53 protein-coding genes, 6 tRNA genes and 1 riboswitch (1 of these 60 running past the window's edge) are annotated in these 57,671 nt (G+C 28.9%); of the genes, 6 read left to right on the top strand and 53 right to left on the bottom strand.

Annotated features, from left to right (window positions below; all coding sequences use genetic code 11):
* The 6 genes from prfB to recD2 form a co-directional block, all read right to left on the bottom strand.
* Window positions 1-766 (bottom strand): peptide chain release factor 2 gene (gene prfB / locus TY07_RS10995; protein WP_198133995.1). Its coding sequence is split into 2 segments (ribosomal slippage): window positions 1-687 and window positions 689-766, totalling 1,101 coding nucleotides; it reaches 336 nt to the left of the window's first position; the frame shifts between segments, so codons are not numbered across the junction.
* A 162-nt stretch (window positions 767-928) separates the two neighbouring features.
* Window positions 929-3,442, bottom strand: coding sequence for a preprotein translocase subunit SecA (gene secA / locus TY07_RS10990; protein ID WP_042399544.1), 2,514 nt, complete (start codon window positions 3,440-3,442; stop codon window positions 929-931).
* A gap of 253 nt (window positions 3,443-3,695) precedes the next feature.
* On the bottom strand, window positions 3,696-4,226 hold the full coding sequence (hpf, locus tag TY07_RS10985; RefSeq protein ID WP_042399543.1) for a ribosome hibernation-promoting factor, HPF/YfiA family: 531 nt from the start codon (window positions 4,224-4,226) through the stop codon (window positions 3,696-3,698).
* 436 nt (window positions 4,227-4,662) lie between these two features.
* Window positions 4,663-5,313 (bottom strand): ComF family protein, encoded by a 651-nt coding sequence (locus tag TY07_RS10980; protein ID WP_042399541.1) that lies wholly within the window; start codon window positions 5,311-5,313, stop codon window positions 4,663-4,665.
* Entirely contained in the window at window positions 5,286-6,278 is a 993-nt protein-coding gene (locus TY07_RS10975) for a hypothetical protein (RefSeq protein ID WP_042399539.1), read from the bottom strand. The genes TY07_RS10980 and TY07_RS10975 overlap by 28 nt, the downstream gene beginning before the upstream one ends.
* Before the next feature lie 19 nt (window positions 6,279-6,297).
* A complete protein-coding gene (recD2, locus tag TY07_RS10970; RefSeq protein WP_042399538.1) occupies window positions 6,298-8,529 on the bottom strand; it encodes an SF1B family DNA helicase RecD2 in 2,232 nt (743 codons plus the stop codon).
* A 150-nt stretch (window positions 8,530-8,679) separates the two neighbouring features.
* On the opposite strand from recD2, the gene nagA reads away from it, so the two are divergent.
* On the top strand, window positions 8,680-9,816 hold the full coding sequence (gene nagA / locus TY07_RS10965) for an N-acetylglucosamine-6-phosphate deacetylase (RefSeq protein WP_042399536.1): 1,137 nt from the start codon (window positions 8,680-8,682) through the stop codon (window positions 9,814-9,816).
* A gap of 121 nt (window positions 9,817-9,937) precedes the next feature.
* Here nagA and metK read toward each other — a convergent pair whose 3' ends face one another.
* From metK to TY07_RS10930, 7 genes are all read right to left on the bottom strand, one after another.
* Window positions 9,938-11,113 carry a methionine adenosyltransferase gene (gene metK / locus TY07_RS10960; RefSeq protein ID WP_042399534.1) on the bottom strand — a complete coding sequence of 392 codons (1,176 nt, stop codon included), beginning with the start codon at window positions 11,111-11,113 and terminating at the stop codon, window positions 9,938-9,940.
* Window positions 11,114-11,201: 88 nt separating this feature from the next.
* Window positions 11,202-11,393, bottom strand: a riboswitch (SAM riboswitch).
* A gap of 136 nt (window positions 11,394-11,529) precedes the next feature.
* A tRNA-Tyr gene (locus TY07_RS10955) sits at window positions 11,530-11,614 on the bottom strand.
* A 5-nt stretch (window positions 11,615-11,619) separates the two neighbouring features.
* A tRNA-Thr gene (locus TY07_RS10950) sits at window positions 11,620-11,694 on the bottom strand.
* A gap of 5 nt (window positions 11,695-11,699) precedes the next feature.
* A tRNA-Val gene (locus TY07_RS10945) sits at window positions 11,700-11,775 on the bottom strand.
* Window positions 11,776-11,793: 18 nt separating this feature from the next.
* A tRNA-Tyr gene (locus tag TY07_RS10940) sits at window positions 11,794-11,878 on the bottom strand.
* Window positions 11,879-11,881: 3 nt separating this feature from the next.
* A tRNA-Thr gene (locus tag TY07_RS10935) sits at window positions 11,882-11,956 on the bottom strand.
* A 39-nt stretch (window positions 11,957-11,995) separates the two neighbouring features.
* Window positions 11,996-12,080, bottom strand: a tRNA-Tyr gene (locus tag TY07_RS10930).
* Between the two features lie 586 nt (window positions 12,081-12,666).
* On the opposite strand from TY07_RS10930, the gene yyaC reads away from it, so the two are divergent.
* Window positions 12,667-13,200 carry a spore protease YyaC gene (gene yyaC / locus TY07_RS10925; RefSeq protein WP_042399531.1) on the top strand — a complete coding sequence of 178 codons (534 nt, stop codon included), beginning with the start codon at window positions 12,667-12,669 and terminating at the stop codon, window positions 13,198-13,200.
* Between the two features lie 46 nt (window positions 13,201-13,246).
* Here the strand turns inward: yyaC and mreB are convergent, their stop codons facing one another.
* From mreB to TY07_RS10805, 24 genes are all read right to left on the bottom strand, one after another.
* Window positions 13,247-14,281, bottom strand: coding sequence for a rod shape-determining protein MreB (gene mreB / locus TY07_RS10920; protein WP_042399528.1), 1,035 nt, complete (start codon window positions 14,279-14,281; stop codon window positions 13,247-13,249).
* A gap of 99 nt (window positions 14,282-14,380) precedes the next feature.
* Window positions 14,381-14,635, bottom strand: coding sequence for a sporulation transcriptional regulator SpoIIID (gene spoIIID, locus TY07_RS10915; protein WP_042399526.1), 255 nt, complete (start codon window positions 14,633-14,635; stop codon window positions 14,381-14,383).
* 125 nt (window positions 14,636-14,760) lie between these two features.
* Complete coding sequence (locus tag TY07_RS10910; protein WP_042399523.1) at window positions 14,761-15,594, bottom strand: M23 family metallopeptidase; 834 nt, start codon at window positions 15,592-15,594, stop codon at window positions 14,761-14,763.
* 147 nt (window positions 15,595-15,741) lie between these two features.
* A complete protein-coding gene (gene spoIID / locus TY07_RS10905; protein WP_052330699.1) occupies window positions 15,742-16,902 on the bottom strand; it encodes a stage II sporulation protein D in 1,161 nt (386 codons plus the stop codon).
* 130 nt (window positions 16,903-17,032) lie between these two features.
* Entirely contained in the window at window positions 17,033-18,295 is a 1,263-nt protein-coding gene (murA, locus tag TY07_RS10900; RefSeq protein ID WP_042399520.1) for a UDP-N-acetylglucosamine 1-carboxyvinyltransferase, read from the bottom strand.
* 20 nt (window positions 18,296-18,315) lie between these two features.
* Window positions 18,316-18,957, bottom strand: a complete 642-nt coding sequence (locus TY07_RS10895) for a hypothetical protein (RefSeq protein ID WP_042399517.1) — start codon at window positions 18,955-18,957, stop codon at window positions 18,316-18,318.
* Window positions 18,958-19,285: 328 nt separating this feature from the next.
* Window positions 19,286-19,684: an ATP synthase F1 subunit epsilon gene (gene atpC, locus TY07_RS10890; RefSeq protein WP_042399514.1), complete on the bottom strand. Its 399-nt coding sequence runs from the start codon at window positions 19,682-19,684 to the stop codon at window positions 19,286-19,288.
* Between the two features lie 12 nt (window positions 19,685-19,696).
* Window positions 19,697-21,091 carry a F0F1 ATP synthase subunit beta gene (gene atpD / locus TY07_RS10885; protein WP_042399511.1) on the bottom strand — a complete coding sequence of 465 codons (1,395 nt, stop codon included), beginning with the start codon at window positions 21,089-21,091 and terminating at the stop codon, window positions 19,697-19,699.
* 15 nt (window positions 21,092-21,106) lie between these two features.
* Window positions 21,107-21,952 carry an ATP synthase F1 subunit gamma gene (atpG, locus tag TY07_RS10880; protein WP_042399508.1) on the bottom strand — a complete coding sequence of 282 codons (846 nt, stop codon included), beginning with the start codon at window positions 21,950-21,952 and terminating at the stop codon, window positions 21,107-21,109.
* Window positions 21,953-21,989: 37 nt separating this feature from the next.
* Window positions 21,990-23,504 carry a F0F1 ATP synthase subunit alpha gene (gene atpA / locus TY07_RS10875; RefSeq protein WP_042399505.1) on the bottom strand — a complete coding sequence of 505 codons (1,515 nt, stop codon included), beginning with the start codon at window positions 23,502-23,504 and terminating at the stop codon, window positions 21,990-21,992.
* Between the two features lie 10 nt (window positions 23,505-23,514).
* Window positions 23,515-24,054, bottom strand: a complete 540-nt coding sequence (locus tag TY07_RS10870) for a F0F1 ATP synthase subunit delta (RefSeq protein ID WP_042399503.1) — start codon at window positions 24,052-24,054, stop codon at window positions 23,515-23,517.
* Between the two features lie 2 nt (window positions 24,055-24,056).
* Window positions 24,057-24,536 carry a F0F1 ATP synthase subunit B gene (locus tag TY07_RS10865; protein ID WP_042399500.1) on the bottom strand — a complete coding sequence of 160 codons (480 nt, stop codon included), beginning with the start codon at window positions 24,534-24,536 and terminating at the stop codon, window positions 24,057-24,059.
* A 33-nt stretch (window positions 24,537-24,569) separates the two neighbouring features.
* Window positions 24,570-24,803 (bottom strand): ATP synthase F0 subunit C, encoded by a 234-nt coding sequence (atpE, locus tag TY07_RS10860; protein WP_042399498.1) that lies wholly within the window; start codon window positions 24,801-24,803, stop codon window positions 24,570-24,572.
* A 16-nt stretch (window positions 24,804-24,819) separates the two neighbouring features.
* Complete coding sequence (locus TY07_RS10855; RefSeq protein ID WP_042399493.1) at window positions 24,820-25,503, bottom strand: F0F1 ATP synthase subunit A; 684 nt, start codon at window positions 25,501-25,503, stop codon at window positions 24,820-24,822.
* Window positions 25,504-25,875: an ATP synthase subunit I gene (locus TY07_RS10850; protein WP_042399491.1), complete on the bottom strand. Its 372-nt coding sequence runs from the start codon at window positions 25,873-25,875 to the stop codon at window positions 25,504-25,506. It abuts the gene before it with no gap.
* A gap of 649 nt (window positions 25,876-26,524) precedes the next feature.
* Complete coding sequence (locus TY07_RS10845) at window positions 26,525-27,706, bottom strand: acetyl-CoA C-acetyltransferase (protein ID WP_042399488.1); 1,182 nt, start codon at window positions 27,704-27,706, stop codon at window positions 26,525-26,527.
* Between the two features lie 302 nt (window positions 27,707-28,008).
* Window positions 28,009-28,506, bottom strand: coding sequence for a deoxycytidylate deaminase (locus TY07_RS10840; RefSeq protein ID WP_042399486.1), 498 nt, complete (start codon window positions 28,504-28,506; stop codon window positions 28,009-28,011).
* A 181-nt stretch (window positions 28,507-28,687) separates the two neighbouring features.
* The gene (gene upp / locus TY07_RS10835; protein ID WP_042399484.1) at window positions 28,688-29,317 is read right to left on the bottom strand and encodes a uracil phosphoribosyltransferase; all 630 of its coding nucleotides are present in this window, start codon (window positions 29,315-29,317) and stop codon (window positions 28,688-28,690) included.
* A gap of 51 nt (window positions 29,318-29,368) precedes the next feature.
* Window positions 29,369-29,818: a ribose 5-phosphate isomerase B gene (gene rpiB / locus TY07_RS10830; protein WP_042399483.1), complete on the bottom strand. Its 450-nt coding sequence runs from the start codon at window positions 29,816-29,818 to the stop codon at window positions 29,369-29,371.
* A gap of 95 nt (window positions 29,819-29,913) precedes the next feature.
* Window positions 29,914-30,963 carry an L-threonylcarbamoyladenylate synthase gene (locus TY07_RS10825; protein WP_042399481.1) on the bottom strand — a complete coding sequence of 350 codons (1,050 nt, stop codon included), beginning with the start codon at window positions 30,961-30,963 and terminating at the stop codon, window positions 29,914-29,916.
* Between the two features lie 20 nt (window positions 30,964-30,983).
* On the bottom strand, window positions 30,984-31,571 hold the full coding sequence (locus tag TY07_RS10820) for a hypothetical protein (RefSeq protein WP_042399479.1): 588 nt from the start codon (window positions 31,569-31,571) through the stop codon (window positions 30,984-30,986).
* A gap of 51 nt (window positions 31,572-31,622) precedes the next feature.
* Window positions 31,623-32,708, bottom strand: coding sequence for a peptide chain release factor 1 (prfA, locus tag TY07_RS10815; protein WP_042399477.1), 1,086 nt, complete (start codon window positions 32,706-32,708; stop codon window positions 31,623-31,625).
* A gap of 212 nt (window positions 32,709-32,920) precedes the next feature.
* Window positions 32,921-34,675: a peptide chain release factor N(5)-glutamine methyltransferase gene (prmC, locus tag TY07_RS10810; RefSeq protein ID WP_042399475.1), complete on the bottom strand. Its 1,755-nt coding sequence runs from the start codon at window positions 34,673-34,675 to the stop codon at window positions 32,921-32,923.
* A 20-nt stretch (window positions 34,676-34,695) separates the two neighbouring features.
* Window positions 34,696-35,280: a thymidine kinase gene (locus tag TY07_RS10805; RefSeq protein WP_042399472.1), complete on the bottom strand. Its 585-nt coding sequence runs from the start codon at window positions 35,278-35,280 to the stop codon at window positions 34,696-34,698.
* A gap of 164 nt (window positions 35,281-35,444) precedes the next feature.
* On the opposite strand from TY07_RS10805, the gene rpmE reads away from it, so the two are divergent.
* Window positions 35,445-35,651, top strand: a complete 207-nt coding sequence (gene rpmE, locus TY07_RS10800) for a 50S ribosomal protein L31 (protein WP_005212373.1) — start codon at window positions 35,445-35,447, stop codon at window positions 35,649-35,651.
* 167 nt (window positions 35,652-35,818) lie between these two features.
* On the opposite strand, the gene rho is transcribed toward rpmE, so the two are convergent.
* The 11 genes from rho to TY07_RS10745 all read right to left on the bottom strand — a co-directional run bounded on the left by rho (window position 35,819) and on the right by TY07_RS10745 (window position 48,650).
* Window positions 35,819-37,225 carry a transcription termination factor Rho gene (gene rho / locus TY07_RS10795; RefSeq protein WP_410250031.1) on the bottom strand — a complete coding sequence of 469 codons (1,407 nt, stop codon included), beginning with the start codon at window positions 37,223-37,225 and terminating at the stop codon, window positions 35,819-35,821.
* A gap of 283 nt (window positions 37,226-37,508) precedes the next feature.
* A complete protein-coding gene (locus TY07_RS10790) occupies window positions 37,509-39,113 on the bottom strand; it encodes a CTP synthase (RefSeq protein WP_042399464.1) in 1,605 nt (534 codons plus the stop codon).
* A 150-nt stretch (window positions 39,114-39,263) separates the two neighbouring features.
* Window positions 39,264-39,584: a hypothetical protein gene (locus TY07_RS10785; RefSeq protein ID WP_042399462.1), complete on the bottom strand. Its 321-nt coding sequence runs from the start codon at window positions 39,582-39,584 to the stop codon at window positions 39,264-39,266.
* 92 nt (window positions 39,585-39,676) lie between these two features.
* Window positions 39,677-40,093: a YwiB family protein gene (locus TY07_RS10780; protein WP_042399459.1), complete on the bottom strand. Its 417-nt coding sequence runs from the start codon at window positions 40,091-40,093 to the stop codon at window positions 39,677-39,679.
* A gap of 9 nt (window positions 40,094-40,102) precedes the next feature.
* Complete coding sequence (locus TY07_RS10775; protein WP_042399456.1) at window positions 40,103-41,092, bottom strand: DUF814 domain-containing protein; 990 nt, start codon at window positions 41,090-41,092, stop codon at window positions 40,103-40,105.
* A 13-nt stretch (window positions 41,093-41,105) separates the two neighbouring features.
* A complete protein-coding gene (gene spoIIR, locus TY07_RS10770; protein WP_042399452.1) occupies window positions 41,106-41,792 on the bottom strand; it encodes a stage II sporulation protein R in 687 nt (228 codons plus the stop codon).
* A 74-nt stretch (window positions 41,793-41,866) separates the two neighbouring features.
* The gene (ispE, locus tag TY07_RS10765) at window positions 41,867-42,712 is read right to left on the bottom strand and encodes a 4-(cytidine 5'-diphospho)-2-C-methyl-D-erythritol kinase (protein ID WP_042399449.1); all 846 of its coding nucleotides are present in this window, start codon (window positions 42,710-42,712) and stop codon (window positions 41,867-41,869) included.
* Window positions 42,713-42,839: 127 nt separating this feature from the next.
* Complete coding sequence (gene cphA, locus TY07_RS10760) at window positions 42,840-45,455, bottom strand: cyanophycin synthetase (protein WP_042399446.1); 2,616 nt, start codon at window positions 45,453-45,455, stop codon at window positions 42,840-42,842.
* Entirely contained in the window at window positions 45,439-46,272 is an 834-nt protein-coding gene (locus TY07_RS10755) for a cyanophycinase (protein WP_042399443.1), read from the bottom strand. Before TY07_RS10755 ends, cphA begins: the two co-directional genes overlap by 17 nt.
* 108 nt (window positions 46,273-46,380) lie before the next feature.
* Entirely contained in the window at window positions 46,381-47,949 is a 1,569-nt protein-coding gene (locus TY07_RS10750; RefSeq protein ID WP_042399441.1) for a DUF3794 and LysM peptidoglycan-binding domain-containing protein, read from the bottom strand.
* A 464-nt stretch (window positions 47,950-48,413) separates the two neighbouring features.
* Window positions 48,414-48,650, bottom strand: coding sequence for a Veg family protein (locus TY07_RS10745; RefSeq protein WP_042399439.1), 237 nt, complete (start codon window positions 48,648-48,650; stop codon window positions 48,414-48,416).
* 259 nt (window positions 48,651-48,909) lie between these two features.
* On the opposite strand from TY07_RS10745, the gene yabG reads away from it, so the two are divergent.
* A complete protein-coding gene (gene yabG / locus TY07_RS10740) occupies window positions 48,910-49,788 on the top strand; it encodes a sporulation peptidase YabG (protein ID WP_042399437.1) in 879 nt (292 codons plus the stop codon).
* A gap of 139 nt (window positions 49,789-49,927) precedes the next feature.
* Here yabG and TY07_RS10735 read toward each other — a convergent pair whose 3' ends face one another.
* Window positions 49,928-50,929, bottom strand: coding sequence for a CotS family spore coat protein (locus TY07_RS10735; protein WP_042399435.1), 1,002 nt, complete (start codon window positions 50,927-50,929; stop codon window positions 49,928-49,930).
* Between the two features lie 104 nt (window positions 50,930-51,033).
* On the opposite strand from TY07_RS10735, the gene TY07_RS10730 reads away from it, so the two are divergent.
* A complete protein-coding gene (locus tag TY07_RS10730) occupies window positions 51,034-52,152 on the top strand; it encodes a glycosyltransferase family 4 protein (RefSeq protein ID WP_042399432.1) in 1,119 nt (372 codons plus the stop codon).
* Window positions 52,153-52,213: 61 nt separating this feature from the next.
* Here TY07_RS10730 and TY07_RS10725 read toward each other — a convergent pair whose 3' ends face one another.
* The 3 genes from TY07_RS10725 to TY07_RS10715 are packed head-to-tail and all read right to left on the bottom strand — an operon-like array spanning window position 52,214 to window position 55,013.
* Complete coding sequence (locus tag TY07_RS10725; RefSeq protein WP_042399429.1) at window positions 52,214-53,248, bottom strand: CotS family spore coat protein; 1,035 nt, start codon at window positions 53,246-53,248, stop codon at window positions 52,214-52,216.
* A 13-nt stretch (window positions 53,249-53,261) separates the two neighbouring features.
* On the bottom strand, window positions 53,262-54,002 hold the full coding sequence (locus TY07_RS10720; protein ID WP_052330698.1) for a hypothetical protein: 741 nt from the start codon (window positions 54,000-54,002) through the stop codon (window positions 53,262-53,264).
* 15 nt (window positions 54,003-54,017) lie between these two features.
* Window positions 54,018-55,013 carry a CotS family spore coat protein gene (locus TY07_RS10715; RefSeq protein WP_042399426.1) on the bottom strand — a complete coding sequence of 332 codons (996 nt, stop codon included), beginning with the start codon at window positions 55,011-55,013 and terminating at the stop codon, window positions 54,018-54,020.
* 126 nt (window positions 55,014-55,139) lie between these two features.
* On the opposite strand from TY07_RS10715, the gene TY07_RS10710 reads away from it, so the two are divergent.
* Window positions 55,140-56,258, top strand: coding sequence for a glycosyltransferase family 4 protein (locus tag TY07_RS10710; protein ID WP_042399423.1), 1,119 nt, complete (start codon window positions 55,140-55,142; stop codon window positions 56,256-56,258).
* A gap of 51 nt (window positions 56,259-56,309) precedes the next feature.
* Here TY07_RS10710 and TY07_RS10705 read toward each other — a convergent pair whose 3' ends face one another.
* Window positions 56,310-57,539 (bottom strand): S1C family serine protease, encoded by a 1,230-nt coding sequence (locus tag TY07_RS10705; protein WP_042399420.1) that lies wholly within the window; start codon window positions 57,537-57,539, stop codon window positions 56,310-56,312.
* Between the last annotated feature and the right edge of the window lie 132 nt (window positions 57,540-57,671).

The raw sequence follows: 57,671 nt of genomic DNA, 5'->3' as shown, positions 1-57,671 counted from the left end.
CTTATTGACATGTTGCCCACCAGCTCCACTTGCTCTAAATGTATCTACTTTTAAATCTTCTTGTCTTATATCTATATCTTGATCTTTAGTAAGTTCAGGCAATACTTCAATTGATGCAAATGATGTTTGTCTTTTACCATTTGCGTTAAATGGAGAAATTCTTACTAGTCTATGAACTCCCTTTTCAGCTTTAAGGTATCCATATGCAAACTCTCCTTTTACTCTCAATGTTGCACTCTTTATTCCAGCTTCATCACCTTCAAGTAAGTCTAGAGTTTCAACTTTATACCCCTTCTTTTCACACCATCTTGTATACATTCTAAGAAGCATAAGCGTCCAGTCATTAGCATCACTTCCACCAACACCAGCATGTAAACTTAATATAGCATCATTTTTATCATATTCCCCTGATAATAAAAGTTCAATTTTATATTCTTCAATTAGCTTTTCAATATCCCTGATTTCAGAAATAACCTCATTAACTGTTTCCTCATCATCCTCTGCAAGTTCAGCTAATACTTCGACATCATCTAATCTTCTTACAAAACTTTCATATCTATCTATTCTATCTTTAATTCCTTTACTTTCCTTAGTAACTTCTTCGGCTCTTTTAACATCATCCCAAAAACCTTTTTCTTGCATTTGAAGCTCAAGTTCTTGAAATCTTTTTTCTAGGCTTTCCTTGTCAAAGTGAAGCCCCCATTTCTTTTAATGTTTCTTTTAAGCCACTAACCTTTGAAAGTTCTTGTTCTAACTTGATTAACACAAAAATCACCCCTTTGAATTAGTTAAGAGTTTTTAGTTAGTACTCTATTGAGAAAATTCAGCCTAGGCTGAATTTATTTAAATATATATTTAAGAAACTCCCAAAGGAGTTTCCACCTTAACTACTAACTTAATAAAAAAGTGCCCTTTAGGCACTTTTTTATTATGCTTCTCTTCCACAACAATTCTTATATTTTTTTCCACTACCACAAGGGCATAAGTCGTTTCTTCCAAACTTATGATCATTTCTTACTGGTTCTTTTTTTAAGCTCTTATCATCTTCTCCATGACTTGCTGAAGTTTCTTCTGCAACCTTTTCTCTTTCAACTGGTCTTTCAACTCTTACATGGAATAAGAATTTAACTGTTTCAAGCTTAATTCCCTCAATCATTTCTTCAAACATTGCACTACCTTCCATTTGGTATGCTTGAATTGGGTCTTGTTGCTTATATGCTCTTAATCCCATTCCTTGTTTTAAATGATCCATGTTATCTATATGAGCCATCCATTTTTGATCAACAACTCTTAAAAGAACTACTCTTTCAATTTCTCTTAATTGTTCTTCACCAAATTCAAGTTCTTTACCCTTATATATATTCATAACAGTTTCAGTTAGCTTATCTTTTATTTGTTCATTAGATAAATCTGCTAATTCTTGTACAGTTACAATACCGTGTGGTAAACAAATTTCCTCTAAATATTGAAGTAATGTTTTGATTTCAGCTTCTATATCTTGAACGTCTCCACTTAAATGTGAATTAACAGCATCAGATATAACTTCTTGAATCATTCCTTCTATTTGCTCTTTTAAATTCTTACCTTCTAAAACTTCAGTTCTTTGTCTATAAATAACTTCTCTTTGAAGATTCATAACATCATCATATCCAAGAAGGTTCTTTCTTATGTCAAAGTTATTTCCTTCAACCTTCTTTTGAGCATTTTCTATAGCCTTAGTAACCATTTTACTTTCTATAGCTTCAGTTTCTTCAAGACCTAATTTATCAATAATTCCTTGAATCTTTTCTGAACCAAATATTCTCATTAAATCATCTTCTAAAGAAATGAAGAATATAGATTCACCTGGATCCCCTTGACGACCTGATCTACCTCTAAGCTGATTATCTATTCTTCTTGATTCATGTCTTTCAGTACCAAGAACCTTTAATCCACCTGCTTCTCTAACTCCTTCACCAAGCTTAATATCAGTACCTCTACCAGCCATATTAGTAGCTATAGTAACCATACCTAATTCTCCTGCATGAGAAATTATTTCGGCTTCTTGTGCATGATATTTAGCATTAAGCACTTGATGCTTAATTCCTCTCTTCTTTAATAAAGAAGAAATATATTCAGATTTATCAACACTTGCTGTACCAACAAGTACTGGTTGACCCTTTTCATGTGATTTTACTATTTCTTCAACTATAGCTTTATACTTACCAGATTGATTTTTATAAACCATATCTGATTGGTCAATTCTTTGAACTGGTTTATTAGTTGGTATTACTATAACATCAAGATTATATATTTCTCTAAATTCATTTTCTTCAGTTAATGCAGTACCAGTCATTCCTGATAATTTAGCATACATTCTGAAATAATTTTGGAATGTAATTGTTGCTAAAGTTTTTGACTCTCTTTGAATTTTAACATTTTCTTTAGCTTCAATTGCTTGATGAAGACCATCTGAATATCTTCTACCTTCCATAAGTCTTCCTGTAAATTCATCTATTATTACTACTTCATTATCTTTTACCATATAGTCTTTATCAGCCTTCATAGTATAGTTAGCCTTTAAAGCCTGAGTAACATAATGTTGTAATTCTAAGTTTTGAGAATCAGCATAGTTTTCTATTCCAAAATATTTTTCAGCTTTAACTATACCATCCTCAGTTAATAAAACAGCATTAGCCTTTTCATCAACATTAAAATCTTTCTCGTTTACTAGTGTTTTAACAAAATTATCAGCAACATTGTAGAACTTAGTAGACTTATCTCCCATTCCAGAAATAATAAGAGGAGTTCTAGCCTCATCTATTAAAATTGAGTCAACTTCATCCACTATACAGAAGTTAAGATCTCTTTGAACTCTGTCTTCCATATGTATTACCATATTATCTCTTAAGTAATCAAATCCGAATTCATTATTTGTTCCGTAAGTAATATCACATGCATAAGCAGCTCTTCTTTGTTCTGGTGTAATTCCATGAATTATACATCCAGTTGTTAATCCTAAGAAATTATAAAGCACTCCCATTTCTTCCATTTGAGTTTTAGCTAAATAATCATTTACTGTTATAACATGAACACCCTTGCCAGTTAATCCATTTAAATATGCTGGTAAAGTTGCAACTAATGTTTTACCTTCCCCAGTTTTCATTTCAGCAATTCTTCCTTGATGTAAAACCATCCCTCCAAGTAATTGCACTCTAAAATGCTTCATTCCAAGCACTCTGCTTGAAGCTTCTCTACAAACAGCAAATGCTTCTGGTAATAAACTATCTAAAGATTCACCTTTTTGTATTCTCTCCTTAAATTCTACAGTTTTAGCTTGTAATTCTTCATCAGTAAGCTTTTGCATTCCTTCATCTAAAGCTTCTATTTTATCTGCAATTGATTGAAGTTTTTTAACTTCTCTCTCACTATATGTTCCAAAAACTTTTTCTAAAAATCCCATAATGTATTTCCTTTCAACATTAATACTCATAAAAATGAATATAAAATTAAGTAATGGATTTAAACTTTTTATATAATTATTTAATTTATATAAAATTACCCTTCTAATGTTTTACTTAATAAATTATACCATTTATGATATTCATAATTCAACATAAATGTATATAGGTTAAACTCTTTTACTTTTATTTAACATTTAGATGAAAATAAGGAGAGCTTTAATATAGCTCTCCTTATATATAATAAATTATATTCTAAACATAATCAGGCTCTAACAAACCATAATTTCCATCTTTTCTCTTATATATAACATTAATATTTTCTGTATCACAATCTTTAAATACAAAGAAATTATGTTGAACAAGTTCCATTTGTAATATAGCCTCTTCAGTACTCATTGGTTTTATATTAAATCTCTTAACTTTTACTATTTCACCTTCATTATCATCTTCCTCAGATGCAACCTCATCAAAGTTACCAAACCTTAAAGACTCATTATTTCTTCTTTGTAATTTTGTTCTTTGCTTTCTGATTTGTCTTTCAAGTTTATTTTCCACTAAATCTATAGACTTATACATATCATCTGTAGATTCTTCACATCTTAAAACTACGCCATTAAAAGGTATTGTCACCTCAAAAATTTGACTATTCTTTTGAACTGTTAATGTAGCTCTCGCAGTTACATTAGGTTCAAAGTATTTGTCTAGCTTCGAAATCTTCTTTTCTACTATTTCTTTCAATGCAGGTGTTACGTTAATGTTCTTTCCTATTACTGTTACTCTCATAAGGTCAACCCCTCTCTTTAAGTTCTAATTATAATTATTAAGATTTCAATATTTAGTATAGTTATATGTTACCATTTTCAAATTTATTCCACAAGCATTATTTTCTGAATTTACAGAAAATTTAAACTTGTTAACTCTACATAACTCTATTTTCCTTTATTTCTCTTAATATTTAAACAAAATAAAAAAACATCAACTCATACGAATTGATGTTTTTTATATAAAGTTAGCTGACCTGGATTTTGCCCCCACACTCGCCTGCTGGAGCTTTTGCTACCCGGAATTAACCTCTCACTACTAACACTCTCAGTATCTCTACTGGCAGGGCTTACCTCTATACCGCACCATGCTCATTAAAACTTTGTCTAACTTACGTGGATCGTTTCGCCTGCGACTGGCATCGACTTTCATCCACAGACCTAACTTTACATTACTATTATATATTGCTTTTAGCAATTGTCAATACCGTAATTTTATTTGCACCATATTTTAATAAAATATTTTTACATTCATCTACTGTAGCTCCAGTAGTAACAACATCATCTATCAATATAACATGTTTATCCTTTATATCTTTGCTACTTTTTATATTAAAGACTCCTTTAATATTACTTTTTCTTTCATCTTTACTTAAAGTCTTCTGCTCCTTTGTATGCTTTGACTTTATTACACAATTACTAATTGGAATATCTGTATTATAACTAATGTTTCTTGCCATAATTTCACATTGATTAAATCCCCTTTTTCTAATTGCTTTTTTAGTCATAGGAACATAACAAATTACATCAGCATTAATACTCTGATTATTTATTATCTCTAAAATTAAATTTGATAATATCTCTCCAGCAGTAAAATTTTTATTATATTTAAATTCTAAAATTAACTTTTTTAATAATCCTCCATAAAACCCATATGAAATATTAGTTTTATCCTCAACATCACATTTCTTAATTTCAGATTTACAGCAATCACATATCCCTATAAATCCTTCTATTTCACAAAGAATACACTTTTCTTCTATCGGATAAACTATATCTAATAACTCCTGATATATTTTTTTTAATATTTTAAATATTGTCTTTCCCACAAATTTTTATTAAATGATCTCGCCATATTTTTAGCTTTATCCATTTCTTCAGAAACTTCCCTAGATACCATTATTGCTTCTGAATGAATATTACTTTTAACATTAATTGCTGCACACATATATAGTATCTTCTTATATGAATAAAACATATCGTCTGCAAACAACATTATTATATTTACATCAGGAATATTTTTTATATACTGTCCACAATTATTTGTTACTATAAATAAAGCATCACTATAACCATCTATTATTTCTTTAATAAAGCTGAAATCTTGATTTTTACTATAGCGAACTACTCTTATATTTAATTCTTTTAAAATATTGTAATAATGATTATAAACTTTATTTAATTTATCTTCTGAAGGAACCACTATTAAAACAATTCTTTTATTTTCCTTAAACCACCTAAAGTATTCAAATAAGGAAAGTGGAATATCCTGTTCTAATTTTATTCTAGTATTCATTAATCGTGGTTCTATCATCGGTTCTTGTGATGGCATATAATTAATTTCAAATTTTTCTCCAATAGGGAAAATATATTCTGAGGCATACACTATTATTTTATTACAATTCCAATATATATCTTCTATGGCTTCCCTAATGTATTTATTACTAGATTTAGAAAATAAACTTATGTCATCAAATATAACTAAATCATATAAATTGTCTATTTTATTAATTTCATCTATAAAAATAAATTTAATTTTGCTTTCAATTTTTTCTTTTTCTATAGTCTCATTAATATATTCATATAGTTCATTTTGTTTTTCATATGCATATTTTTCTTTTTTGCTACAGAATACGTATAGTATATTACTTTCTCTACCTACAACTTTATTTATTATATTTGAAAAAATTTCAACTGTATTAAAAGGCCTCGTCTTTATTGATAAAACCTTTGTTTTTTTACCATACCATTTATTTATCTTTTTAAAAGTATTACTCAATTCCTTATAATTCATAGTATCAGAACTCCATTATCTATTCTTCTTTTATTTTATCATCAGATACAATATCTACAATTCTTTCTTTTAATGATGAATATCTCTCCATACTATTTGTATTATCTACCATGTATTTTAGTGATTTTTGATTACCTACAACTACAACTAATTCTTTTGCTCTAGTTATACCTGTATACAAAATATTTCTATTCATTAAAAAAGCTGAACCCATAAATGAAGGTGTGATTACAACTTTAAATTCACTACCTTGACTCTTATGAATAGTAATTGCATAAGCTAACTCTAACTCTTCTACATATATATTATCGTATACAATTCTTCTTTCATCATCAAATACAACAGTGACAGTTCTACTTTCCTCACTAATCGATTCAATAAATCCCATATCACCATTAAATACCCCTACACCTTCATTATCGCCATATCCACCTGTTCTATTCCATTTTAAAGAATAATTATTTTTAGTTTGCATTACCTTATCGCCTTCTCTAAAAATTATATCCTTAATATTTCTCTCTTTTTTATTTTTACTAGGTGGATTTAATATAGCTTGAAGCTCATTATTTAAGTTATCTACTCCTAATATTCCTTTCCTAGTAGGAGAAAGAACTTGAATATCTCTTGTTTTATCCCACTTAGGATTAAAAAGGGGTAATCTTCTATTTACTAAATCTAAAATAGTGGACAAAATTTCTTCATTACTTTCTCTATTATCAAAAAAGAAATCTCCACCTTTTTTATTCAAGTATGGCAACTCACCATTATTTATTCTATGTGCATTAGTGATAATCATACTTTCTTTTCCTTGCCTAAATATTTCTTTAAGCCTTACAACCTTAATAAATTCACTATTTATTAAATCCCTTAAAACATTTCCAGGACCTACTGATGGAAGCTGATCAACGTCTCCAACTATGATAACTCTTGTTCCAAGTTTAATAGCCTTAAGTAAGCTATTCATAAGCATTATGTCAATCATGGATGCTTCATCTATTATTATTACATCTCCTTCTAATGGTTCACCTTCACCTTTACCAAAAAATGAATTTTCATCATCGCTTACACCCATTTCTAGTAGTCTATGTATAGTTTTTGATTCTCTTCCTGTTGATTCTGTCATCCTCTTAGCTGCTCTTCCTGTTGGTGCTGCTAAAAGAACTTTCATCCCATTATTTTCATATATCTCTATTATACATTTAATTATAGTAGTCTTACCTGTACCAGGACCACCAGTAATTATCTCTATCCCATTTTCAAAAGCTCCTAGTATAGCCTCCTTTTGAGAATCTGCAAATTCTATATTATTTTTCTTTTCAAAACTAGATATTTCAAAAGAAATATCAGAGTTTATAGTTTGAAAGTTTTCAATACTTAAAGTAATAATTTTATTGGTTACTCCTAATTCACAAAAATAATATGGCAGAGCATACACAGCTTCTACATCATTAATTTTTTCTACTTTTATTTTACCCTCTAATACGCTATTATATATATTTGCTTCTATTAACTCTTTATCTACAACCAAGACCTTTTGACACTCTTTTATTAGCTTATCTTTAGGCATATATGTATTTCCTAAACCTGAAAAATTATTTAAAACATATCTTATTCCACTTTGAATTCTAAAATCCGATACTGGCTCAATTCCTAAGCTTTTTGCAATTCTATCTGAAGTTAGAAAACCTATTCCAGAAATTTCATCACTTAAAATATATGGATTTTTAGATACAATATCTTGAGAATCTGGACCAAATTTTTTATATATTTTTAAGCATTGATTTATTGTTACTCCATGTTTTTGAAAAAACATAATTATATCTTTAAGTTCTTTGCTTTCTAAATATGAATCATAAATAATGTTATACTTCTTTTCACCAATACCTTCAACTTCTTTGAGTCTTTCAATATTATTGTCTAATATATTTAAAGTTTCTTCTCCAAATGCTTTTACTATTTTTTTTGCTGTTACTGGCCCTATTCCATGTATTATGCCTGTGCTTAAATATTTTTCAATTTCCTTAACAGAAGTTGGAAGAAGCTCTTTATATTCTTCTACATTAAATTGTCTTCCAAATTGTTTATGTGTAATCCAATTTCCTTTAACCTCTATTTGTTGACCTTCTTTTAATAACGGCATTATTCCAACAATCGTAACAACCTCTTTATTCGCTGTAATTTTAGCTACTACATATCCGCTATCTTCACTTCTAAAAATTACTGCTTCAACTAAGCCATCTAATATCTCCATATTATCGCTCCAAACATTTTATTTTACTTATTAATATTATATAATTATATCATAAGTGAAATTTTGATTGTTAATTTATACTCTTCTTATTCACTTATAAATTATTTGCTTATAATAAAAAGCTTAAACATCATAGGGAGGTTATTTAATATGTTATTAAAAAACTGTAATATTATTTTTCTAGATAAAATTGAAAAAGGCTCTATATTAATTGAAAACGGTATTATTAAAGAAATAAATCCAAATACTACTTCTTCTGATTCAGTCATCGACTGTAAAGGTTTATATGTAGCTCCTGGATTTATAGACATTCATATACACGGAGCTGGAGGATATGATACTATGGATGGTACATTTGACGCAATAAATGAAATTTCCAAAACCATCTGTAAGTATGGTACAACTTCATTTACACCAACTACAATGACGATGTCAGCAGAAGACATATTAAAATCTATGACTGCAATAAAAAAAGCTAAACTTGAAGGTACAGATGGTGCTCAAGTTTTAGGCGCACACTTAGAAGGACCTTTTATCAGTCCTAATGCCATTGGAGCTCAAAATCCTAACTATTTAATTAAACCAACTTTTGAAAATTTTGAATCTATGACTGGAGATGCAATGGATTCTGTAGTATCAATTACAATGGCACCAGAAGTTGATGGAGCTAAAGAACTTGCTAGTATATTAACCGAAAAGGGTATTCGTTGCTCTATAGGTCATACTAAAGCTACTTATGAAGAAGCAATTGAAGGTATCAAATGTGGCTTCTGTCACTCAACTCATTTATTTAATGCAATGACAGGCTTCACTCATAGAGAACCTGGTGTTGTAGGTGCAACCTTTGATACTGATATTACTACTGAAACTATTTCTGATGGTATACACATATCCTATCCATCATTAAGAATAGCTTATAAACAAAAAGGAACTGATAAAACTTTATTAGTTACAGATGCAATGTGTGCTTGTGGAATGCCAGATGGAAATTATGCCCTAGGAGGACAACCAGTCATAGTTAAAGATGGATCAGCAAGACTTGAGAATGGTGCATTAGCAGGATCAATTTTAACTTTAAATAAAGCAATCAAAAACATATACGAAAATACTGATTATCCTTTATACGAAATAGTTAAAATGGCTTCATTTAACGGTGCTAAATATTGTAGAGTGGATGATAAAAAAGGTCAAATAAAAGAAAATTTTGATGCTGATTTAGTTTTATTCGATGATAATATTGATATTAAAATGACTATCGTAAACGGAAAAATAGTTTATTCTAGTTAAGAGTTTTGAGTTAATAGTTATTACTTTAGGAATAGTTTCATGATAAACTACTAATTTTCTAACTGAGTAAATTTCTTTTCAATCTAATAAAAAAGCGAAGACATGAGTCTTCGCTTTTTTATTATAAGTATTTCTTAATTTCTTCTACTTTATTTAATTGTTCCCAAGGTAAATTTAAATCATTTCTACCAAAGTGACCATAAGCTGCTGTTTGTCTGTATATAGGTCTTCTTAAATCAAGATCCCTTATTATAGCTCCTGGTCTTAAATCAAATACTTTTTCTACAATTCTTGTTATTTCTTCTTCATTTAATTTACCTGTTCCAAAAGTTTCAACTTCTATAGAAACCGGCTTTGCAACACCTATTGCATAAGCCAATTGAATTTCTAACTTATCTGCAACACCAGCTGCAACTAAATTCTTAGCTACCCATCTTGCTGCATAAGCTGCTGATCTATCAACTTTTGTTGGATCTTTTCCTGAGAAAGCACCACCACCGTGTCTTCCATATCCTCCGTAAGTATCAACTATAATCTTTCTTCCTGTTAATCCACTATCACCTTGTGGTCCACCAACAACAAATCTTCCAGTAGGATTAATGTAATATTTAGTTGATTCATCTAATAATTCAGCTGGAATAACATGTTTAATTACATGCTCCATTAAATCTTCTCTTATTTGCTCTTGACTTACATGCTCATCATGTTGAGTTGAAATAACTATTGCATCAATTCTTACAACTTTATTATCATCATACTCAACTGTAACTTGAGTTTTTCCATCTGGTCTTAAATAAGGTAAAGTTTCATTTTTTCTAACTTCAGTTAATCTTCTTGACAATCTATGTGCCATGGCAATTGGTGAAGGCATAAATTCTGGTGTTTCATTAGTAGCATAACCAAACATCATTCCTTGATCTCCAGCTCCTACTGCTTCAACATCATCCTTTGTTCCTGCTCTAGATTCTAAAGCTTCATCAACTCCCATTGCAATATCTCCAGATTGTTCATCAATAGATGTTAATACTGAACATGTATCACAATCAAATCCATATTTAGCTCTATCATATCCAATTTCTCTAATTGTTTTTCTAACTACTTTAGGAATATCTACATAACAAGATGTTGATATTTCTCCCATTACTAGTACCATTCCTGTTGTTACTGCTGTTTCGCAAGCAACTCTAGCTGTTGGGTCCTTTTCTAATATACTGTCTAATACTGCATCCGAAATTTGATCACATATTTTATCTGGATGCCCTTCTGTAACTGATTCTGAAGTAAATAATCTTCTCATTTTGCTTAGCTCCTCTCGTTTTGATATTAATTCTAAGCAATAAAAAAAGCCTCTTGCAAAAAGAAGAGACTATAATTATCTAAGGTCTTTCTTATCTTGCAAACTTAATTGTTCTGCAGGAATTTGCACCACATTAACCTAGTTAATAATTCTTAGTTTATAGTTCATAGTTATAGATGAAATCCTAATAGTTTTCTCTAATCTTAACTATTAACTTTTAACTGTTAATAGGTTGCCGGGTTTCACAGGGCCTTTATCCCTCCACCTCTCTGGATAAGAACTAATATCAAATTTTATTTCTAGAATATTTTATCAATATAATTATACTATGTCAACATTTAATATATTCATAAAAAATAATATGATTATAATTTATTTTTTATAAAATAAAAAAAGCATGGTATAAACCATGCTAATGGTGGGGGAGGACGGATTCGAACCATCGAAACGAAACGTAACAGATTTACAGTCTGCCCCCTTTGGCCTCTCGGGAACTCCCCCATATTTGGAGCTTCATGTCGGAGTCGAACCAACAACCTGCTGATTACAAGTCAGCTGCTCTGCCATTGAGCCAATGAAGCTTATTTGGTGGAAACAACAGGGATCGAACCTGTGACCCTCTGCTTGTAAGGCAGATGCTCTCCCAGCTGAGCTATGCTTCCATAAAACTAAATTTGAAATGGTGGGGGAGGACGGATTCGAACCATCGAAACGAAACGTAACAGATTTACAGTCTGCCCCCTTTGGCCTCTCGGGAACTCCCCCATTTGGAGCTTCATGTCGGAGTCGAACCAACAACCTGCTGATTACAAGTCAGCTGCTCTGCCATTGAGCCAATGAAGCATAATACCAAATTTCAAATTTTCTTTTTTAAGTTGTTAATGGTGGGGGAGGACGGATTCGAACCATCGAAACGAAACGTAACAGATTTACAGTCTGCCCCCTTTGGCCTCTCGGGAACTCCCCCATGTGCTTATTTACAACTTTTTTGTCATTCATTATGTTACTGCCGAACTGACAAGGACTAGTATATAATTAAACCAATTATATTTCAACCCCCATTTTTAATCTTTATAAAAGATTATTCTTAATATACTCTTATTTTCTCTATAATTCTTCTTTTTAATATATAATTCTATTTTTTTATAATAATAAAAATAATACTTTTTTCAAATTTAATAGTAGATTTTTTATTCATTTTTCACCTCATAATTAGTAACAAATTTACCCTCATATAAATATAGTATAAGTACAAGCTTGTTAATTTTAATAAATTTTACATACTTTTATAAATCATCATTGTCCAACTGATACCTTTTCTTTTAAGTTCTTAATATAATTTTTTATAATAAAATTATATTATTGCTTTGTAAATCATATATTTTATATAAGACAAGCTATAATATAATCAAAATTTAAACTTTTAATTTTATTATTAAATTTATTTACTAAATGAATCGAAAAGAAGTTTTCTTTAAAGTAACAAACATTATTTTTTGTTATTTTAAATAGCGAAAAATAATTTCCATATATAAAAATGGGAGGTGAATTATTTGATTAAAAGAAAGTTTAATTATAAATCTAATTTAGCATACTATGAAATTGCTGAATTTATGAGAAAATATATTAATTCTAATAGTATTATAGTATGCATCGGTACTGATAAATGCGTAGGTGATTGTTTAGGCCCACTTGTTGGAACTTTTCTTCAAGAACATAATTTTCCTTTACCTGTATACGGTACGTTAGAAAATCCGATTCATGCATTAAACTTAGATAAAAAACTTATTGAAATCAATAAGCTTCATCCTAATGCTTCTATAATAGGTATAGATGCATGTCTCGGAGATGTAAATTCAATTGGTGAAATACACACTCGTGATTATCCTATCCATCCTGGGAAAGGTGTTGGAAAATCACTTCCCGATGTAGGTATTGCTTCAATAATTGGTATAATAGACTCTAGTGATACTGCTGAATTCTTCACTTCTAGAAGTATACGACTTCATCTTGTTTTCGAAATGGCAAAAGTAATTTCTCATGGATTAATACATGCTTATTATTTAAATTCTATAGTAAACAAATAATGCTAGAAGTTATAACTTCTAGCATTATTTGTTTACTAATATAAATTTAATCTATTAAAGTAATTTCTTTATTAGAAATATTATTGTCCAATTTATCAGCATACTTAAGAACCTCACCTGTTCCCATTGCTACTGCCTCTACTGTGTTACTTGCAATACTAACATTAATACCTGTATTCTCTTCTATAAGTTTATCTAATCCATCTATTAACGAACCACCACCAGTCATTAATATTCCTTTTTCAATAATATCTGCTGCTAATTCCGGTGGAGTCTTTTCTAATACAGATTTTACACTTTCAACAATCATTGATACTGGTTCCATTAATGCTTCTCTTAATTCTTCAGTAGAAATAATAACTTCACCTGGTAAACCAGCAATTAAATTTCTACCCTTAATAGTCGTTGATATGTTCCTTGATCCCTTAAATACAGATCCAACACTAACCTTTAAATCTTCTGAAGTCTTTTCACCAATTAGAAGCTTATACTTCATTCTTACATATCTAGTAATTGCTTCATCAAATTTATCACCTGCGACTTTTATAGACTGTCTAATAACAATACCACCTAATGAAATAACTGCAATATCAGTTGTTCCACCACCAATGTCAATAATCATATGTCCATCTGGTTTCGTAATATCTAATCCTGCTCCAATTGCAGCCGCTAATGGTTCTTCAATTAGATTAACTTTCTTAGCTCCCGAATTCATAGCTGCATCTATTACTGCTCTTTTCTCGACTTCTGTTGCTTCTGATGGAATACAAATCATAACTCTCGGTGCTATAACCCTTCTTTTTCCTAAAGCTTTCTTAATAAAAGCCTTAAGCATTTTTTCTGTAACATCATAATCAGAAATTACCCCATCCTTTAATGGTCTTACTGCTACAATATTACCAGGGGTCCTCCCTATCATCCTTCTTGCTTCCTCTCCAACTGCTAAAACCTTATTATTATTTTTATTAATTGCTACAACTGATGGTTCTTTTAATACTACTCCTTTTCCTTTTACATAAACAAGTACAGTGGCTGTCCCTAAATCAATTCCCAAATCGCTACCGCTTTTCCAAAACCACATTTTATTCACTCCTATATAATAAAATTCAAAATATTTGTTTTTTCTACAAAATTATTCCTTTTTCTATTATATATTTAATGGATTTATCATTCAATAGCTTTATCCTTCATTCGCCTTATATTTCATTTTTGTGGCTTTACCGCCTCTAATATGTCTTTCAGATTTATTTAATTCTAATATTAAATGTGTTTGTTCAGCTATAGCCGGATTAATTTTAGGTAATCTTTCTGTCATATCCTTATGAATAGTACTCTTACTTACCCCAAATACTTTCGCTGTTTTTCTAATTGTAGCTTTTGAATCAATTATATATTGGGCTACCTCTAAAACTCTTTCTTCTATATAGTCTTTCAAGATTATACCTCCTTAATCTCTATTTGATATATTATTTACTTAATCTATAAAAAAAATTCATATTCTCAAACTAATTAAATAATTGTATAAGTATCAACCATAAAAATGGTTGATACTTTAATAAATTATTTCATCTCGAAATAAGCACTTGGATCAACATCTTTTCCATTTGCATCTTGTACTTGAACATTTAATACATCTCCGCAAATTTTTGATGTAAATATACCTGAACTATTTCCTACTGTACCTATTTCAGTACCAGCACTAACAGTATCCCCTGCTGCTACCTTAACATCTTCGCTTAAGTTAGCATATTTTGTTTTTAGCCCATTAGCATGTGCAATAACAACATAAGTTCCATCTGTAGTATTGCTTGATACTTCTTCAACTTTACCCTCTGCAGCTGCCTTAACAGTTGTTCCGACAGCAGCATTTATATCAATACCTCTTCTAGATATATCTTCACTTCTAGTTTCATCTGAATAAGTTCTTACCATTTTTCCAAATTCTCTTGATATAGCTACTTCACCATCTATAGGTAATGATAGAACAATATTACTATCAGTTCCTGCTGAAACATCAACATCAGCTTCTTGCTCTGAGTTATTTTGATTTTCAGAAACAATCGCTTCATTAGTATCATTAGTATCATTATCTACTTCATTAGTAACTTCTTCTTGAGATATTTCATTATCATTTGCTTCTGCTAATTCATCATTGTTTTCTACCCTTTCTGCATTTTGCATATTAAAGTTAGAATCAACCTCTGAAGAATTGCTATCTTGAACATCATTTAAAGATAATTCATTGCTAGTATTGTTTTGCTCCTTAGCAACTGAATTCTTTTTAATAGTAAATGCTGCTACAGTTGCAACTACACATAAACATACTAGTAAAACTAAGTAAAAGCCCTCCTTTCTGAAAAAGTCCTTTACTTTATTTTTTTTATTTTGGTCCATTTCAACACCTCCTGTATTGTATTCTTGCCCCTAAAATTAAATTAATTCAATCTATACTAAATTTTTATTCGTCAAATTTATATATAAAAAAACAAAAAGAGATTTGATAAATCAAATCTCTTCGTGTTTATATAGTATATATTAACCTTATAGGTTAAATTTTAAATTTCCTATATTAATACCCGTATAATAATGCTTTAATATTTCATCATAACTCTTCCCATCCTTAGCCATAACATTTGCCCCCCACTGACTCATTCCAACCCCTTCACCATAGCCTTTACAATTGAATATAATCGTATTATCGCCTATAGAATAATCAAAGTTTGTTGAGTTGAGCCCTAGCAAAACTTTAAAATCAGCTCCTTTAATCACACTATCTCCTACTTTTAATTCAATAACTCCCCCCGACTCACTTCTTGATAATATACTAATACTATCTCTTATATTACTTGAAGTTATGCCAGACTTAGGATATTTATTACTTATTATATAAGCTAAATCACTTAATGTAATTTCCTTAGAACTTTCAAATTTAGATGATTCCTCATCACCTGGGCTATCTACTGATTTAAGATACGGGATTTTTCCCATCCCTAACTCTTCTGCTGACTCGGTCTTTCCAGCACTAACAGCAAAATATAATGGATACATTACCAATTCGCTATCATAAGTTAAAACCATACCTTTTGTATCATCTACTGCATTTTTTATTTTTTCCCAATATCTCTCTCCATTTTCCTCTCCCCATTTCTTAAGGATATCATCCTTTGATGAATAAACCTGACAATGTGCTGAGTCACATATATCTCCTCCATTAGCCTCTGTACATGGATTTATTTTTTTACTAACAACATAGGTTCTAGCTACAATAGCTTGAGCCTTCAATGCTTCAGTTTCAAAGCTAATAGGCATTGTATTTGCAAGTACACCATATACATAATCTTCTAGTTCTATCTCCTCTATTCTATTCTCTAAAGTAATATATACAGAAACAGTACTATTTGTATTAATGTTTATTTCATTGTTTATATCCTCTATCTTATCCACATTATCTACATTGTCCACTTCATCTACTTTGTCTTTAATCTCTGTATTATCTATCTCTTCCTCTACCTTATTATCTTCACTCTTATCCGATTCATTAACATTTATCTTTTCTTTATTAGTTGCATATTTATTAAAATCTATTTTCACATCTGCTTTCATAGTTATTACTGGAATTATTATCATAAACAAAATAATACATATAGCTGTTACTATTACTAACTTAATCGTTGTAAATCCTTTTAAAAAATTTTTACTCATACTCCCTCCATCTTACCAAGGTTACACCTATATATATGTTTTAATCTGTTGAACAATTCCAAATTATCATTATTATTAATTCTTATATTTCTATATAAAATAAAATTAGGAGTCAAAAAAGACCCCTAATTTATTTATGAACTCTATATATTTCTGCTCCAAGCTTTCTAAACTTTTCTTCAATATTAGTATATCCTCTATCAATATGATATATTTCTCCTATCTCCGTTTGTCCATTTGCAACTAATCCAGCTAATATCATTGCTGCTCCAGCTCTTAAATCAGTAGCTTTAACCCCGCATCCAGTAAGAGTAGTTACACCTTCTACTATTGCTATTCTACCATCAATTTTTATATTAGCACCCATTCTTCCTAGCTCTCCAACATGCATAAACCTATTTTCAAATACAGTTTCAGTTATTACACTTACTCCTTTAGTAATTGCTAATAAAGCCATCATTTGAGCCTGCATATCTGTTGGAAAACCAGGATAAGGCATTGTTTTTATATCTACTGGTCTTTTTTCTTTAGTTCCATCAACAATCATCTTTTGTCCATCTATAGTACAGTAAACTCCGCACTCCTTCAACTTTTCAATAGTAGGCATTAAATGTTCTTCATTTACTCCATTAATCGTTATCTTACTATTAGTAATTCCAGCTGCAACCATAAAAGTTCCAGCTTCTATTCTATCAAATATAGGTGTAAATGGTTTTGGTTGTTTCAATTCTGATACACCATGTATAGTTATCTTTCCATATCCAGCTCCTTCAATATTAGCTCCCATACAATTCAAAAATCTTGCTAAATCCCAGATTTCTGGTTCTTCAGCAGCATTTTCTATTACAGTAACTCCTGGTGCTAAAACAGCTGCCATCATAATATTCTCTGTAGCTCCTACAGATGGAAAATCTAAATAAATTCTGTTTCCATGTAATTTATCAATCTTAGCTTCGACATATCCATACCCAACTTCAGATTCTATTCCTAAAGCATTAAAACCTTTTAAATGTAAATCTACAGGTCTGCTTCCAATATTACAGCCTCCAGGCATTGATATTTTACATTTGCCAAACCTTGCTAACATAGGTCCCATAATTAAAAAAGATGCTCTCATTTTTCTAATTAACTCACTATTAGGATCTACTTCTTTTAAATTTTGGGTATTTATTTTTAAATCTCCTGTTATTGAAGAAAATTGCACTTCACAATTTAACTCTCTTAATAAATTAATCAAGACAGTAACATCTTCTAACATAGGTACTTTCTTTAAAATTATTTCGGTTGGATTTAAAATAGTTGCAACTATTATAGGTAATACTGAATTTTTTGCAACACTTATATCAACTTCTCCATGAAGTTCCTTTCCACCTCTAACTATGATTTTTTCCATATTATCCTCCATATTTATTGTTAGTATGTTACGAAAATTATCGGTGTTCCTATAATTAAATATGAACCTGTATCGTACTTAATTTGTCCAATGTTTATATGTTGATTATCTTCAAATGTAGCTTCAGCAACACACCCATTGTTTATATCTAAATATTCATTAACTTTTATATTTAAATTTTTTTCCAAATCATCAATCAAATTTTTATCCTGTGTATTTAGCTTTCCCTTTATAAATGAAAAATACCTTTCATTTATAAAATTATCATTTCTTATTTTCTGTGATAATTTTTTCAATTCTTCCTCTGATTTACTAACATCATTATTAATTAGAATAACTTGAACTTTTATCAAATCATTATATTCACAAATATTAATACTATAATCAATATTTTCACTTTCTGCTGTAATATTATTATTCTCTGTAGAAAGTACTAAAAAATTATTTTCTTCAAAAAATTGTTTTATCCTTAAGTATTCTTTGCATAATTTTTCATCAACTGTATATTCTAATTTAATTCCATTTTGAACAAAATCATAATTATTTATCACATATCCTTCAATCTTACTGAAAGAATCTTCCTTTGATTCACACTTATACTCTTTTCCACCAATAATTAATAGAGAAAAGATTAAAAGAAATACAAAAAATACTTTTTTCATATTGTAATCCCCTGCCCTTCCTCTAAAATTATTGTCCAAACTATTTTTTTTATACATTGCTTTAATATAAATTGTCCAAATGAAATTTCAAAATTCTATTTGGTTAATTCAAGTTACATAAATATATACTGCCACATTGTAGTAAAATAATTTCTCTTAATAATATATATATATTATTAAGCTCTTAAAATAGTTCTCTTTATTCTAAATTTAATATATTTCTCTACTGATTTCGTGTATATATATCATTCTATTCAAATCTAAAAAAAAGGTTATATAAATAATTTTCTATAAAAAAAAATAAGGAAGTCGCTTTTTAGCGATTTCCTTATTTAAATTGCAATCTTGCATTTGCCCTAGCTAATGCTCTCTTTGCTCTTTCTATATCAACATTTTCTTTTTTACTAGTTAATCTTTCTTCTGCTCTCTTAAAAGCCTCTTCCGCACGATTTATATCAATTTCTTCTGGATAATTAAATGAATCACAGCAGAAATTAATCACGTTATCTTTAACATATATAATTCCTGAAGATGTAAATAATTTCTTTATATCACCATTAGCGGTAGTATACACACTTACCGTTGGTATAGCAGCAACTATACTTGGTGCATGATTTGCAAGAAACTCAATTTTACCATTAGGCTCGGTTGTCAATAAACTAATAATTTCCTCTGTTAATACTTCACGCCCAGGAGATACAATGTTAAGTTTTATTGTTTTTCCCATAACTTACATCTCCTATTTCATTTTATTAGCTTTTTCTACAACTTCTTCAATAGTACCTGCAAATAAGAATGCTGATTCAGGTAAATCATCGTATTTTCCTGATAAAATTTCTTTGAATCCTCTTACAGTCTCTTTAACTGGAACATATCTTCCTTGCATTCCTGTAAACTGCTCTGCAACAGTAAATGGTTGAGATAAGAATCTTTGAATTCTTCTTGCTCTTGCAACTACAGCCTTATCTTCATCTGATAATTCATCAACACCTAAAATTGCAATTATATCTTGTAATTCTGTATATCTTTCAAGTATATTTTTTACTTCTGTTGCAACTTCATAGTGTTCCTTTCCAACTATTCTTGGGTCAAGAATTCTAGAAGAAGATTCTAATGGATCAACTGCTGGAAATATTCCTAATGATGATATAGCTCTAGATAATACTGTTGTAGCATCTAAGTGAGTAAATGTAGTTGCTGGTGCTGGGTCTGTTAAGTCATCAGCTGGAACATATACTGCTTGAACTGATGTTATAGAACCATTTTTTGTTGAAGTGATTCTTTCTTGAAGAGCACCCATTTCAGTAGCTAGAGTTGGTTGATACCCAACAGCTGAAGGTATTCTTCCTAATAATGCAGAAACTTCTGAACCTGCTTGTGTAAATCTAAATATATTATCTATAAATAATAATACGTCTTGACCTTGATCTCTAAAGTATTCAGCCATAGTTAATCCAGTTAATGAAACTCTCATTCTAGCACCTGGTGATTCATTCATTTGACCAAATACTAATGCAGTCTTATTTATAACTCCTGAATCCATCATTTCATGATATAAGTCGTTACCTTCTCTAGATCTTTCCCCTACACCTGTAAATACAGAAATTCCACCATGCTCTTTGGCAATATTATTAATTAACTCTTGGATTAATACTGTTTTACCTACTCCGGCTCCTCCAAATAATCCTATCTTCCCACCTTTTTGATATGGTGCAATTAAATCAATTACTTTAATTCCTGTTTCAAACATTTCTGGCTCTAAAGATTGTTCTTTAAAGCTTGGTGCTGGTCTATGTATAGGATATGATTCATCGGATTCTATGGCTCCTTTATTATCTATAGGATTTCCTAATACATTAAATAATCTTCCTAATACATTCTTTCCTACTGGTACAGATATTGGCTTTCCTGTATCTAAAGCCTTCATACCTCTCTTTAATCCATCAGTAGACTCCATTGCTATTGCTCTAACAATATCATCCCCAACATGTTGCTCAACTTCTACAACTAGCTCTCTATCACCCATATCAATTTTAATTTCATTGTATATGTTTGGTAAAGAAGCTTCATCGAACTTTATATCTACTACAGGTCCAATTACTTGAACTACTTTTCCAATTTTACTTTCTGACATACTTCTTCCTCCTTGCTACTTTTGAGCTTCGGCTCCCCCAACAATTTCTGAAATTTCTTGTGTTATAATACCTTGCCTAATTCTATTGAATTTAATATTAAGACTTTGTAATATGTCATTTGCATTTTCTGTAGCTCCATCCATAGCAGTCATTCTAGCACTATGTTCACTAGCTTTTGCACTAAGCATACATGTCTTAAGTTGGCTCTTTAAATACATATCTATTGCATTTTTAAATACAGCTTCTTCATTTGGCTCAATTATATATTGACCTTCTCGAGAAGCTTTCTTTTCTATTGGTAATATTTTAACACTTTTTACCTCTTGTTTAACCGGAGAAATAAATTCTGTATATACTATATTTACTTCAGAAACATCTCCCTTTTCATATAAATATATAGCATCATTATATATTCTATTAATATCTTTAGTAGCAGGCATATCTGGTAAATCTACATATTCAGCATATGTGCTTATTTTATATCTAGAAAGATATGAAATTCCTTTGCTTCCAACAACAACAACTTTTGCTCCGCCACTTTTTTGAACTAAATTGTTTAAATATATAGCTACAGTATTATTATAACCTGCGCATAACCCAGTGTCTGAAGTTAATACAATATAGAGTTTATCTCCATCAAAGCTTTTATAATAAATTGAGTCAAAATCTTCCGGCATACTAGAAACAACTTCACTAATAACTTCTTTGCACAAATTATTATATTGCTCGTTAGCTATAAGCTCTTTTCTTGCTTTTCTGAGTTTTGAAGTGGCAACAAGCCCCATAGCCTTAGTTATTTTTCTAGTACTTTCAACTGACTTCATTCTTCTTTTAATTTCTATAAGTCCCGCTGCGCCCACTGTTTTACCTCCTAAAGAATTGCATAGCTATAAAAAGCTATGCATCTTTTAAAAATTCTTTTTTAAAATCAATTATACATTTTTCAATGTTTTCTTTTAATTCATTTGTTAATTGTTTTTCAACAATAACTTGCTTCAAGACATCTCTATGATGAGTATCCATATATTCTAAGAATTCAGCTTCAAATTTTCTAATATCTTTAACCTTTATATCTGATAAAAAGTCATTTACAGTTGCATACAATATAACTATTTGTTTTTCAACATCCATTGGTTTATATTGATCTTGCTTTAATACTTCTAATATTCTTTTACCTTTTTCTAGTCTTCTCTTAGAATCAGAATCTAAATCAGATCCAAATTGAGCGAATGCTGCAAGTTCTGTATATTGTGCAAGTTCCAACCTTAATGTTCCTGAAACTTGTTTCATAGCCTTAATTTGAGCATTACCACCAACTCTTGATACCGAAATACCTGCATTTACTGCTGGTCTTTGTCCTGTATTGAATAATTCACTTTCTAAGAATATTTGCCCATCTGTAATTGATATTACATTAGTTGGTATATATGCTGTAACGTCTCCAGCTAGTGTTTCTATAATTGGAAGTGCTGTTAATGAACCTCCTCCATTTTCTTTAGATAGCTTTGCAGCTCTTTCTAAAAGTCTTGAATGAATATAGAACACATCTCCTGGATACGCTTCTCTTCCTGGTGGTCTTCTAAGTAATAATGACATTGTTCTATAAGCTACAGCATGCTTAGATAAATCATCATATATTATAAGAACATCTTTACCCTTATGCATGAAATATTCACCCATACTACATCCTGCATATGGTGCTAAATATTGAAGTGGTGCACTTTCTGATGCAGTTCCTGCAACAACAATTGAATAATCAAGTGCTCCCATTTCTTCTAATGTATTAACTATATGTGCAACTGTTGATTGCTTTTGACCAATAGCTACATATATACATATTACATCTTTACCTTTTTGATTTAAAATTGTATCTACAGCGATAGCAGTTTTTCCTGTTTGTCTATCACCGATAATAAGTTCTCTTTGTCCTTTACCAATAGGAACCATAGAATCAATTGCCTTTATCCCTGTTTGTAATGGCTCATTTACTGAAGCTCTGTCTATAATACTTGGAGCTGGAACCTCTATCGGTCTAGTTCCTGCATAGTTTATAGGTCCTTTACCATCAATCTCTTCACCAAGAGGGTTTACAACTCTACCTAAAATTCCTTCTCCTACAGGCACTTCAACAATTCTATTAGTTCTTTTTACTATATCGCCTTCTTTAATTCCTTCTTCAGAACCTAATAAAACACATCCAACATTATCTTGTTCTAGGTTTAAAGCCATCCCAAATACATTATTAGGAAACTCTAAAAGCTCACCTTGCATACAATCATCTAATCCATAAACTCTTGCAATTCCATCACCAATTTGAATTATTGTTCCAGAATCAGAAGTTTTAATTTGATTTTCATATCTTTGTATTTCTTTTTTTATGATAGATGTTATTTCTTCTGGTTTTATGTTCATGCAATCACCTCTATTCCGTAGTAAGCATCAGCTTTCTTAAATCATCTAATCTTGTTCTTACAGTTCCATCAATAACGTCATTTCCTATTCTTACATAAATTCCGCCTAAAATTTCAGGATCTATTATTTTCTTTAATATAATATCTTTATTATACTTCTTTTCTAATTTTTCTACTAAAGCATTATATTCATATTCCTCTAAAGGTATTGTAGTTTTAACAATTCCTTGTAAAACATTTAATCTTTCTAAATGGATTTTCTCCATTTCCTTTAACTTTTCTTTTAAAAATAAAATTCTGTCCTTTTCTATTAATATTAATAAAAATGATAAAAGTTCCTCATCGATTTTACCTTTAAATATGTTAATAAAAGTCTTTTTCTTTTGCTTTGTACCTATTTGAGGATGTTTAATTACTTCTAAAAAATCACTATTATTATCTATAAGATTGCAGATTTCTCTTAAATCTCCAAGATATTCATCAACTTTTCCTTTTTTTTCAGCAACTTCATAAAGTGCAAGGGCATATCTTCGGTCTAAATATTCGTACATATTTATTTACCTACCTCTGAAATAAATTCATCAATTAGAGTTCTATTTTTTTTCTCATCGATATTTTTTTCAATTACTTTTTTAGAAAGTTCTAAAGCTAAGTCTATAGCTTCCTTCTTTAAAGAGTACTCAGCTTTTTCTTTTTCCCTTTCAATTTCTACTTTGGCTCTTTCTATAATTAAATTTGCTTCAGCTCTTGCTTCTTCAACAATTTCATCATATACTTTTTCAGCCCTTTTCTTATGGCTTTCTGTAATAGCCTTTCCTTCTTCTTTAGCCCTTTGAAGTTCTCTTTCATTACTAATAGCAAGATTTCTCGCTTTTTCAAGCTCCATATCTGCATTGTCTAACTTCTCCACTATCTCATTCTCTCTTGCTTCAACTATTAGTTTAACTTTTTCAAAAAAGAAATATTTTAATCCAAAGAATAGAATCAAAAAGTTTACTATAGTGGCTAATATAATACCTGGATTAAATTCCATTATTTGATACCCCCTTCTGGAGTTATTAAAATATTATGCTACTCCTACAAATATTAATAAGATAGATACTAATAATCCATAAATAGCTGTTGCTTCTGCGAATGCTGATCCTATAACTAATGTTGTTGTGATCTTTCCTGTTGCTTCTGGATTTCTTGCAACCCCTTCAACTGCTTTTCCTGTAGCATTTCCTATACCAATACCTGCTCCTAAACCTACTAATACTGCAATACCTGCTCCTAATGCTCTCATTCCTATTTCATTCATTTTTAATTTCCTCCTTTTAATTATGTTCTGATACTATCTTAATGTTTATCATTGTTAACATTACAAAAATAATTGCTTGAATACCACCATCAAATATATCAAAATACAAATGTAATGGGATTGGTATAACAAGTTGTGCAAACCATGCTATCTTTTCTAAACTTTCATAAACAAGTTCTATTATAAAAGTAGCTGCTAACATATTACCAAAAAGTCTTAAAGATAGAGATATTGGAAGCATTACTCTCTCCAATATTGTAATTGGTAATATGAAAGATACTGGTTCTAAATATCCTTTAAAATATCCTCCAATGCCATTCTTTTTAATAGCATATCCTTGAACCATTACAAATGATATTAAAGCTAAAGTTAATGTAACACTAAAGTTTTTTGTTGGTGGTGATATTCCGACTAGACCTGTAAAATTCATTACTAGCACAAATATCCCTAAAGTTCCTATGAAAGGAACAATTCCTCTAAAATCTTCTCCAACATTACTTACTACAGCATTATTTAACATGTTATAAATCCATTCAACAATAGTTTGCTTTTTAGATGGTCTTATTTTCATATTTCTAGTAGACCACCAAGCTAAAGCTAAAATTAATAAAACAATTACTAATTGCACTATTGCCTCTGGTTTTATATCAATTGCTATTTTGCCTAAGTAAAAAGAAAATATAGCTTTTGATGGTTCCATCTATTCACTTCCCTTCTGCACTTTTATAGTAGTTATTACTAGTATTATATAATGTATAAAAAATCCTAATAAAAAGACTAATAAATTAATTATTTTATTAGAAAAGATTACTGCTATAAAAACTATAGTAATAATTCTCATTAGATAACTTAACGGATATAAAATTGCTTTATTTTTTTTAGGATTATTTATGAATTTCTCAGTTATTTTTGCTGAAATAATAAAATTCAGCATAGAAATTATTAATCCAAGAAATAAAATTAATCCAATTTTACATTTTCCTACCAAAGCTAATAATAAAAATAAAACAACTCCAGTTATAAAATCATTACTTGCTACAGATTTTACTATAAACTTTAGATCTTTAGCCATTTTAATCTCCTAGTAAATAACTTATTTGGGAGCTAGAATCTTATCTTATTCCTATATAAAAACTAATTGTTATATCTTTATATGTATGTATTTATTTATACAAATGAGCTCTTATCTAGGAATACTCTTACGTTATTTTTAGACACTGTCCCTGTTGACATTAGCTAATTATATACCTAGTTCTAAATTAATAAAAACCTCATTTTTACTTATTTTTTACAATTAATCGTTAAAATAGCCTGTTATTATATAATATTTCATAAATGCTCAACTAAAATCTTTTTTTTGAGCTTTTTAAATTATTTTTGCAATTAATTTTACAATCTTTCATTTGTTTAAATTTTCATAATATTTATTTTTTTATTCCTATTCATTCTGATAACGTTTCATACTTTTATTTTGTTACTTTTTGATAATATTATTACTATTTTAAAAATTTTTTTAACTTTTTTTATCATTTTATAATTATTAATAAGGTATTCTGTATATTTATTTAGTTTTTTATGAATAATTGCTTTACACTTTATTCATTATTTTTTAAAATTTTTATTATTTTTTATTCTAATAATTACAATTAAACATATTTATAATTACTATAGTTATAAAAGGAGCCTCTGAAAAGCTCCTTTTTTTTTATTTTTAATATAAATTACACTCTTTCAACTACTAAAGCAGTTCCCATTCCTCCACCAATACAAAGAGTTGCTAATCCTCTTTTAGCATCTCTTTTTTCCATTTCATGAAGTAATGTAACTAATATTCTTGCTCCTGAAGCACCTACTGGATGACCAAGTGCTATTGCTCCTCCATTTACATTTACTTTATCCATATCGAAATTTAAATCCTTAGCTACAGCTAAACTTTGTGCTGCAAATGCTTCATTTGCTTCAATTAAATCCATATCTTCTACAGTTAATCCAGCACCTTCTAACGCCTTCTTTGTTGCATGGAATGGTCCATATCCCATTATTGCAGGATCTAATCCCTTGCTTCCATAAGAAAGTATCTTAGCCATTGGTTTTAATCCTAATTCTTCTGCTTTTTCAGCACTCATAACTACAAATGCAGCTGCACCATCATTAATTCCTGATGCATTAGCAGCAGTTACAGTACCATCTTTAATAAATGAAGGTCTTAATTTAGACATTTTTTCAAGAGTTGATCCGAATCTTGGGAACTCATCTTGAGCAAATACTTTTGGTTCACCTTTTCTTTGTGGAATAACAACAGGTACTATTTCATCTACAAATTTTCCTTCTTTAATTGCCTTTTCAGCCTTTAATTGAGAATTTAATGAGAATTCATCTTGCATTTCTCTTGTTAATCCCCATTCTTTAGCTATGTTTTCAGCTGTTACACCCATATGATAATCATTAAATGCATCCCATAAAGCATCTTTAATCATTGTATCTACCATTTTTGCATCGCCCATTCTTTGACCCCATCTTGCGCCAGGAATAGCATATGGTGCTGCAGACATGTTTTCCATTCCTCCAGCAACTACTACATCACAATCTCCAGCCTTAATCATTTGAGCCGCTAATGCTACACATCTTAAACCTGATCCACAAACTTTATTTATTGTCATAGCTGGAACCTCTACTGGTAATCCTGCTTTTACAGCAGCTTGTCTAGCAACATTTTGTCCTTGAGCAGCTTGTATAACATTTCCCATAACTACTTCTTCAACTAATTCTGGTTTAACTCCAGCTCTATTTACAGCTTCTTTAATTACTAGTGCTCCTAAATCTGCTGCTGGAACATCCTTCAATGACCCACCGAATGATCCAATTGCAGTTCTTACTGCACTAACTATTACTACTTCTCTCATAAAAAACCCTCCCATTAATTTACCCTAAAATCATAATAGTGTTAATTGTTTAAATTGTTAAACAATTAACACTATTATTATACCACTTTATTTTTTCCAATATCAACTAGTTTTTAAAATATTTTACCTTTTTCCACTAATTTTACACTTAGGTTTGCTCTATATCTGTACCTGTTATTCTCCTTAAATCCTTTATATGATAACGCCTTTTCTATTTAAGTATGTATTTGATTTTTTTATAAACATAATTTGCTTATAGATAATTATTACTTTATTTAATGTGTTATTAAATTATCAAGCAATTAAATATCTTTTATATTTAAAGATAGCTCTATTTTTTCGTGAGTTGGAATTAACTGATTCAGAGCAACTCCAGCGCATTTGAACATTCTTTTAGAAGCCTTTACTGAATCAGTATCCGCATACTTGTCACTTAAATAGACAACTTCACTAATTCCTGATTGTATTATTGCTTTTGCACATTCATTACATGGAAATAATGCAACATATATCTTACACCCCGATAAATCTTTACCCTTTGCATTTAATATTGCATTTAACTCTGCATGAACAACAAATGGATATTTCGTATTCAATGTTTCCCCTTCTTTTTCCCATGGAAATTCATCATCAGAACATCCTTTAGGTAACCCATTGTATCCTATGCTTTCAATTATATTATTTCTATTTACAATACAGGCCCCAACCTGTGTGCTAGGATCTTTGCTTCTCTTTCCTGATAATAATGCTACAGACATAAAATAATCATCCCATGATAAGTATCCTTCTCTTTTTGCCATAACTTTCACTCCTTTGCTTTTTTATTTAATAATTATAGAAATAAATTCAGCAAAGCTGAATTTAAAAATATATTATTAATAAGAAACTCCCATAGGAATTTCTACATTAACTATTAACTATTAACTAAACTAACTTGTTTGTAATTTAATTAAAAAGCGAAGACTTAGTCTTCGCTTTTTATTATTTAGTTCCGAAAAGTCTATCTCCAGCATCACCAAGACCTGGTACAATATATCCTTTTTCATTTAATTTTTCATCAATAGAAGCTAAGTATATATCAACATCTGGATGTTGTTCTTGAACAAGTTTAACACCTTCTGGAGAAGAAATTAAACACATTAATCTAATCTTTTTAGCTCCTCTTTTCTTTAATAAAGAGATTGCATCAGCTGCAGAACCACCTGTTGCTAACATTGGATCTACTACTATTATATCTCTTTCAGCTATATCTTGTGGTAACTTACAGAAATACTCTACTGGTTGAAGTGTTTCCTCATCTCTATATAATCCAATATGCCCAACTTTAGCTGCTGGTATTAAATTTAATATTCCATCTACCATTCCAAGACCTGCTCTTAATATTGGAACTATAGCCATCTTCTTACCAGCTAACATTTGACATTTAGTCTTACATATTGGTGTTTCTACCTCTACTTCTTCAGTTTCTAAATCTCTTGTTACTTCATATGCCATTAACATAGAAACTTCTTCTACTAATTCTCTAAAATATTTTGATCCAGTATCTTTACTTCTAATATATGCTAATTTATGTAATATCAATGGATGCTTAATTTCTGTTACTTTACTCATTATCTTCTTCCTCCTAGTAAAACCTTTAAAGATTATTTAAATTACTCCCTATTATTTAGAGTATTTTTTTTCAATTTCAGTGATTTTATTTATTCTTCTTGCATGTCTATCGCCTTCAAATTCAGCCCCTAAAAATGCTTTTACTATGTCTATTGCTAATCCCTTACCAACAACTCTTTCTCCCATAGTTAATATGTTAGCATCATTATGCTCTCTAGTTGCATGAGCGCTGAATGTATCAGAGCAAAGTGCAGCTCTTATTCCTGGTACCTTATTTGCTGCAATTCCTATTCCTATTCCAGTTCCACAAATTAATATACCAAAATCAAATTCTTTAGCTACTACTGCTTCAGCTACTGGTAATGCTATATCAGCATAATCACAAGATTCTTCTGTATAAGTTCCGAAATCCTTAAACTCAATGTTTTGAGATTTTAAATAATTAGCTATTTCTGCTTTTAAATTTAATCCACCATGGTCACAACCTAATGCAATTTTCATAAAACCAACCTTTCTATTATTTATTATGTAATAACTAACATTATTACATTAATTATTTATAAAAAAAGAAGAATAGGCTCCCCCATCCTCCTTATTTACACTTCTAAAATATCATAACCTGCAGCTTTATTTAATCTATTCATTATTGCAAGACCAACGCCTTTTTCTTCAAATCCTTGACATAAGATATGTTGAACTCCTAAGTCATCACATTTTCTTAACGTCTCAAAAAGATTTTTTGCAATTTCGTTTAAATTATTTTCACTTCCTAATGATATTACTTTTCCGCTATTAAATTTATTTAAATTTTCATCTGTAGTTAATATAGCTACATCATTACCTTTTTCTATATAATTTTCTAATATTTCATTGATTATTTCAATAGTTTTTTCATTTTTCCCTTTAATTATTTTTAAATGTGCTTTAGGCGCATAATGTCTATACTTCATTCCTGGTGCCTTTGGTTTAAAATTTTCAGTTGGCTTCGATTTTAAAGCACTATCGATTTCAATATTAGAATCTATTTCTTTAAGCATTTCTAAAGTAATACCACCTGGTCTTAATACTAATGGTGGATTTACTGTACAGTCAATTATAGTTGATTCAACTCCTATATCACTACTTTCTCCACCAATTATATAATCAACCTTACCATTTAGGTCCTCAATACATCTTTCAACCTCTGTTGGACTTGGTCTACCTGAAATATTAGCTGAAGGTGCTGCAATTGGTCTTTTTGATAATTCTATAAGCTTAAGAGCAATTTCAGAACTTGGCATTCTTATTCCAACAGTATTAAGGTTTGCACTTGTCATATTTGGAATAATATCATTCTTTTCTAATATAATTGTTAAAGGTCCTGGCCAAAATTTATCAATCATTCTTTGTGCTACTTCTGGCACTTCTTTAACTAATTCGGATATATTCTTTGAACAAACATGTACAATTAATGGATTATCTTGCGGTCTCCCTTTAGCAATGAAAATCTTCTTTACAGCCTCTTCATCTAAAGCATTTGCTCCTAATCCATATACAGTTTCAGTCGGAAAAGCTACAGTTCCACCATCTCTAATGATAGCACCAGCTTCTTCTATAAATTTAATATCCTTATTTATATCTTTTATTATGGCAACCTTTGTTTCCATAAAAGACTTACCTTCTTTCTTTAAATTTCTTTTTGTCCTCGCGCTATTTTTATGTTCTCTATAGCTGAAGACGTATATACTGCATTAACACAATTTCTATAAATGTTATCTAACAATACATACTTATTTAATTCACCACAATTAATAACCTGAAAATAATATAAGCAATCTTGACGTATCTTTTTTATTCTTAAATACTCATCTGCAGCTTCTTTATTTTTTCTCATAAAATCTTTTGAAATAGGATGTAATTTTTTATTTTTATACCTTACAGGTGTAATAATAATTATTTCCATATCTTCATTACTTTTATTAGTATGTACAATAGCTACTTTATCGCATTGAATTAAACTATAACTTAAAAATAACCCATTTTTTATTTTCAATTTATTATTATAAATAGAAAACTTAAGAGTAGATTTATTAATTTTATTTATTAATGCTATGCAAATTAAAACTTCTATCAATGCTAGAAAGGTTAGCATTATTGTTGAATTAATATAAGCTAAATAAGTACATAATGGAAGAAACACTGCTAATAATATCATAATTATATAAAATATCTTATTATGAAACTTTTGTTTTTTTAATGCTTTTTCTATTTTCATGTAATCACCTATTTTAAAAGCCTTACATTATCCAATGCAAGGCTTTTAATCTTATATTGAATCAGTATTACCCATTGCCTGCATTTTTTCTGCTTGATCTGCAGTAATTAAAGCATTAATAACTTCTTCAATATCTCCATTCATGAAACTATCTAATTTATATAATGTTAATCCAATTCTATGATCAGTAACTCTTCCTTGTGGATAGTTATAAGTTCTTATTCTTTCACTTCTATCCCCTGTTCCTACTTGACTCTTTCTATCTTCAGCGATTCCAGCAAGTCTTTCAGCTTCAGCAACTTCATATAATCTTGCTCTTAAAACCTTCATAGCTTTTTCTTTATTTTTAAGCTGTGACTTTTCATCTTGACAAGCTACAACTGTACCTGTTGGAATATGAGTAATTCTAACTGCTGAATCAGTTGTATTAACACATTGTCCTCCATTACCTGAAGATCTATAAACGTCAATTCTTAAATCTTTATCATTGATTTCTATTTCAACATCATCAACTTCTGGTAATACAGCTACTGTAGCTGTTGAAGTGTGTATTCTTCCTGAACTTTCTGTGTCAGGTACTCTTTGAACTCTATGTACACCACTTTCATATTTTAACTTTGAATAAGCTCCGTTACCTTTAATCATAAATACAACTTCTTTAAACCCACCAAGATCATTTTCATTTGAACTCATTAGTTCAACTGACCATCTTTGAGATTCAGCATATCTAGTGTACATTCTGAAAAGATTAGCTGCAAATAACGCTGCTTCATCTCCTCCAGCACCAGCTCTAATTTCAACAAATACGTTCTTGTCATCATTAGGATCTTTAGGTAATAAAAGAATTTGAATCTTATTTTCTAGTTCTTCTTCTTGCTCTTTTAATAAAGAAATTTCTTCAGATAACATTTCTCTCATTTCTTTATCTGATTCCTCTTCTAACATTTCTTTATTAGCTTCTAAATCTTCAACAACTTTCTTATATTCTCTATAAGCTGTTACGATTATTTCTAAATCAGCGTGCTCCTTACATAGCTTTCTCCATTCTTTTTGGTTAGCCATTATTGAAGGATCTGATATTTTAACTGATAGTTCTTCGTATTTATTTTCCGTAAATGCTAATTTATCTAATAACATAATATCACTCCGTACTGTATTTTTTCATATTGAAATATTATAACATAACCATTATGTACTTATCAAGCTTCACATATAATAACTAAATTGCACAACAATCTAGTTATTATAGTTAATAGTTAATGAATAAATTCGGCTAAGCTGAATTTAAAATATATAGTTAAAAAACTCTGTTAAGAGTTTTACTATTAACTATTAACTATTAACTAAACCTAAATATTTCCTATAACAACTCTGTCAAGTCCAGCTAAGTCTTTAACTACTCTAACATTTTTATAACCTTTTTCAATCATTAAATTGCTAACTTCCTCACCTTGATCATGGCCAATTTCAAATGCAAGAATACCATTTTCCTTTAATATTTTATCGCTATCATCTACAATTCTTCTATAGAAATCTAATCCATCATTTCCACCACTTAAAGCTGTATGTGGTTCATAATCTTTAACATCTTCCATTAAGGTATCAATAACTTCTTCCTTAATATAAGGAGGATTCGATACTAATATATCATATTTCTTTTGCTGATTTATAACTTCATTTAATAAATCGCTCTTTATAAATTTAGCTCTATTACTTAACTTTTGTTTTACAATATTTCTTTTTGTTACCTTCTCAGGAACATCATAGTAATCAATTAAATCTACCTTAGTATTCTCTCTAAAATGTGCAATAGATATACCTATAGCGCCACTTCCACAACACAAATCACAAACTTCATACTCTTTATCTTCATCCATAAATTTAAGAGTTTCTTCTACTAGTATCTCAGTATCCCCTCTTGGTATTAATACTCCTTCTTCTACATGTAAGTCTAAGCCCATAAATTCAGTTGTTTTTAAAATATAGCTTATAGGCATTTTATTTTTTCTCTTTTCAATTAAAGAGTAAAATTCTCTTTCCTTAAACTTACTTACTTCTTCTTCCTTATTAGTAATCAAATGTAATTTATCTTTACCTAATACTTTTCCTAATAATAGTTGTGTATCTAAAATATAAGTATCTATATTAGCTTCCTTTAATATTTTATTTCCATCTATTAATAATTCCCCTATTTTCTTCTTATATTCAATTCCTTCTGCTGCTTTTAAAGATTCTATTGCCACTTCTAATTGAGCATCATCAGGTTCTTTTGTTGTAAGTTCTTGTAATTTTAATCCTGGATATGCAATTATTTTTCCCAATTTACTTTCTGTTCTCCCTAGCCATTTAATAATTTCGTAAGTTATTCCTGCAACTATAGGCATCAATACTATTCTTAATATTAATCTTTGCCAAAATCCACCCCAACCAGTTAATGAAAATAATATAACACTAACAAGCATAGTTAAAAATAAGAAATTAGTACCACACCTTGGATGTAATCTTCCAAACTTCCTTACATTTTCTACTGTAAGCTTTTCATCAGCTTCATAGCAGAAAATAGTTTTATGTTCTGCTCCATGATATTGAAATACTCTATAAATATCATCTAATTTACTTATTAAAAACATATAAGTAATTAATATAGCTATTCTTATTATAGCTTCAATTAAATTTAACGCTACTGAAGAAATTCCAGTATTTTTAAACAAAGATGCAATTGCCGTAGGAATTCCTAAAAATAGCCCAGCTGCAACTAAAAGTGAAATCATCATAGTAAAAGTAACTAATAAATCATTTGCACCTTTATCACCTAATTTTTCTTTTAACCAAATATCAAATTTTGATTCTTCCTCATCTTCTTCAAAAAAACTAGCGGAATAATTTAATGTTTTAATCCCAACTATCAATGAATCTATTAATACAACTGCTCCTCTAATAATGGGAATATTTAAAAATTTATATTTTTTTGTTATTGGCTTAGTTTTCTTTACATTTACTTCAATTTTTCCACTGGGAGTTCTTATAGCTGTAGCTAATCCTTTAGAACCTCTCATCATAACTCCCTCAATTATAGCTTGCCCTCCGACATCACACTTTTTCATAAAATCACACTCTCACCCTTTTATTGATTTTTAAATTTAAAGTAACAATGACCGCATAATGATTCATATTCAACATTATCTATATTATCTATTGCTACTTGTTCACCCTCAAATACAAATTTACCATTTATTTTTCTTCCGTTTAATATTGCTTTTTTCCCACATTTACAAATGGTTTTTAATTCTTCAATACTATGTGCTAATAATAATAATCTTGTACTTCCTTCAAATCCTTGCATTTTAAAATCTGTTCTAAGACCATAACATATAACCGGTATATCTAAACAAACTGCTATTTCAAAAAGTTGATCTATTTGGTATGCTTTAAAAAATTGCACTTCATCTACTAAAATACAATCAATTTTGTACTTTTCATCTTGCCATTTTTTCACTTCATTATATATATTTTGATCATCATTAATTAATAAGTCGACTTTTCTTTCTACACCAAGTCTAGAAACTAGTTTATCTCCACCTTTTTTATCAGTAGATGGTTTAATTAATAAAACCTTCATTCCACGCTCTTCATAATTATATGCAACCTGCATAAGATTTGTTGATTTTCCTGAATTCATCGCACCATATCTAAAATATAATTTGCTCATAATGTCTCTCCTCTTCATATGTATCTCATTCGATTATAGCATTTTAAGAAATACTTAAAAAGATGTTTTTATTTTCTGTCTATATTGACTGTATTTGTCGACTATGCTATAATTCAATAGGTCATTGCTAAGTCAATGAATGTATTTTGAAAGAGGTGAATCAAATGAAACAAGGCATACATCCAGAATACCATCACGATGCTGTGGTTAAGTGCGCATGTGGAAATACTTTCACAACTGGTTCTGTTAAAGAAGAGTTAAAAGTTGATATATGTGCTAAATGCCACCCATTCTTCACTGGTAAGCAAAAAATCGTTGATATCGGCGGTAGAGTTGACAAATTCAACAAGAAGTTCGGTCTTAACAAATAAGATTAGGTTAGAATTTATGAGAAAGAATTTTATTTTCTTTCTCATTTTTTCATTTTTAAAACAATTCATCATTTATTATAAAATTAACAAAAGAGGCTATTACAATACTTGTATATAGCCTCTTTTTAACTAGATATATTCCAAACTACACCTTCAATGTAGTTTTTTTATTTTTTAAAAACATCACTTTTTAAGAAAGTTTGAATAAATTCTTTGTTATTTTTTGTTTTTGATAACATATTTATTAAATTTTCCGTAATATTTTCTATGTTTCCATCTCTATACATTACTTTTCTAATAGCATATGCTACTTCTTTTTCTTCATCACTTAATAATAAATCTTCTTTTCTTGTTCCTGATTTATAAATGTCAATAGCAGGGAATATTCTTCTTTCTTGTAGTCTTCTATCAAGATGAACTTCCATATTACCAGTTCCTTTAAATTCCTCGAAAATCATATCATCCATTCTTGAACCAGTTTCAACTAAAGCTGTTGCAAGTATTGTTAAACTTCCACCCTCTTCAATATTTCTTGCTGCTCCAAAGAATTTTTTAGGCATAATTAATGCTCCTGGATCCAATCCACCTGATAATGTTCTTCCAGTAGGAGTAATAGTTAAATTATATGCTCTTGATAATCTTGTTAAGCTATCTAATAATATAACTACATCCTTACCTTGCTCTACCATTCTTTTAGCTCTTTCTAATACCATCTGAGCTACTTTAGCATGATTTTGTGGTTCTTCATCAAATGTTGAGTAAATTACATCTCCATTTATAGATCTCTTCATATCTGTAACTTCTTCAGGTCTTTCATCTATTAATAAAACTATTAATTTTACATCTGGATGATTTATAGTAATATTTTGTGCAACCTTTTTTAACAAAGTGGTTTTTCCGGCTTTTGGTGGTGCCACAATTATTCCTCTTTGTCCTTTTCCTATTGGACAAATTATATCCATTAACCTAGAAGATAAATCATTTTCGTTACTAGTTTCTAAATGTAGTCTTTCATTTGGATATATTGGTGTTAATGTTTCAAAGTTCTTTCTTCCAATAGCTTTTTCTGGATTATCTCCATTAACTTTTTCTACGAATAATAGAGCTTTAAACTTTTCCCCTTCTTTAGCTTCTCTAACCTTTCCTTGAACTTCATCACCAGTTCTTAAGTTAAATCTTCTAATTTGAGAAGGAGATACATATATGTCATTCTCACCAGTTAAATAATTATTACATCTTAGAAAACCAAAGTTATTATTTTCTTGAACTTCTAAAACCCCTTTAGAAGAACCTGATTCATTTATCATAACCTTCAATCTTTCCTTTTTTTCTTCCCTTTGTTCTTCTGTCATATTATTAGCATTCTCTTTACTAGCAAAATTATTATAAGTACTATTAATACTTTCTTGTTCTTTTACCTTAGGTGCAATTTTTTCTCTTAAAACAACACCATTTTTTTCAATTGCATTAGGTGTAACCTTTACTAATTCATCTATTAATTCACTTTTCTTTAACTTACTTATGTTTTTTATTCCAAGTTCTTTAGCTTTGTTTTTTAACTCTACTAAAGTCATCTCAGAGTATATTTCTCTTGTCAAAATGACACCTCCAATAGTTTTCATTAATTTGGGATAAAAATTAGATTTACCTTAAGGTTTGATATATTTGAAATGAAACATAACCATACAAAAATAAATTATAAATTTAAAAAATAAACTTAAATTTATATATAATTATGAACTAATAATTCTTAAAATACAATAGTAACTTCTCTTTTAAGCTTATCCACTTTATATATTTTTTATAACAAACATATATTTATTATTAAAAAAAAACGAAGGTAAACCCTTCGTTTTTTTACTCCTCTCCTTTTAAAGTTGCTTTTATAAATGCTTTAAATAAAGGATGTGGATTATTTGGTCTTGATTTTAATTCTGGATGGAATTGCGCTGCTACAAACCATGGATGATTTTCCACTTCTACAATCTCCACTAATCTACCATCAGGACTTGTCCCTGTAATTTTCATTCCAGCTTCAATTATTTGTTTTCTATATTCATTATTAAATTCATATCTATGTCTATGTCTTTCGTAAATTAATGCTGATTCATAAGCTTCATGAGCTTTTGAATTTTCATCTAACTTACATGGATATAATCCTAGTCTCATTGTTCCCCCTAGGTCTTCGATATCCTTTTGTTCTGGCATTAAATCTATTACTGGATATGATGTTTCTGGATTTATTTCAGAACTATTTGCATCACTATATCCTAATACATTCCTTGCATATTCAATTACAGCGGTTTGCATACCTAAACAAATTCCTAAGAAAGGTATTTTCTTTTCTCTAGCATATTTTATAGCTTCTATTTTACCTTCTACTCCTCTATCACCGAAGCCACCCGGTACAAGAATACCATCTACTCCACCTAATAATTCCTCTACGTTTTCAGCTGTAACATCTACTGCATTTACCCATTTAATATCAACGTTAGTCCCATTTGCTAATCCGCCATGACTTAACGCTTCTACAACTGATAAATATGCATCATGTAACTCAACATATTTTCCTACTAATGCAATAGTAGTATTACCTTTTAGGTTCTTCAATCTAGAAACCATATCAATCCATTCACTGTTATCAATGTCTCTACATCCTAATTCTAATTTTTCTACTACTAATCTATCTAATCCTTCTTTATGTAACATTAATGGAACTTCATATAAATGATCAGCATCTAAATTTTGAATTACACACTTTCCTTCAATATTACAGAATAATCCTATTTTATTTCTTAAATCTTCTGATATTTCCTTCTCAGATCTACAAACTATTATATCTGGTTGAATACCAATACTTCTTAATTCTTTTACTGAATGTTGAGTTGGCTTAGTTTTAAGCTCTCCTGATTTTCCTAAGAAAGGTACTAATGTAACATGTATAAAGCATACATTTTCTCTGCCTACATCATATTTTATTTGTCTTATCGCTTCAAGGAATGGTTGTGATTCAATATCTCCAACAGTTCCTCCTATTTCAGTTATTACAACATCTACATCTCTTTCTTTAGCAACCCTATACACTCTTTCTTTAATAGCATTTGTTATATGAGGTATTACTTGAACTGTTCCTCCAAGATATTCTCCTCTTCTTTCTTTTGAAATAACTGACCAGTAAATTCTACCTGATGTAACATTACTGTTTTGAGTTAAATTTTCATCTATAAATCTTTCATAATGCCCTAAATCTAAATCTGTTTCTGCACCATCATCAGTTACAAAAACTTCTCCATGTTGATATGGACTCATTGTTCCTGGATCTACATTTAAATATGGATCAAACTTTTGTATAGAAACCTTTAATCCTCTATTTTTTAATAATCTTCCTAATGAAGCTGCTGTTATTCCCTTTCCTAATCCTGATACAACTCCACCTGTAACAAAAACATATTTTGTATTCATGTATAATCCCCCAGCTCTAATTTTTTTCATTTTTATTATTGACTATTGCTTTTTATAGTGATATAATTTAAATTACCTCTCTTATTGCCTAGCGCAATAGCAATCATAGATAATATAGTATCACATTAGTTTAATTTAGGCTAGTGTTTTTTATGCATTTTTTAAATTTTCTTTTATTTTTTCTTCTAATTCAAAATATTCATCTCTAAATTTCTTATTAATTAGAATCTTTTCTTCTGCAATTTTAATCTTGTAGTGTAAACTTCTATTACTTATAATCCCTAACTTTTCTTTTAAACCTTCACTATTTAAACACCTAAATTTTTTCATCAATAATACTGTTAAATATGACTTTTCCCTTTTCTTTAATAGTTTATTAAATTCCTCATAATTTACTTCGTAATATTGACATAATATCATTATTATATTTTCATATTTATTTATTTTGTTCACACCCTTTATTTTTAACATTGTATTTTCTTTAATTCTCTCCTTACACTAAACTTTTATACATATAAAAATAAGCCTCCGAAAATATATTTATTTTCAGAAGCCTATTTAAGTTAATTTACCTTGATTTTAATACTTAATTCTGTACTTATACCTTCTTGACCTTCAAGGCCTAAAACGTACTTTGAATGTATTTCTCCACCATTTTCATCTATATTTATCTTTAATTTCTTAGTATCAACATTTAAATCTAAAATTCCATAAGGAGTATTATATAGAGATACAGCCGTTACCCCTTCCTTAAACTCCATATTTGTATTTATAGATCCAACTCTCTCTAGTACCATACTATTATCTTTTATATTTAATGTAGTTGTCGTGCCATCCATTCCTGATATTTCTGATTCTTCATATATAGCCTTAAATCCTTCATCATGTATAATAAAAGTTCCTGGTGTTACAACTTCTATTGCTTCATTTGGATCAATATCTGAAAAACTCTTTACTGATATGATTGCTCTCTTCTCCATATTCTCCTCCTATTTTATAAAAATCATATATTTTTCTAACTCATTATCATTAATTGGTTCTACTTCTATATGATTGTCTAGCTTTGTTCCATATATACCAAATTTTATTTTTACTTTTTCTTCTTCTCTTCCTTTACTATATCTTGCAGCCATTCTTGCAGCTAATACCTTATCATCTTCTGTTCCGTTCTTATCTAATAAAACTAATGCTCCTGAAAAATCTGTTGCATGGAATGATAAGTATTCTTTATTTATAAGCTTCTTAATAGCTTCTGACTCTTCTTTAGTTCTAGCAACTATTATTTTATTATTATCTGATGTTCTAAAATGTCTTCCATATCTTAATAAGCTTAATTCATCTTCTTCTACTTCATCTTTAAATGTTAAAAGATCCTTTAATCTTAATGCATAATTAGGCTCAGTAAGTCTACATCCCCCTGCTGGTGATGGGTATTCTGTTATTCCCCATTTAGCAGCTAATTCCATTTGTGGCTTTCTGCTTCTACCTGAAATACCTAGTAATTTCTCTCTATCAACTAAACCATTTAACTCCATTTCAGTTGGTTCTATATTTTTAGCACATAGTGGTCTTAATATCTTATTTGCAAATCCTGATTCTTTTTTTACTATATTTAAAGCTTGTCTGTTTTGCGACATCGGTCTTTGATTTAATACTTCTCCAGTAATTATAAAATCTGCATTATGTTCTTCTAATAATTTCCCTGCATAATTCATCATCATAGCATGGCAATCTATACATGGATTCATATTTTTTCCTCTACCATGCTTAGGGTTCTTTACTAATTCAAAATGTTCTGGTGAAAAATCAACTACTATTAAAGGTATATCTATTTGTTTTGTCATTTTAATAGCACTTGCTTCACTAAAGAAATATGATCTAAAACATACTCCTACTACTTCTATACCTTGTTCTTTTATTAACTTAGCTGCTAATATACTGTCTAATCCACCTGAAACCATCGCTAATGCTTTTGTCATTTTATCCTCCTAATTATTTAAATAAATCATTAATAACTTCAACAATTTTAAATTTTACTTTAATATTCTTTGTACTATTATCTTCTTTATTTAAATCACTTGTATTTTTTTCTACTTTATTTTCTTCTTTATCTTCTTTTGGTTCAATGTTCTCAATTTCCTCTTTTAATTTTGTTGAATCAACATCACTTTTACTTTCATCAACAAAACATAATGATGGAAACATTACACACCACCAATTTTGTCCTTGTCCTGAACCTATTATAACTCTATATGCTTCATAATTTCCCTGTGGAAATATATAGTCACCATATACTTTATTAGGAAAATTTTCATATGATAACATTGTATTTACTTCATAATCATAATTATTGCTAGTAATAACTTGTCTCGCTATTTCATTAACATATTCAATATTATCTTCTAAAATCTCCTCTGCTTCTTCTAACGACTCTACTCCTTTAAGCTTTTCACTTAATGCTTCAACAACCTTATCTCTTACTTTTAATTTAAGATTTTGATCTTCTTCTGTATCGCTATTTGCTATTACATGAAATCTAATCAGCTTGTCCTTTATATCATCATAATTAAGTTCATTAAGCTCTAAACTATTATTATTTATATTATTAACTTGAGCACATCCATTCAATGTAAATATTACTAAAATTAAAACTATTATAAAATACATATATCTTTTCATAACATAACCCCTTTCTAGTAATAATTATTGACAATTTAAAGGGGTTTATTCATTTCATTATAATATTTAATTTTTTAGATAGTTCTAGTTAAAAATACTTCTCTATGATTTTCTTTCATCTTTTCGTAGCACCTTTGAGCTTTTAGCATATCATCAAAAAATGCAAAAACACTTGGCCCACTACCGCTCATCATACTTCCAACAGCGCCATATCTATTCATTTCTTCTTTTATTCTAATTAATACATTATGTTTTCTTAAAGTAACATTTTCTAGTAAATTTTTCATGTTATTTGCAACATAATATAAATCATCTTTTTCTATAGCTTCAATTAATTTTTCAGTTCTTGGATGTATTCTTGCTTTTTCTAAATCAAAAGCTTTATATACTTCTTTTGTTGACACTCCAAAACTTGGTTTAACCAATACTAAGATTTTATCTTTAAACGGCTTTAGAGGTGTTATTTTCTCTCCAACTCCCTCACAAAGAGCAGTTCCTCCTTTAATGCAATAAGGTATATCAGCACCAAGGCTTAAACCCATTTCCATTAATTCTTCATCTGAAGCATTAATTTCAAAAAGCTTATTCATAAGCTTTAATACTGCTGCCCCATCAGTACTACCCCCAGCTAATCCAGCTGAAACAGGAATATTTTTTATGATGTTTATATAGACACCTTCTTTAATATTATACTTTTCTTTAAATAACATTGCCGCCTTATATGCCAAATTTCTTGAATCAGTAGGTACATAGTTTTTGTTACAATCTATAGTTATACCTTCTTTACGCTTCTCAACATATATCTCATCATATAAATCAATGTTTTGCATTATCATTCTTAATAGGTGATAACCATCCTCTTTTCTTTTTCCTACTACATCTAAGGAAATGTTTATCTTTGCATACGCCTTTATCTTCATATATTCAAATCCTTTCAACCGGAAAGTATCTATTTTAAATTGAAGTTCAGAGCCAAAAACCCTGAACTTCATAAAATATATTATATATATTATTTTTACTATAGTAAATATGTCATTGTTGTATTCTTTAAATTGAATTAGCAACATTACCTAGATTTTCATCATCAGATTGATTAGTTTTTATAAAATCTAATAATGGTTGTAATTTTTCAAAAAATACAATTATAGTATCTCCCGGAATCGATTCATTAAATGCAACTTCTAAAGCTTTCACTTCATCTAGTATAATTCGTGCTTTAATATTATTCTTACTTTCTAAAACACCTTGATTAATTACTTCAGCAACTTCTCCTATATTTTTTCCACGTCTATCTTTATCTTCTTTAATTATTATTTTATCAAGATAGTTAGCACTTATTTTACCAATCTCTTTAGCAACATAATTTCCTCTATCACCTGGTACACCTATTATACCAGTTATTTTTCCGTTAGTAATATATCTCAATGTAGGTAGTACTTTTTTATACCCTTCTATATTATGACCATAATCTAAAATAATTTTAACCCCATTGCAATTATAAATATTAAATCTTCCTGTGTTTTCATTTGAATTAAAATTACTAAGTCCTATTTTTATCATTGCATAATCTACTTTCAATGCTACTAGCGCAGCACAAGCAGCCATTGCATTTTCAACATTAAATTCTAAAGTTCCATTTAATGTAATAGGTATATTTTTTACACTAATTATTTTATATTCTTTTCCAAAATTTTTAACACATATATAATCATCTTTTAAATATACTGCTATACTATTTTTAGATTCATTATTTATTATTAATTCGTTATTATAATCCTTTGAAAAATAAATTATATTCGCATTGATTCTACTTATTATCTTTTTACTCCATTCATCATCTGCATTTATTACAACATAACCATCTTCTTTAACAGCTTCTGCTACTAAAGATTTCACCATACATAAATCTTCCATTGTATTAACTCTATTTAACCCTAAGTGATCTTCAGTAATATTGGTTATTACTGCAACATCAGCCAAATCATAAGCTAATCCTTTCCTTATTATACCACCTCTTGCCGTTTCTAAAACAGCTACGTCAACATCTTTATTAAACAATACACACTTTGCACTTTCAAATCCAGTATCATCACCATTATCTATACATGCTCCATTTATATAAATACCATCTGTACTAGTCATTCCAACACAATATCCCATTTTTGATAATGTACTATTTATAATCCTTGTAGTTGTAGTTTTTCCATTTGTGCCTGTAATTGAAATAACAGGTATATTCTTAGGATTATTATTATACATCATATTAACTATTTCAATTCCAACATTTCTTTTCTTTCCAATAGCAGGATATGAATGCATTCTTAATCCTGGTGCTGCATTAACTTCTATTATCGCACCTTCTTCAAGTAATGATTTTTTAATACTCTTTGTGCAAATATCTACACCACAAATATCTAATCCAATAGCCTTAGCTGCTCTTATACATATTTCTTTATTTTCCTCTGAAATATCATCAGTACAATCAACAGCTATTCCACCTGTTGATAAGTTTGAATTTTGTCTTAAAATTAGCTTTTTACCTTTTTCTAAAATTGAATTTATTCCATAATTATTTATATTTAAATTTCTAATAACTTCATCATCTATTTTAATTTTAGTAAGTGGCTTTTCATGATCTTCGCCTCTTCTTTCATCACTGTTCAAATCATTTATAAGCTGATTTATTGATTTTATTCCATCACCTATAATATATGGTGGAATTCTCTTTGATACAGCAACAACTTTATTATTTATAACACATACTCTATAGTCATCGCCTTCGTAATATTTTTCTATTATTATATCCTTATATTTTTTAGTTAACTTCTGATAAGAATCCACCAATTCTTTATCAGTTTTTATCTTTAGTATTACATCTCTACCCTTACTTCCAAACTCAGGTTTTAATACAACTGGATATTCTAAGTTTTCTGCAGCTTTTAATAACCCTATAATATTACTTACCTTCTCCCCCCTAGAAATAGGCAGGTTCTGTATTCTAAGTATTTCTTTAGTAAGTAATTTATCACAAGAAATATCAGCTGCAACACAACTAGTTGAGTTACTAATAGCTGATTCTATTATTCTACCTTGTTTTCCATATCCAATTTGATAAAATCCACTATTCCCAATTTTCAAAATAGGCATACCAACTTTTTGCGCAGCATTACAAATTTCAAATGAACTAGGTCCTATTAGTTCCTCATTTAATATATTTTTTATTACGTTAAGTCTGTCATCAAATAATATATTTTTATTTTCTATAAATGAATTAATAATATCTACAGCAAGCCTCCCTATCTCAAGTCCTGCTCTTGGATACTCATATTGAAATACAACAATATATTTATCACCTTCAATTTCTCTAGCTTTTCCATAAGCTATATCCATTCCGAGAATATTATGCATGGCAATAATCATATGCTCGCAAATATGTGCAAGATATGTTCCTTCTTTTAATCGCTTAACAAATCCGCCTTCTTCATCTATACCACATCTGTGTGTATATAATATTGGAAGTAACTTCACTAATTTTTCATTAAATCCTTTAATGTCTTTGCTTGGTATTTCCGAATATCCCTCCAAATCAACGTCTAACACTATACATTTCTTATGTGAATGAATATTTCTACCATCATAAACAGTACTATCTATGATTTTCATAAAAATCCTTATCCTCCTCAAAAGGTACCTTTTTTAATAGATTAAATCTATTTCCTTCTTTTAATACATGCAGTTTAACATTAAACATGCTGAGTACTTCTTCGCTATATTGTTCTGAAACATTACTATAATCAATACAGCTTCCATCAATAAAATATACCGCTCCCGAGCCAATTACTTCTGCTGTTCCTTTATCACTTACTAATATTGCAGTATCTTCATCTATACCTATTCCTAATACTTCGGGATTCTGAGCAATTGCAGTAAGCAATCTTCCTATTCTTCCTCTTTGAGCAAAATGCTGATCTATTATTATATTTTTTACTAGACCTAATCCTGGTGACATTTTTAATGTGCATTTATGTGGTGATTCTTCATCATTTCCTTCTACAATCATTGTATCGCTCATAACAGAAGCCCCTGCTGATGTTCCTGCAATAATACCACCATTAATACATAATTCTTTAATAGCATCATACACTGGACTTCCTCCTATCATACTAGTTATCCTTAATTGGTCTCCACCTGTAAAAAATAATAAATCTGCTTCCTTAATTAAATCAATATTCTCTTTCTCAAAAGCCTCTTCTCTCACACTTATATCTAATTTTTCAATGTTTTTTATACCTAAATTATTAAATATAGTTTTATAATTCTCATAGCTTTTTTCAGGGTATTCTGTTGCTATAGTTGCTATTAGCATTTTGTCTTTATTGGGATCAATATATTTTGCTACCCTTTTTAGTATCTCTTTCTTTCCCTTCTTATCTTCAGCTCCGCCAATTATAATTAAATTGCCACTTATTTTTTCACTCAAATTATCACCTCATATCATGTATTTCTTATTTTATCCAATACAACAAAATATATTCATATAGAAAAAGGCCATTACATCAAGCTGTAATGGCCTATAACTTAAATAATATTAAAATTTACATTTGCCAGGTATTATTATCTTCTTTCCTTCAACTAATGCCTCTGGACTTTCTAATTCGTTAATTTTAATCAATGAATCCATTGTAGTATTATATTTCTTAGCTAATTCCCATAATGTATCACCACTAGTAACAACGTATATTGTTACTGATGCCTTTTTACATTCTTTCTCTGCTTCTCCTTCTTGAATATCAACTATCCATTCCTTTTCAATCTTATAGTAAGCTTTAGCTAATAGTGATAATGTTGCTCTTATTCCTATTGTATTAGCTTCAACAGTTCCATCTAAATTTTCCAACTTAACTTTACAGATAGCACTCATATCAGGTTTAATACCTTTTAAATCAATTACTGATGTAAATGGAATCTCTCCACTACACATATCTAACTTACATTCCTCTTCTGCCACCTTATAAAGAACTTGTACTTTTACTATACCTTCAATCTTAACCTTATCATCTTCAATAGAAGTTTCAGTAATTAAAGGACAACCGCCTGTCCAAACTACACAAGAAATTTTTTCATCCTCGTTTTTTGGATATAAATTATCTTTTATTATTAATTCTGATGGTACTACTCCTTGCACTATTCCAATATCATATTTTTTCTTTGTTAATTCAATTGATTGTGTTGGTGAATATGCATCTTTAATAACATCAATTATTTCTTTAGATATAACCTTAACAGTTCCTTTTACATTAAACTCAACATTAATAACTCTATTCTCGCCTAAATCATCTGCTGTTATTATACTATCTGAATTTACTATTTCCATTTGATTAGTCGCAATCATATCGCCATTAACTCCAATAGCCTCTTCCTCTTTAGATAAATAAACATCATCTTGTAGTAAGAAAATATCATTTTCTTCTTTACCTCTACATAAAACCTCTATCTTACAATAGCAACCAAAGTAAATTTTACCTTCGCCAAGCTTTACTTCTTTTTTATGCAAATTCAATGAAGATGCTAATATTTCTTCAATCTCAGGCTTATCCATTGTTACTTTAATCATAGATTTGCCCATTATCTCTATTTCTTTTTCACATTTCAATTGGTTTATTTCTTCACTTTTTCTCTTAATTTGTATATCGTCTCTACCTTCTATTTCCTTTACAAATTCAAATTCGCAAATTTTATACAATAGCCATTTTGTTGTTCTTATTCCGTCAATAGCAATCTTACGTTCATTCATTATACTAGCTTGAATATGTTCTATTATGCACTCTACTTCACAAATGACTTTATGTTCTTCAGCATTAATATCAAGATAGTCAGCGAATTTTTCTGATAAACAAACAGAATTTATACTAGTTACCTTACTTTCATCTTCAGATAAGTACATGACAGAATAATTAATTTGACCTTCTATCATTATTTTGTCTGCTAGTATTTCTTTGTTAGTAATAGTTGCCTTTGCTTCTATTCCTAAAATTTGATGAACATCTGGATGTGAGTCCTTTATTAAATATTCACCTTTTAATACATTATTAGTAGAGCTTTCTCTTATTAGTTGTTCATTTTGAACACTTTCTTTAATAACATCTATCTGAGACATCCTATCCCTCCTCCATAGTATATACCTACTATAATTTATATTCTCTAAATATATATTTATTCTAATATAGGCAAACTGTTTACTAATTTTTAAATAATAAATTTATCTTTTTAATTAATAAATTCATCATACTTTTCTAAACCTCATTATTCTTTTCCATTTATTAGTTTAAATTGTCGAAATTTAGTGTCAAAATAAAAAAGTTTTATTTTTTTTTAAATAAATTGTTGACTTTATTATAAATATGTCATATTATAAAGATGGTTATTGACCATATAACCTCTCATAAATTCTCAATACCCTTTTATACCATAGTTGAAAGATGGATACCCGCCATCTTTCTTTTTTTTTATTCTTATATATGTATATTAATATAATTGTATTTTTAGAAATAAAATGCATTTTTTTTTGTTTAAATTTAATTTAACAAAAATAAGAGCTTCGAAAAAATTCGAAGCTCTTACTTATACCGCATAATATAAAGATACAGTTTTAGTTAAAACATCTGAATAACTATAAGTTACAGTCCTTTGGTTGTCATTATCTAACCTTACAACAAAAATACTTGGATGAACACTTTCTATTACTCCATCATTTACTAGTATTTTTTTTCTTCCACCATTGGCTTTTAAAGTTACTTTTTCACCTACGTGGTTTTCTATGTCTCTTCTTATGTTGGCTAATGTTTTATTTCCTTCCATATGACCACCATCTTTCTAACTATATTATAAAACTTTTTAGCACTTTTGTCAAATAAAACCAATTATTTTATCACCTTACGGTGTTTTTGTCAATGTAAACTTTTACCTTTATATATTTATCATTTTATCCATTAATTATTATTGCTTTTTTTACAGTTTTTTATTCATTATTATTAAATTATCAATAAATATTTGAGGGGCAAATGCCATGAAAATATCATATTATAGATTGAAATGATGTATTAGTTAGGAGAATAAAATGGTAATAGGCGATACTGTTGTAAGAAAATCCTATGATAAGGATATAACTTTTAAAATTATCGATATAAAAGAAATAGATGGTAAAATAGTATATATACTTAAAGGTATAAGCATAAGAATAATTGCTGATTCACCTGAAGATGATTTAGAACATGTTGATGTTAATTTTATTGGTGAAAAAGAGAAAATATTAAATAGCAGAGTTAATGACGCAATTAAAAAGGCTGTAAATACCCGTGGATATAGGCATGATATATCACAATTCACACGTAGCAGTAAATCTCAAAAAAAAGCACCCAATAATGAATTAATTTTCGGGCGCCCTGGAAAAATTCTTCATATCGATGGTGATAAAGACTATTTAGAGACATGCTTGAAAGTTTATAAACAACTTTCTTTAGATGCTGTTGGTAGAGCTATTTCAGAAAAAGATCAAGCTACGAAAGTTGTTGATTTAGTTAAAGAAGTTAAACCAGATATTGTAGTTTTAACTGGACATGATAGTGTATTAAAAACAAGTGATGATTACTTAGATTTAAATAATTATAGAAATTCAAAATATTATATAGATGCTGTCAAGGCACTTAGAAATTATAATTCTAGTTATGATGAATTAGTTATTTTTGCAGGTGCTTGTCAATCTTGCTATGAATGCCTATTAGATGCTGGTGCTAATTTTGCTAGTTCCCCTAGTAGAGTGTTAATTCATTGTTTAGATCCTGTTTTTGTATGCGAAAAAATAGCTTATACTAACATTGATTCTGTAGTTTCAATAACAAATATAGTTGAAAATACAATCACAGGTATAAAAGGCATCGGTGGACTTCAAACTCGTGGAAAATATCGTGAAGGCTATCCTAAATCACCATACATTTAATATAGTTAATAGTTAAATAAGAAACTTCTATTAGAGTTTCTTATTTTTTTAATTCAGCTTAGCTAAATTTATTCATTAACTATTAACTAAACAAAATGTTGATTCTCAGTATTTTAAAAGCCAGCTTTAAAGCCGGCTTTTAAATTGTGTTATATTTCTTTTTAAACTCATCTAAGAATTTTAAATACTCATCTTTTTCGTTAATTATACTTTCTAATTTACTATCAAAGGTATTTTGTCCCCAATTTACTTCGTTATAATAATATCTATTAGCTAACCTCCAATACCTTTGTGGAAATTGTAAGTATGCATATAAGACATTATATTCACATTCATCTAACTTCGAAATACTATTATAGGAATCAATAATTGCATCTGCAAAATCTATGTTCCAATTGTTTCTCTTTAAAACTTTTATCATAAAGTTTGAAATATCAAATGTTCTTACTTCCCTCTTGCAATAATCAAAATCTATTACACTAACAGAATTATCATTACCTAAAATAATATTGTGATAAGTATAATCATGATGGCAGAAACTCTTTTCCTGTTCTGCAATTTCACATAATTTAATATATTCAGATGAATTTAAAGTATTTAGTGCCTTCTTTCCAATTTCCTTATAAAACTCCATTGACTTTAAGTATAATAAATCAAAGTCACTCTTCCTATTTTTTTTCCTTATCATATCACGCATCTTATCTAATGATTTAATTCTTTTCTCCATAAGGCTTGGCCATCTTCCTAAATCACTCTTTAATTTTGAGTTTTCAGGAGGGTCATATCCTTTTGATGCTTCATGTAATTTTGCTAAAGTCTGTGCTGCAATTTTAACTTCTTCTATGTTATGGAAGTCACATTCTCTTCCTTCTAGCCACTCTGATAAGGTATATAAATCTTCATTAACTAGTGCATATGGTTCACCATCTATATTTAAAAAATACCTATCTACATTATCAAATCCATTTTTTATTAGATGTTCTTTTGCACCATAAACAAACAAAAGTTTTTGTGGCCCATAATTGATTTTTTTAAGACATCGTTCACCTTTATTGGTTTTAATATAATAGATACCTTTATTTGCTTTTATTATATCTATTTTTATTTGAAACTGTCTTTCTATTTCAAATTCTCTCATCATATTCCTCACCCCCTTTATATTTATATGTACATATATCTACTTTTATTAACATTTTTAAATTATTATAATATAATAAATTATAACTATTTTGAAAGGATTAAATCATGAAGATTGGTATCGATGGAAGAGCCGCAAAATGGTATAGGGGAACAGGTATAGGAACCTACACTTATCAGCTTATTACCAATTTAAGCAAATATGACAATTTAAATCATTATCTTACCTTCATCCCAGAAGATTCTGATTTAAATCTTAAAGATAATTTCTCTATAGAATATACAAAAGACTCCTCTAACAATAATTTTTGGGATGATGTAAAAGTTCCTAATTTACTTGAAAATTTTAATATGGAGCTATATCACGTTCCTCAAAATGGTGTAGGCCTTTCTGGCAATGTTAATTGTCCTAAGACCATTACCTTGCATGATATAATTCCACTAAGAATGCCCCAAACTGTTAGTGACCGTTATTTAAGAATATTCAATGAAGAAATGCCAAAAATATTAGATAACTGCGATGGCATAATTACAGTTTCAGAGTTTTCAAAGCTTGATATAGCTGAAGAATTTAACTTTCCAAAGGAAAAAATTTTTGTAACTCATCTTGCCGCTGAAGATATTTATAGACCAATTGATAGAGCTTATTGTAAAAAATTTATTAAGGATAATTACAAAATAGCTGATAACTTTATTTTGTATGTTGGCGGATATAGCCCTAGAAAAAATATAATTGGCATTTTGGAGGCATTTTCTCTTTTAAAAGATAATTTAAAAGAAGATTTAAAGATTGTAATAACAGGTAAAAAGGGAATATCATACGAAATCTATAAAAATAAAGCAATAGAATTAGGTATCTCTAATTCAGTAATATTTACTGATTTTATTCCATTAAATGATTTACCTATTTTTTATAATGCCTGTGAATTTTTAGTATATCCTTCATTTTATGAGGGATTTGGTCTACCACCACTTGAAGCAATGGCTTGTGGAGTACCAGTAATAGCTTCTAATGTCACTTCACTTCCAGAAGTATGCAGGAATTCAGCTATACTTATAGATCCTAATGATATTGATGAACTTTGCTATTCAATGGAACGTGTATTGACTGATAGCTTCTTAAAATTGACTATGATTGAAAGAGGTTTGTCTACTAGTAATAATTATTCTTGGAAAAATACAGCCTTAAACACTATAAAGGCTTATGAAAGCATAATAAACTTCTAATGCTTATTTTTATAAAGTAATATATAAAGTAAGGACTATGCTAACGCATAGCCCTTTAATTTTATTCTAAATTTTCATTTAAACATCTTAACAATTCAGTTCTAAAAATATCATTTTCAATCTTATCTCTAAATCTACTAATAAATACCTCTTCATCCCAAGACTTTTGTTTCAAATAATAATCCATTGAAATATTTATAAAATCTCTTGGATAATTTAGTAATGCAGAAACTACTTTTTTCTCTTTAACTGATATTTCAAAAATTTCATTATAATCATTTATTATTTTAACTAGTATATCTTTATTGTAAGCATAGTTTTTTATAACCTTAACAATATAATTATATATATCTAACACCTTAATGCCTAATTTGCAATAATCAAAATCAATTATATTTATTTCATTATCCTCTATTATAAAATTATGATGAGCCAAATCTAAATGACACAATACATAATTATCTTTTTTAGCATATAACTCATTATATGGCCCTTCAGTCAGTAGATTAATACATTTATTTAAATCATTTTTTGCTTTTGATACATTCTTTAAAAACATTAAATCAAATTCATTTTTATAATTAAATTTACTAACCACTCTTTCAATCTCTGTTATAATACATAAATCATTTAAAAATTCATAAATTAAATTTTTTGCTCCATTTAAATTAACTTCTTTTTCATTTAAATCATTAATTATCCCTTCTGATGCTTTATGGAAATTAGCTAAAGACTTTGTACACCATTCAACTTCAATTGGATTTGTAAATGTAGCCTCTCTTCCATCTATCATATCTAATAATACAAAAGATTTTCCATGCCACTTAGTGATTATTTTTCCCTTTGAATTAGTGCAATATTGAAGTATATACTTATCTTTTTCTTTGATTATATTTAAAGCTTTATTTATAAATTCAACTCTTTCTTCCGATGAGTTAATTCTTTTTAATATTTTTTTACCCTTATCGGTAAAAATTACAAATACTTTTCTTAATGGAATAATATCATATACTTCTACACCTAGTTCTTTAAAAAATTCCTCACTTAGGTCATAGCTACACAATATCTTTTTATCTATATATCTAAATTTATTCATTTTGTTCCTCCATTCATAAAAGCTCAATACCATCTATACTTTGAGACATATTAATCTCCTTTGCCCATTCATCATCAGTGAATCGTTCTCTATCGTACCTTAGTTTTGATAATACTTTTATTGACTCTACAGGATAATTTGCCAGTACTTTCATATAATCTATACTTTCACTTTTTAAATTAGACTCTTCTGCAAACTTATTTATTATATGAACAATATCACCACTATACCCCCTTCTTTTTAACCTTTTTATATAACTATAGCAATCATGTTCAATCATATTATATGAGATATATCTTATTGTTCTTATACAAATTGCCATTCCCTCTTTTTTTAGATTTCCTTCATCTACTCTTCCTAAGCAAACCTCATAATTATTCATACTCCTTACTATTATTTTTAAGTATTCATCCTCATCTAATGTATCTAAAGATTTGTTAGCTCTATCTAAAATTTTATTTCCTTCCTCAATAATAAAGTAATCTAAATCGCTTTTAGACATTTTTTCCTCAAACAACTTTAACATTTTAGAAGTTTTTTTTGCTTGTACAATAAATGTTTCTATTTCATGTCCAATTGAACTTTCTATTCTAGGAATTATATATGATTTTTTACCCATCATTATTTTTTGAATTTCCACCATTAATGCTATTTGATAGTCAATATCCCACATATATTTTTTCTTACTACCCTTAGGAAAGTTTTCCTCCCCAACGATAATACCATTCCCATTTAAAAATTCTATTATATCCAAATATCATCCACCTCTTTATTTGAAATATGACTCTAAGAATTCTTCCCTATATTCAACATCTTCTAAATATTTGTTTATTTTCTCTTCAAAAAAATCTTCTCCCCAAGGTTGTTGCTCCCAATAATACTGAATACCTATTTGCCAAAATGTTTGTGGAAATTTTATAAAATCACCTATTAATTTAAATTCATCTTCATATAATCCATTACTTTTACAGTAATTTTTAATAATTAAATCAGCTTTATCCTTACTCCACTTAGCCCCTTTCATAGCTCTAATTAATAATGATGCTAAATCATGTAAATGCGAATCTAAAATGCAATAATCAAAATCAATAATATTCAATTCATTTTTATCATCAACCAATATATTATGGTGGGCATAATCGTGATGACAAAATCCCATCTTCATTACTTCTTTATCCATTATTTCAATATATTTATGCTTCTTTAAATTATCTATTGCTTTTTTTCCTCTCTCTATTTCTGCTTCTATATTATTTAAATAAATACAATCAAATTTTGACTTATATGCTTTTTGATTTATTCTATTTTTAAAATCTAATATTTCATTGCATCGTGTATTAAATACATTAATCCATGAATACCATCCTATTCGTGGTCTCATATTGTTATTTATATTAAAACCTGTACTACGGGTATGAAGCTCTCCTAGCTTTTCAGCAACTTTTGATAATTCAATAGGGTTATCATAATTGCTTACTCTAGATGGTATCCATTCTGTTAAATAAGCATAGCTATTTTCCAATTTAATATACTTTGTTCCATCTTTGTTGTTTAATATTTGGGGTATTTTATGAAATTCTCTTTTTTGAAGATGTTCTATTGCAGATAAAATAAAATAGAAGTGTGGAAAATCATACTTTATTATCTTTATAGCATAATTAGTATTTTCAGTTTCTAATCTATAACTATTTTTTACTTTCTCTATAGCTAGCACCTTAATATCATAATTAGATTCTATAGATTCTTTTAAATTTTCCTTATTCATCGCTTACTCCTAAAGCTTTCTTCTTTGTATTATATGAAATTTTATATTTCATTGTGTTTACTATCACATAAATTACTTTAATTTAATATTTATAATATTATAGGTTTTTTTAGGAGGCGTTATGCTTTGAAATTATCAATAGATGCTAGAGGGATTAATTTATATAAAGGTTCTGGTATAGGTACTTACACAGAAAATCTTCTCAGAGAGCTTCTTAATATAGATCAAAAAAATACTTATTCTATTTTTTGGGCTGGTGAAAATTATGGAGAGTTTAAAAGGGATAATTCAAAAATAATTTTTACTTCAAAAAAGCATGGAACATTTTATGAAGATTATTACTATCCAAGTTATATTGAAGAAAATAGCATAGATTTACATCATATACCCCAAAACGGAATTGGATTAAATACATCATATACTTCACCTGTAATAGTTACAATACATGATTTAATCCCTTATATATTACCTGAAACTGTTGGTAGAGGATACTTAGAAAGATTTCTTAGGGATATGCCCCTAATAATTAATAATTCTAAAGCAATCTTAACTGTATCCGAATATTCAAAAAAAGATATCTTAAAATTCTTTCCTTCAGTTAATGAGGATAAAATATTTGTTACTCCTTTAGCAGCAAATTCAACTTATAAACCTTTAGATAAACAAGTTTGTATTGATTATATAAAAAATAAATATCATATTTCTTCACCTTTTTTATTATATATAGGTGGTTTTAGTACTAGAAAAAATGTCAAAGAACTTATATTATCATTTAACAGCATATATAAATCTCTAAATAAAGATTATAAACTTGTATTATGTGGGTCTGTCCGTGATGAAGGTGCTAAACTACAAGATTTATGTAAAGAACTTTACATTGATGACAAAGTAATATTTACTGGATTTGTAGTCGATGATGACTTACCTTACTTTTATAATGCATGCGAGTTATTTATTTATCCTTCACTTTATGAAGGCTTCGGCCTTCCACCACTTGAAGCAATGAGCTGTGGTACTCCTGTTATAACATCCAATTTAACATCAATACCAGAAGTTACTTCTGATGCTGCAATCTTAATTAATCCAAATAATAAAGATGAACTAGCTTCTTCAATGCTTCAATTATTAAATTCTTATGATTCATTAATTGAATATGGTGAAAAAGGTTATAAAAACAGCTTAAACTTCACTTGGAAAAACACTGCTATTTCTACATTAAAAGCTTATGAAAGCATTTTAAAGTAAAATAAATAGACCATGTAGTCTTATTAAGCCACATGGTCTATTTATTCATAATTAATTTGTTGTTGATTCTGAAGATGATGTTGATGATGTTGATGTTAATGTTATAGTAGTATTTTTAGTTTTACCATCTCTAATAAATTCAATATTAATAGTATCTCCTTCTTCTTTAGAGTTTTTAATTTCTTGTAACTCTTCGAATGTCTTTATTCTAGTTCCATCTGCTTTAACTATTAAATCACCACTCTTTAATCCTGCTTTTTCAGCTGGTGAATATTCGTTAACTTCTACAACATATAAACCTTCTTCTAAATTTAATTGTTTAGCTAAAGGTTCATCAACTACCCTAATTGAAACACCTAAATTTAATATTGGTTTAGATAATGAATCTATTTTATCTTTAACATCATTAATTGGAATTGCAAATCCAATACCTTCTGCTCCATCACTAGCTTTTAATGTATTAATTCCAATAACTTCGCCTTTAGTGTTTATTAATGGTCCACCACTATTACCTGAATTAATAGCTGTATCTGTTTGAATTAAGTTACTGCTAACACCTGATTCAGTTTCAACACTTCTATTTAATGCACTTATTATTCCTTTTGTTAATGTTGATGATAATTCTTTTGATAGTGGATTACCAATTGCTAATACTTCTTCACCTGGTTGTAATGCATCTGAATCTCCTAATTCTACTACTCCAGGAACTTCTATATCATCATTAATTTTTATCATAGCTACGTCTTGATCAGCATCATAATTTACTACTGAAGCAGTAACTTCCCTACCATCACTTAATGTTACTGTAACTTCTTTTGCTCCATCAATTACATGATAGTTTGTTAAAATATACCCATCTTCATTAATTATAAATCCTGATCCCATACCCTCAGTTTCTTGTTGAAACCAACCATTAACACTTTGAATTGATTTTGTTGATACCATAACAACTGCAGGTGCTACTTTCTTATATATATCTGCTGCTGATAATGCTGTATTATCTGTTGCAAATGATACTGGATCTGTCACCACACTATTATTTGATTTAGTACTATTATTGCCTTTATCTGCTATAACGTAAGTAATTCCTGAACCAACTACTCCTCCAAATAAAGAACAAATAAGAGCTATTGCAATATATTTAGCAAATCCGTTTCCATTTCCTCTCTTTTTTTTACTATTCTTTTTTTTATGTTGTTCTTCAAAGTTGTTTTTTACTTCTCCTTCCTCAACTATATGTGCTTCACTATATGCAGCGTCATAAATATTCTCATTATCCATATATACTAACTCCTTTAATTTATTTTTCATTTATTTGATACTTATAATATAACCACTGTATGTGTCAAATATATGACAAATAGTAAATATTATATTACTTAATAAATTAAGTTACTTTTAGAAAAAAAATAA

It is taken from the genome of Clostridium saudiense (genome assembly GCF_000577815.1).
In the GTDB taxonomy this organism is placed as follows: domain Bacteria; phylum Bacillota; class Clostridia; order Clostridiales; family Clostridiaceae; genus Clostridium; species Clostridium saudiense.
The sequence above is the reverse complement of the archived record's forward strand: the minus strand, read 5'-3'. Positions and strand labels throughout refer to the sequence as shown.

What these genes read in the sequence shown, in the direction of transcription:
- secA (WP_042399544.1), bottom strand. Translation starts at nt 3,442, where the DNA reads ATGGGATTTTTAGAAAAAGTTTTTGGAACATATAGTGAGAGAGAAGTT.
- hpf (WP_042399543.1), bottom strand. Translation starts at nt 4,226, where the DNA reads ATGAGAGTAACAGTAATAGGAAAGAACATTAACGTAACACCTGCATTG.
- TY07_RS10975 (WP_042399539.1), bottom strand. Translation starts at nt 6,278, where the DNA reads ATGAATTATAAGGAATTGAGTAATACTTTTAAAAAGATAAATAAATGG.
- recD2 (WP_042399538.1), bottom strand. Translation starts at nt 8,529, where the DNA reads ATGGAGATATTAGATGGCTTAGTTGAAGCAGTAATTTTTAGAAGTGAA.
- nagA (WP_042399536.1), top strand. Translation starts at nt 8,680, where the DNA reads ATGTTATTAAAAAACTGTAATATTATTTTTCTAGATAAAATTGAAAAA.
- metK (WP_042399534.1), bottom strand. Translation starts at nt 11,113, where the DNA reads ATGAGAAGATTATTTACTTCAGAATCAGTTACAGAAGGGCATCCAGAT.
- mreB (WP_042399528.1), bottom strand. Translation starts at nt 14,281, where the DNA reads ATGTGGTTTTGGAAAAGCGGTAGCGATTTGGGAATTGATTTAGGGACA.
- TY07_RS10910 (WP_042399523.1), bottom strand. Translation starts at nt 15,594, where the DNA reads ATGGACCAAAATAAAAAAAATAAAGTAAAGGACTTTTTCAGAAAGGAG.
- spoIID (WP_052330699.1), bottom strand. Translation starts at nt 16,902, where the DNA reads ATGAGTAAAAATTTTTTAAAAGGATTTACAACGATTAAGTTAGTAATA.
- murA (WP_042399520.1), bottom strand. Translation starts at nt 18,295, where the DNA reads ATGGAAAAAATCATAGTTAGAGGTGGAAAGGAACTTCATGGAGAAGTT.
- TY07_RS10895 (WP_042399517.1), bottom strand. Translation starts at nt 18,957, where the DNA reads ATGAAAAAAGTATTTTTTGTATTTCTTTTAATCTTTTCTCTATTAATT.
- atpC (WP_042399514.1), bottom strand. Translation starts at nt 19,684, where the DNA reads ATGGGAAAAACAATAAAACTTAACATTGTATCTCCTGGGCGTGAAGTA.
- atpD (WP_042399511.1), bottom strand. Translation starts at nt 21,091, where the DNA reads ATGTCAGAAAGTAAAATTGGAAAAGTAGTTCAAGTAATTGGACCTGTA.
- atpA (WP_042399505.1), bottom strand. Translation starts at nt 23,504, where the DNA reads ATGAACATAAAACCAGAAGAAATAACATCTATCATAAAAAAAGAAATA.
- TY07_RS10870 (WP_042399503.1), bottom strand. Translation starts at nt 24,054, where the DNA reads ATGTACGAATATTTAGACCGAAGATATGCCCTTGCACTTTATGAAGTT.
- TY07_RS10865 (WP_042399500.1), bottom strand. Translation starts at nt 24,536, where the DNA reads ATGGAATTTAATCCAGGTATTATATTAGCCACTATAGTAAACTTTTTG.
- atpE (WP_042399498.1), bottom strand. Translation starts at nt 24,803, where the DNA reads ATGAATGAAATAGGAATGAGAGCATTAGGAGCAGGTATTGCAGTATTA.
- TY07_RS10855 (WP_042399493.1), bottom strand. Translation starts at nt 25,503, where the DNA reads ATGGAACCATCAAAAGCTATATTTTCTTTTTACTTAGGCAAAATAGCA.
- TY07_RS10850 (WP_042399491.1), bottom strand. Translation starts at nt 25,875, where the DNA reads ATGGCTAAAGATCTAAAGTTTATAGTAAAATCTGTAGCAAGTAATGAT.
- TY07_RS10845 (WP_042399488.1), bottom strand. Translation starts at nt 27,706, where the DNA reads ATGAGAGAAGTAGTAATAGTTAGTGCAGTAAGAACTGCAATTGGATCA.
- TY07_RS10840 (WP_042399486.1), bottom strand. Translation starts at nt 28,506, where the DNA reads ATGGCAAAAAGAGAAGGATACTTATCATGGGATGATTATTTTATGTCT.
- upp (WP_042399484.1), bottom strand. Translation starts at nt 29,317, where the DNA reads ATGAGTAAAGTAACAGAAATTAAGCATCCATTGATATTACATAAATTA.
- rpiB (WP_042399483.1), bottom strand. Translation starts at nt 29,818, where the DNA reads ATGAAAATTGCATTAGGTTGTGACCATGGTGGATTAAATTTAAAAGCA.
- TY07_RS10825 (WP_042399481.1), bottom strand. Translation starts at nt 30,963, where the DNA reads ATGGAAACAAAGGTTGCCATAATAAAAGATATAAATAAGGATATTAAA.
- TY07_RS10820 (WP_042399479.1), bottom strand. Translation starts at nt 31,571, where the DNA reads ATGAAAATAGAAAAAGCATTAAAAAAACAAAAGTTTCATAATAAGATA.
- prfA (WP_042399477.1), bottom strand. Translation starts at nt 32,708, where the DNA reads ATGTTATTAGATAAATTAGCATTTACGGAAAATAAATACGAAGAACTA.
- prmC (WP_042399475.1), bottom strand. Translation starts at nt 34,675, where the DNA reads ATGAAAAAGTGTGATGTCGGAGGGCAAGCTATAATTGAGGGAGTTATG.
- TY07_RS10805 (WP_042399472.1), bottom strand. Translation starts at nt 35,280, where the DNA reads ATGAGCAAATTATATTTTAGATATGGTGCGATGAATTCAGGAAAATCA.
- rpmE (WP_005212373.1), top strand. Translation starts at nt 35,445, where the DNA reads ATGAAACAAGGCATACATCCAGAATACCATCACGATGCTGTGGTTAAG.
- rho (WP_410250031.1), bottom strand. Translation starts at nt 37,225, where the DNA reads ATGACTTTAGTAGAGTTAAAAAACAAAGCTAAAGAACTTGGAATAAAA.
- TY07_RS10790 (WP_042399464.1), bottom strand. Translation starts at nt 39,113, where the DNA reads ATGAATACAAAATATGTTTTTGTTACAGGTGGAGTTGTATCAGGATTA.
- TY07_RS10785 (WP_042399462.1), bottom strand. Translation starts at nt 39,584, where the DNA reads ATGTTAAAAATAAAGGGTGTGAACAAAATAAATAAATATGAAAATATA.
- TY07_RS10780 (WP_042399459.1), bottom strand. Translation starts at nt 40,093, where the DNA reads ATGGAGAAGAGAGCAATCATATCAGTAAAGAGTTTTTCAGATATTGAT.
- TY07_RS10775 (WP_042399456.1), bottom strand. Translation starts at nt 41,092, where the DNA reads ATGACAAAAGCATTAGCGATGGTTTCAGGTGGATTAGACAGTATATTA.
- spoIIR (WP_042399452.1), bottom strand. Translation starts at nt 41,792, where the DNA reads ATGAAAAGATATATGTATTTTATAATAGTTTTAATTTTAGTAATATTT.
- ispE (WP_042399449.1), bottom strand. Translation starts at nt 42,712, where the DNA reads ATGAAGATAAAGGCGTATGCAAAGATAAACATTTCCTTAGATGTAGTA.
- cphA (WP_042399446.1), bottom strand. Translation starts at nt 45,455, where the DNA reads ATGAAAATCATAGATAGTACTGTTTATGATGGTAGAAATATTCATTCA.
- TY07_RS10750 (WP_042399441.1), bottom strand. Translation starts at nt 47,949, where the DNA reads ATGTCTCAGATAGATGTTATTAAAGAAAGTGTTCAAAATGAACAACTA.
- TY07_RS10745 (WP_042399439.1), bottom strand. Translation starts at nt 48,650, where the DNA reads ATGGAAGGAAATAAAACATTAGCCAACATAAGAAGAGACATAGAAAAC.
- yabG (WP_042399437.1), top strand. Translation starts at nt 48,910, where the DNA reads ATGGTAATAGGCGATACTGTTGTAAGAAAATCCTATGATAAGGATATA.
- TY07_RS10735 (WP_042399435.1), bottom strand. Translation starts at nt 50,929, where the DNA reads ATGATGAGAGAATTTGAAATAGAAAGACAGTTTCAAATAAAAATAGAT.
- TY07_RS10730 (WP_042399432.1), top strand. Translation starts at nt 51,034, where the DNA reads ATGAAGATTGGTATCGATGGAAGAGCCGCAAAATGGTATAGGGGAACA.
- TY07_RS10725 (WP_042399429.1), bottom strand. Translation starts at nt 53,248, where the DNA reads ATGAATAAATTTAGATATATAGATAAAAAGATATTGTGTAGCTATGAC.
- TY07_RS10715 (WP_042399426.1), bottom strand. Translation starts at nt 55,013, where the DNA reads ATGAATAAGGAAAATTTAAAAGAATCTATAGAATCTAATTATGATATT.
- TY07_RS10705 (WP_042399420.1), bottom strand. Translation starts at nt 57,539, where the DNA reads ATGGATAATGAGAATATTTATGACGCTGCATATAGTGAAGCACATATA.